Here is a 57671-nt window from a genome sequence, read left to right as displayed (position 1 = left end):
GACGTCACGACCAAGTGTTGCCAAACCTTAGGTGTGATGTGTTTAATGTTGCCATCATTCCACTTAATCAGCTGTTGACTCATTAACAATGGGAACAATAAACGACAATTTTCTATTCCTATTTGTCGTGCTGCAACTTTTGGATCGAGAATTACCTTAGATTTCTTTCCATATTTCTCTGAAAACTCTTGATTGGAAACAAACTCGATTAAACTTGAGCTCAATGGCCTACTTTTCGCGGATATTTCATGGAGTTTGGAAAAGTTTAAAGATGGCGAATACGCAACACTAGCGAACTGATTGTAATCGGGTAAGTCTGAAAACAACGAACTTATTAAGGTACCTTGAAGCTTCTCAATCATTAGCGCAGAAGCGGCATTGCTGACATCATCGATAACGTATCGTAAGGTTTGTTGCTTCGCGTCGACTTTTTCACGATGAGCATTGACTCTATCCTGCTCGCAGCGCAATAAAATACGTTGATTGTGAGATATGCGGTCAGATTCATCAAATATGACACTATCACAATACCTATTTTCCAAACTTAGTAACGTGTCTACTGTAGATTGTGCGAGCTTATATTCAGGTGAGATTAACCATCGATTAAAGCGAGCTTCAACATTGATTGAGACCTTCCTTGAGATCTCAACTACTTCAGAGGTATAACTTTTATTTGCTAACAACAACCGTGACTTTCCTTTGCCGTAAATGCTCTTGTATCGGCATATCCTGCCTTTATAACAAAACTAATATTAATAGAAATTAGAGATTGGTTCACGAAATTGTTTCAATAAAATTAAGGATATTTAGTTATAGTGCGTTGAGAGTGGCTAGTGTGTGATATGTAGCCGGATATACTTTTCTGGAAAGCTGTATTTGAACCTTTTCTTCGTCGGTAGGTGTTTTTTCGCCTGCTTGCAAACTTTACTATCTCCAGACGTTCTCACCTTTTTGATTCTTGCGTAACCTTTAGAGTGCTTCATCTCAATCATCAGATCGCAATAACCCTCGAAATCAACATTACTCTTGTTGAGCCCTTTCATGACGGTGACTTTTATCTTTTTAGCTACAGGATTAACCAATGCATCGTCGGGAAAAGCGACTGGGGATAAAAAACATAATAGTAATACTAGATATCTCATACTGCTCTCTCTTTGTTGAGGGTGAGAACAGTATGCGGAGATTTAAGAGAAATGAAGGATTAACTTAGTATGAGGATTGACCAGCTAACGCGTAACTCTCAACGATTACGCTTTCTTTGAGCCTTTAGACTTAAAACCATTATGCGGGAACACGTTACGAATACGTTGCTGTACGTTTTTAGGAACATCTTTAGTGAACTTGAGATTGTAACCAGAACGTTTTGCATACACTTTTAGCTCGCCTTTAAAGGTATTGTTATGACCAATCTCTTGAAGGTTGTGCTTAAAGCTCGGTGGAAGATGCCCTTTAACTTGTTCGATCGCCCCGTCGCTAAATTTAATTTTCAATACCGGTCGGTCGACTGCTACTAACCAAAAAACTAATACCGCACCGATTAAGATTACGTACATCATAATGTCACCACTACTGTTGATGGTTATTTATCGTCAGAAAGGAGCTTGCTTAAGTCTTCTTTGAGGCTAGTCACCGTCTTGCTGGCCTGCTCACTACGAGACGCTTCGCTAACCAAATACTCGATGGCATCTGAGAGCGTACAACCTAGCTCGTTCGCACGTTGAGATAGCTTTTCCCATACACGGTAATCAAGGTCGATTGATTTCTTCTTTGTATGAACTTGTTCAGCATTGAAGTGGCGTTTTCGCTTAGCTCTGATCGCTTGTTTAAGCTTGTTATCGAGCTCAGGAGACATGTTGTTAGATATCCACTCAAGAACACCCGTAGGTTGGTGTTCAAGCTTCAATAAGGCTTTAACAGCAACGTCAGCTTCACTTGAATCTATGTGGCAGGTGATCGACTCGCCTTCTTTCCATTTTTTGACCAGATAGTTCCATTTCCAACCACATTCCAAGTTTTCAAGTTGCTGATATTTCATGTCTAATCTCGAGAGTTAATCCTAGTGACAGCGTAACCCAAAATAGGCTATTTAACAATTATGATCTTGAAAGAATAGACCAAGATCATACTTATATTAGCTTAGTGATTAGTAACTACAACATAGAGCTACAAGCGAGATCGGTTTTTCTATATACTCCCTACCTCATTATCATAATCAGAAACTTAAATGACTCAAGTAGATTGGCGACATGTTACGCCTCAGTACGACGAATATAGCGCTCAATTAGAGCAATTCCCTGACATCTCGCCTTTCCCGTTTTCAGATATTCAACATAGATTCAAAGATGCGTTAACCCGCTTTGTCCGTTTGTCTAACCTTTCGCGTGTTTTACTTGTAAACGCTCCAGACAATTCGATCTATCGTCAAATGATTGTTGAATCTCTAGTCACTGCTTTAGATGATCACACTCTACCGGTTATAAAAACTGAGTCTTTAAATGCTGTCTCTCTGTTTGACCAAGTTCAGTCAAAAGACGGTAAGGTTGTAGCGACAAAGCCCGGCCTACTGGCTAGAGCAAACAACGGCTATCTGATCGTTTCAGCAAACTTGATCTTGGCAAACCCTGGAAGCTGGTTACTACTTAAATCAGCACTGCTTGGTGAAGCCGTAGAACCAATCAGCAGCAATCCAGAGCACTTGAACCAATCCCCGACTTTGCCTTTGACTTACAACATTAAGTTGATTGTTGTTGGAGACAGAGCTCAACTAGGTGACCTTGATTACCTGGACAGCGATATTCAAACCGGTTTTTGCCTATTTAGCGAAATTGAACAAGATATCAAGCTCTCTGAAGAGACTTTGACTCAATATCTTGGTTACCTTAAGTGGCTTCAACAACGCTATGAATTGCCAACCATCACGCAACAAGCGTTGACGGGCATTCTTACTGCCGGAGCAAGAGAAACGGAAGATCAAAGCTATATTCCATTATGCCCTATTTGGCACAATGCATTATTGAACGAAGCTCTGATTGAAGCCGACAATGGTGAGATTGATATTCACCATATCCAACAAGCTCAACAGCACAAATATAACCGCGAATCTTACCTACCAGAACGCGCCCTTGATGATATTCGAGATGGCCAAGTCATTATCGAAACCGAGGGCGAACAAGTTGGTCAAGTTAATGGTCTGACGGTTATCGATGTTCCAGGACACCCGATCTCTTATGGTGAACCTGCACGAATTTCCTGCGTTATTCACTTTGGTGATGGGGATATTGCCGACGTTGAGCGCAAAGCCGAGTTGGGTGGTAATCTTCATGCTAAAGGTATGATGATCATGCAAGCATTTGTGAGCAGCGCACTAAACCTTGAAGATCCGTTGCCATACGCAGCTTCCGTAGTATTTGAGCAGTCTTACTGCGAAGTAGATGGCGATAGTGCTTCTCTTGCGGAGTTGTGTTCTCTGGTTAGTGCTTTGTCTGAATACCCTATCAATCAACAAATTGCGGTTACTGGTGCAGTGGACCAATTTGGTCGTGTACAAGCGGTTGGTGGGCTAAACGAAAAAATCGAAGGCTTCTACCATGTGTGTAAGCACAACGGCTTAACAGGCGAACAAGGTGTGATCCTTCCAAGATCGAACTTAAGGCATCTTGCACTAAAGCCTGACCTTATTGAAAGCATTAAGAATGAAGAATTCCATATTTGGTCTGTGTCTAATGTAGACGAAGCAATTCCTCTCATTATGAACAAGCCATTTAGAGACGATGAACAAGAAAGCGTTCTGAGTAAAATCGCGGAACGTATTGAAAACTTTGAAAGACATGAGCACCCTATTGGAATCGTTGGACGCATTAAAAACTGGTTTGTCTAGTACTGATCGGACTTGTTTAGCGTACACCTGTTCACTAATATGCACCTATCAAAAATCGGAGTAATTGATAATGCAAAACAAACGTGATTCTTACACTCGCGAAGAGCTTCTAGCATCAAGCCAAGGCGAACTATGGCCACAAGGCCCTCAACTACCAGCACCGAACATGCTAATGATGGATCGCATCACTAAGATGTCTGAAACTGAAGGTGATTACGGTAAAGGTTTAGTTCTTGCTGAGCTGGATATTACTCCTGACCTATGGTTCTTCGATTGTCACTTCCCAGGTGACCCTGTAATGCCGGGTTGTCTAGGCCTTGACGCAATGTGGCAGCTTGTTGGCTTCTACCTTGGTTGGGTTGGCGGCAAAGGTAAAGGCCGTGCTCTAGGTGTTGGCGAAGTGAAATTCACTGGTCAAATTCTACCTACTGCGAAAAAAGTAACTTACGAGATCCACATGAAGCGTGTTGTTAACCGTCGTCTAGTTATGGGCCTTGCGGATGGTCGCGTACTTGTTGATGGTAAAGAGATCTACGTTGCTAAAGATTTGAAAGTTGGCCTTTTCCAAGATACGTCAGCATTCTAATCTAATAGTTAGATTTTTAGTAAAGCAGCCCATGGCTGCTTTATTTTCGTTCCAATAAATTTAGTTATAGTGCATTAAAGTATCCCGTATTAAGCTTGAAACAGGATAAATCCACCAGCGATACGCTTATGATAGCGAAACTAGAATGCTACATAGCTCTGGGAGTCTTTGTGTTGTTCTGAAACTAACAAGGCTCCAGCCGTTGTAATCAACAGACAATGGAGCCCTGACCTTGAATTCTTTACGCCCTATCTACTTATAGAGACCTGATTGCTTGTCATCTTTGGCGTCACGCCATCCACCTAACCAATAAGACCGAGAATCCATTTGGCTATATGGGCAAGCTTCTTGCGACCGTCCATTTAAACCAGCCTTGTAGCCTTGAGATTGTGCTCGTTCTAGTCGATCACGCTTTTGTCTCTTCATAGTGAAGTCCTCATACGGGTGTTACATTTACTAACATACAATGATTACAACTTTACGGAGTTTTTATGACTCCAACTTTAAGAATCGATCAGATTTTCACTTTTCTCAAGGCGAAAAAAAGCCCGAGTTCAGAATTGTGAACTCGGGCTCAAGAGATAAAATTATTTAAATTTTCTGCGGAACCCTAACAGACCAAGCACAGTCAAAGTCAACCAACCTAGGCTACCACCTTGGCGATCGACTTTTTCTGAATCGGCACTACGAGTTTGGATATCAGCTTTAGTAGCACCAACAATTGGAACCAGTTTAACGGCTACCACCTCTTCTACTGCGTTAGACGCAGCGCCACCACAGTATGAGTTGTGAGAAGTTGTGTCATACGGTTGAGTCGTTCCTCCAACTGTACATTTGATAGCAGTAGCAGAGATCACACCAGCATCGTTAATGTCAGTAGCATCAATGATTCGGAACTTGTTGTTATCTCCAGACGCGTTGCCGTCATTTGTTAGATCATCTAACCACCAAGCTTGGCCATTAAAGATGTCTACACGACGCTCATCTTTCGAGGAGTCGACATTGTATGGGTAGATAAAGCCTCTATGTCTACGCTCACTACCATCAACCTCACGAGTGGTTTCTGCATCTATTTGGCCAACAAACTCATTAAAGTTGTTAACTGCTTTAGCTTCACCGCTCGAACCACCAAAGAAGATACCACCAGACAAGTACGTTGCTGTTGGGTTTTTGGCATCGGTTACAACGAAAGGCTTATTACCTGCACTACCACTCTCTGGTACATAACCATTACGCTTAGAATAACCAACAGCGAACAAATTATCGTTGATGTCAGTCGCTACAGAGTTACTGTATCTAGCATCGTCGTTAGACGAGCCTGACTTAACCTCTGCACCGCTAATCTGTGTAGTCGTCCATGTTGCACCAGTAAGATCTAATGAGTCACTCACAAAAACACTGGCGTTCATGTCTTGTAGGTCACCATTACCATCTGCAGTATTATAGCCAACACCGTAAAAACCAGAACCTGATTCAACGATTGAACGCATACTGCCTTGAGCAAAGTAATCACCTTGTTTAGCGTCACCGCTGCGAATCCAATCGATTTCTTTGGTCGTAGTACCGTCCCAGATCGCCGCTTTAGAAGCATAGGCCTTATCTGGTTCTGATGTATCAGTCGGAACAAACTCTTCAGAGACACTACCTACATTGTAAACTTTGCCGTTACTCGCTTTTATCGCACGCCACGCACGAGTTTCCGAAGTACCATCTGGAGCAACGGAGTCGGTGTGAAGCGCATTATTACGGATACCACCTTCAGATTTTACCCCCAAAGGTTCAACTTCTGTCGCAGATTTGGCATACAGTGAGTTAATGACAGTATTTCGACTCGTAAATGTATCACCACCTTCTACAAATGCTTTTGCATTGACGTAAGTAAGGTCATTTCTTTCCTTGCTCCAAGTATCATTCCAACGGTTTTGCGCCCAGCTTTCACATGTAGAATATCTTAGCTCTCGGTAGCAATAGTTTTCGAAATCATCGAACTCTTGGATGTATTGGAACGGAGCGTCCATAGCGAAAGGCACTTCTTCACGATAACTTACCGCTTCAAGAGTATCGCGAGTTTCACCAGCCAGTTTAAAGTCGCCACATGCAACACTACCAACAGTGCCGGTAGTAAAACAACTTTCTGTTCCGGTTACTGTTGCAGGTTGAATTGCTACACCAAAGGTCTCTGAAGCACCCGTAATTGAGCTAGGAGTGGCAACTTCTACTACTTGATAGAGCGCAGCATTCGCATTAGTTGCAGCAAAAACTAATGCTGCAACTGTTGTTAATTTAAATTTAGTACAAGTCATTATTACTTCTTAACTTTCCTGTTGTAGTACCTCGAGCTCTTCCCAGCGCTCAAAAGCAACTTCAAGCTCCTGCTCTGCTGCAGATAGCTTATCTAATACTGGTTGTGTCTGCTCTACAGATTTTGAAAAGAAGCTTGGATCGTTGACTTCTTCCTGAAGAGTTTCAATTTGAGTTTCCAATTCTTCTAAACGCATTGGTAGCGCTTCTAGTTCTCGTTGTAGCTTATACGATAACTTCTTAGGTTTAGCTTTAACTGGTGCAGTTTTGGGAGTTTCCTCAACTACTTTCGCTGGCTTTGATGGCTTTTCAACCTGTCGGTATTCAAGTGCCTGCTTTCTTTGCTGTTGCGCATCGTGATAGCCACCAACAAATTCTTCAATCACGCCGTTGCCTTCGAAGATCCAACTTGTCATCACTGTATTATCTACAAACTGACGATCGTGGCTTACTAAAAGAAGCGTACCCTGATAGTTGGCAAGCAAATCTTCTAAAAGTTCCAAAGTTTCGATATCTAGATCGTTGGTTGGCTCATCGAGAATCAGCAAGTTGTTCGATTTGAGGAAAATACGAGCTAATAACAGACGGTTTTTCTCACCACCAGACAGCGCTTTAACAGGAGTACGAGCACGTTTAGGCGAGAATAAGAAATCTTGTAAGTAGCTAAGCGCATGACGCTCACGACCGCCTACTGTGACTTCTTGCTTACCATCCGCTAGGTTATCGATAACCGACTTCTCTGGGTCAAGGATCTCGCGGTATTGGTCAAAGTACGCCACTTCAAGTTTCGTACCGCAATGCAGACGACCTGAATCAGGTTTTAACTGGTCAAGTAGCAACTTAAGAACGGTACTCTTACCACAACCATTCGGGCCGATAAGAGCGATACGATCACCACGCATGATGTTGAAGCTGAAGTCCTTAACAATTTCTTTGCCTTCAAAGCCAAAGTTAAGATTTTCAGCTTCAAATACAATCTTGCCTGAACGCTGGCCATCGTCGATTTGGATAATCGCTTTGCCCTGCACTTCACGACGGTTCAAACGTTCTTCACGTAGCTTCTTAAGCGCACGTACGCGACCTTCGTTACGAGTTCTACGAGCTTTAATGCCCTGACGAATCCATACTTCTTCTTGAGCAAGCTTCTTATCGAATTCAGCGTTTTGCATCTCTTCGACACGTAACGCTTCTTCTTTATCTAATAGGTAGTTTTCGTAATCGCCAGGGAACGAGCTCAACTTACCACGGTCAAGATCAACAATGCGTGTTGCCATCGATTTAATGAACGCACGGTCATGCGAGATAAAGATGATTGAACCACGGAAGTCTTTGAGGAAGCCTTCTAACCATTCGATTGTCGCAACATCCAAGTGGTTGGTCGGTTCGTCGAGTAGAAGCACGTCTGGGTCACATACAAGCGCACGAGCAAGCGCCGCTTTACGCTGCCAACCACCAGATAAATCAGTCAGTTTTGTTTCAGCCGTGAGTTTAAGCGCAGCCATTACGTTACTTACGCGATCTTCAAAGCGCCAGGCGTTCGCATGATCCAGTTGCTCTTGAACGCGAGTAAGGCGGTTTAGGTTCTTTTCACTCGGGTCAGTACCGATGAGATCCAGAAGATCATGGTAGATCTTCAGCTGTTCGCCGATTTCCGCTAAACCACCAGCAACGTAATCATAAACGGTGCCTTCTTCATTACGCGGTGGATCTTGCTCAAGGCGAGATACAACCACATCTTGTGTGATTTGCATCTTGCCGTCGTCCATAATGATGTTCCCAGACAGGATTTTCATCAATGTCGACTTACCAGCGCCATTGCGCCCTACTAAACATACACGTTCGTTTTCTTGCAGCACGAAGTCCGCACGATCTAATAATGGGTGATCACCAAACGCTAATTGCCCATTATGAATTGTAAGTAATGCCATTCTTCTTTAACCAATCATTAAGTTCTAACAAGCCAAATGGCCAGTTAAGCTCTGAGCTTTGAGAAAGGTCAGAGCTTTCAAATTTGAGCACCGGAATAGTGACCCCGTAACGGGAAAAGAGCTCATCATCAAATGCAATGTCAACAACGTTGACGTGATGGCTAATGTTTAACTGTTCCGTGAGTTGGAATGCCATCTCACATAGATGGCACCCTTCTGTACTGTAGAGAGTCAGCACTCTATGTCCTTATACAATCTCTTTGATTATTTGTGTGTAATCAACCAGCAGTTATGAATGTGCTTATTGCGAGAGAAGTCCAATGGAAGTGTCTTCGCTGAGATATTCTGAGCCTTAAGACCTAACTCATCTAGAGCTTCCAAGTCCATTTTGAAGTGACGCTTGTTGTTAGAGAACACAATCGTGCCTTCTTCACGAAGAAGACGTTTAAGGTTTTCCATCAGCTGAATGTGATCACGTTGAACATCGAAAGATTGATCCATACGCTTTGAGTTAGAGAACGTAGGTGGATCGATAAAGATCAGATCATAAGAACCCTGCTCTTTAGCTAGCCATTGTAGACAGTCAGCTTGAACAAACTGATGTTGACGACCAACACGACCGTTAAGCTCCATGTTCTCTTTCGCCCACTCTAGGTAGGTATTAGACATATCAACAGTAGTTGTAGAACGAGCACCACCCACAGCAGCATGAACAGATGCACTTCCTGTATAAGCAAACAAGTTTAGGAAATCCTTACCTGCGGCCATCTCACCGATACGACGACGAGTGATCTTATGATCTAGGAACAACCCGGTATCTAGGTAATCATGAAGATTAACAATCAGCTTAACGCCATACTCGTTCACTTCTAAGTTCGATGAGTCTTGAGCCAATTTCTGGTATTGAGAACGGCCTTTCTGTTTCTGACGAACTTTAAGCACAACGTTGTTTGCTTCTACGCCTGTTACTTGAATAGAAGCACGGATGATATCGGTTAAGCGACGTTTTGCCTTCTCTTCCGGTACATCTTTAGGCGCTGCGTATTCTTGAATCACAAGATGACCTGGGTATACATCAATCGCTACATTGTATTCTGGTAAGTCCGCATCGTAGATACGGTAACAATCTAATTGCTCTTTCTTAGCCCACTTGCCAATTTTACCGATGTTCTTTTTAAGACGGTTTGCGAAGTCAGGAGCAATTAACTGTTCTTGCTCGCCCGTTGGACGTTCTGACATCGGACGATCTGAAATTGAGTAGTTCTTTTGGTGACACGGTAACGCACCGTTATTCAATTTGAACTGTTTGTCTGCACGCATGCGTAAGCAGCTTAGTAGCTCGTCTGAGCTAGAGAAGATAGATGCGTTACAGCCACCAAATTCAGCTTTGAGCTGTGCACCGAATGCTGTGTAAAGTGCAATAAGACCCGGCTCGGTACCAAGACGTTCACCGTAAGGCGGGTTAGAAACAATCACACCATCAGTAAACTCTGTAGGACGCTTAAGCTTTGCAGCATCGCCTACTTCGAATTCAATCAACTCTTCAACACCGGCACGACGAGCATTGTCACGCGCAGTTTTGATCATACGTTCATCATTGTCGTAGCCATAGAACTTACATTCCACTTTCTTAACACCACGACGACCTTGAACGTTCGCTTCAGCTTTCACTTCAGCCCATAGCTCTGGTTCGAAATCTTCTAGTGATTCAAAACACCACTTCTGACGTTTAACACCTGGAGCCATGTTTGCAGCCATCATTGCCGCTTCAATCACTAACGTACCTGAACCACACATAGGGTCTAGGAAAGGCTTAGTCGCATCCCAACCACTACGAAGAAGAATCGCGGCAGCAAGTGTTTCACGCAGAGGTGCACGACCTGATTCTGGACGGTAACCACGTTGGTGAAGACCGCTGCCAACCATATCAACACCAAGAATCGCTTTATCACGGTGTAGACGAACGTGAATGCGAATGTCTGGGTTCTCTTTGCTGATAGAAGGACGAGGCAGAGATTTCTTCTCAAAGCAATCAACAACGGCATCTTTTACTTTCATTGCACCGTATTGGCTATTACGGATTTCGTTGTTCGTACCATTGAAGTCAACAACAAAACGCTTAGAGTTATGGAATTGATTTACCCAGTTAACCGCAGTGGTTGATAGGTACAAATCCATGTCGTCCATACAAGTGAATTCAGAAAGGACACGTACAAATCGAGAAGCCAAACGGCTCCACAAACAACAACGATAAATTTGCTCATTGGTGGCTTTGAATTTAACACCTGCTTGAACAGGTTTTGCGTTTGTAATCCCTAGTTGGGTTAGTTCTTCAACTAATAAATTCTCAAGGCCATTTGAGGTAACCGCTAGATATTGATTCATAGTGTTCTTTTATTGATAAAAATGAGCTCGATTATACCTGAATTTGTTACTAGAGCATCACACTAAACTCGTCTTTTCATTGAATCTTTCTTCTAACTGGCTAGCAAACGCACAGTGTTGAAGCGATCGCTTACCCACATTCCCTTAGAACATAAGACTTATCAAACCAACACGATTCATGAGCAAATCCCCGTCAAAGCGATAATGTGAATTTATATTCACCCTAAAATTGGTATATACCAAGAGTGAGTTTAGTGTGAAAGTTAGCTACAAAAGGACATAAACAGGGAATAAAGATGGGTAAATTACACTTCTAGAGATAAAAACAGGCAGAAATTAAGGTGAAAAAATAGTCGTAAGTTCACTATTTAAATGGTTAAGCCGTGATGTATTTATCAGGATGAGGCTTTTTAGGCACAAAAAAATCGGCTAATGAGCCGATTCTGAGGAAGGTTTATACGTTTGTGTGCTGCGATGCGTGGTTGAAATGATGTGCTAGATTAGAGGTTAACCTACCATCGCTATGTGTGTCTGATGAAGGATAGTGTTCGCGTCTACCATTCTATCGTGCATCACCTTGATTGAGTCTCCAAATCGCAGTCCTTTTGAAGGCGTTAACAGGAACTCTTCTAGGTCAACAAATGCACATAGGCTCGCACACTCTCCCACTTCTAATACAATGAAATACCCTAAGCTATGCTCGTTATTCATTTGTACAATATCCCCTTCTTGAGGATATTCATGGCCAGTACCTTGTGAGTCGAAGAACCAACTCTTAGGCTGTACAGGCTTATGGAAACGCTTTGCTGCCACACAATAGAGTGCTAATTCCGCTTGACGAGGCTCAGACAGTTCTAAGCCAGAAATTTGTTCTTTGAAGGTTTGGTATGAAGATGCGTCATCAACGGTGAATTCATTATCTCGAAACGCGCAGTCCACCAGCTTATTGCGGACCAGATTCGTTTTGAAAATCATATCCTCTCCGAGGTTTAGCATTAATGAACATTGCTGCTCATCGTAATACCAACTCCATGTATCGCTAGGTTTAAGCATCATTTCGTCTCACACTGTTGAACCATTCCATTAGGTAAAACGCAAAATTACCTTCAATTACAGTAATTTTACTGAGCAATAGGCAAAAAAAAAGAGGAAATGAATTCCTCTTTCTTGTCGCTTTTCTCTACAACTCAGTGAGTTACAGTGTCTCTTTTATTAAGACGATGCCAGATTGTCGCTTTTCAGAAATAAAAGCGTCTTGCCGTTTAAAGATTTTTAACGATGTCACCTACAAGGCCTGGACCTTTGTAAATGAAACCAGAGTAAACTTGTACAAGCTTAGCGCCTGCCATCATTTTCTCTTTTGCAGCAACATACGAATCAACACCACCTACCCCGATGATCGGCAGTTGGTCACCAAGCTCTTGATAAAGTTTACGAACAACTTCAGTACTGCGAGATTGAACTGGACGTCCACTTAGACCACCCGCTTCGTCGCAATGCTTCATGCCTTCAACGATTGAACGATCCAATGTCGTGTTTGTTGCGATCACACCATCGATCTTATTTTTGATCAATGATTCACAAATTTGGCTGATTTCATCGTCACTTAGATCCGGAGCAATCTTAAGAGCAAGAGGAACATATTTACCATGCTTCTCTTCCAGTTCAGTTTGTTTCGTTTTCAGTTCAGACAATAGATCGTCTAGTGCTTCGCCATATTGCAGAGAACGAAGTCCTGGAGTGTTTGGTGAAGAGATGTTCACAGCAATGTAACCAGCGTATTGATATACCTTCTCCATACAGATCAAGTAATCTTCAGCGCCCTTTTCAATTGGTGTGTCTTTGTTCTTACCGATGTTGATGCCTAAGATGCCGTCATAGTTCGACTTCTTAACATTCTCAACAAGGTTATCAACGCCTAGGTTATTAAAACCCATGCGGTTGATGATGCCTTCAGCTTCAACAAGACGGAACAAACGAGGTTTGTCGTTACCCGCTTGCGGACGCGGAGTAACAGTCCCTACTTCTACAAAACCAAAACCCATCGCGCCAAATGCATCAATACATTCGCCGTTTTTATCTAGACCGGCAGCAAGGCCAACTGGGTTTTTAAAAGTAAGACCCATGCACTCTACAGGTCGATGAGGTAATTGTTGGCGATACAAAAGATCAATAGGTGTGCCAGTGAAGCGTTTGAAATTTTGAATTGCAAGATCATGTGCCTTTTCGGCATCAAGTTGGAAAAAGCCAGTTCTGGCTAGACGGTAAAGCATTGTGCCTCCGATAGAAAAAAGCCCCGTGTAAACGGGGCGCTATTATTTACTTATTTACCCAACTATTCAATCTATTACTGATTGTAAGGGTAAGATAATCGAGTTTGCTAACGAATGAGCTTCATTATTAAGCAAACGTTATCGTTTCTTCAAGTTATTAAGCCATTTCTAATCTCAACCTTAGTACAGCCATCAGGTCACTTAACAACAAACAACGTTTGCGTCGAAGTTTGTTCTTCAAAAGTCGTTAGGCCTATTGTTTCCACTTTACCGAAACGAAAAAGGCAGACCTTTTGGCCTGCCCTTATACTTTTTCGTCTTATCTAGTAACTAGTCTTTTGACATGCAGTTTAGATTCAACAGCATCAATTCACGCAGTGCTACTGAGAACTTAGCAAACTCATGAACAGAACCTACTTTGAATTCGTTTAGGATGCTTTCCCAACGATGTAGAGAAACAGAGTTACTTTCCATCCAGTCATCAAGCGCTTTAATCACATCGATATCTGAAGCACAACCACAGTTAAGTACTTGACCAGTTAACTGGCGTTGCTGCCAATCCAGATCTTCTCTGAATGCTGCACGCGCCAGTGCTTGCCAGTTGTTGTCTATAGCTTGGCCATTGATTTGCTTCAAGAACCAGTGCAGTGACAAACGGTCGCCTAGGTTGAAGTAAAGCTTAGACGCTTGCTGTACTGTTTTACCTGTTTCACGAGCCACTGTAGATATATCCAGTGCTGAGTACAGGCTAGACAAACGAGCCACTGAATTAGCCAGCTCAGCGTTTACACCTTGGTCAATCCATACTTGAGCCATTGCTTGATGCTCTTCTACTTCTGAAGCCACTAGGTTTTCATCCAGCTTCTCAGTAATTGCGACGACATCACCTTGGTAAAGCTCAATCAATGCATTCACTGACTGTTTACCGGTACGGTTTCTTAGCAACCAGCGTGCTAGACGACGAAGCGTACGACGTACATGGTAAAGCAATTCGTATTGAGCTTCAGAACTTGAGATGTTGTCCAGTTCACGGATGCTCTTCAATACCTTACCCAGGCCGTAGATTTCACGTGATGCCGCGTAAGCATTCGCAATATCAACAATGTTCGCGCCCGTCTCTTCTTGCAAGCGAGTCACGAAGTTACAGCCCATCTCGTTAACCATTTGGTTAGCAAGCGCAGTCGCAATGATCTCTGCACGAAGTGGATGGTTATCCATGTGCTGAGAGTAGTTACGGCGTAACTCTGTTGGGAAGTATTGCATCAGTTGTTGAGCATGGAACTCATCATTCGCAATGTCATCACTCACAAGATCTTCTTTTAGAACCATTTTACCGTAAGCGATCAATACTGATAGCTCTGGTCTTGTTAGTGCTTGGCCCTGCTTCTCACGTTCTAGCAGCGTTTCGTCATCTGGGATGTATTCCAAACCACGGTCTAAGTACCCGGCTTTTTCCATTGTGTGGATAAAGCGGATTTGCTCTTTCACTAAGCCTACACCTTGATGCTCAGTAACAGAGATAGACTCAGCTTGGCAGTAAGCGTCGTCTAGTACGATTTCACCTACTTCATCTTCCATAGATTCAAGAACTTGGTTACGTTGCTTAACGGTAAGATCACCATTAGACACCAAGCCATTCAAGAAGATCTTAATGTTAACTTCGTTATCCGAGCAATCTACACCACCAACGTTATCGACAAAGTCAGTATTAACTCGACCGCCCGTTAGAGCGTATTCAATACGACCCAATTGAGTCATACCCAAGTTACCGCCTTCACCAACAACCTTAGCTTTCAGGTCACGGCCATCGATACGTAGCACGTCATTTGCACGGTCACCCACATCGGTATGAGTCTCACTAGAAGACTTAACGTAAGTACCAATACCGCCGTTCCAAAGTAGATCAACTTTCATAGACAAGATCGCTTTGATCAAGTCGTTTGGTGCCATTGATGCTTTCTTGGTACCCAGCATTTTCTGAATTTCAGGTGTCAAAGAGATAGACTTCGCTCGGCGAGAGAAGATGCCACCACCTTGAGAAATCAGGTCTTTATTGTAATCTTCCCAACTTGAACGAGGCAGATTAAACAGACGGTCACGCTCTACCCAGCTTGATGCTGATTCTGGATTCGGGTCAATGAAGATGTGCATGTGGTTAAACGCAGCTTGCAAGCGAATGTGCTTAGATAGCAGCATACCGTTACCAAATACGTCACCTGCCATATCACCCACACCAATGGCAGTGAAGTCTGTGCTTTGACAGTTAATACCCATTTCGCGGAAGTGACGTTTAACCGATTCCCAGCCACCTTTCGCCGTGATACCCATGGCTTTGTGGTCGTAACCGTTAGAGCCACCCGATGCAAACGCATCACCTAGCCAGAAGTTGTACTCTTCAGCTACTGAGTTCGCTAGATCTGAGAATGTCGCGGTGCCTTTATCGGCTGCAACAACCAAGTATGGGTCATCTTCATCGTGACGAACAACGCTCTTAGGTGGGATAACCTCACCTTCAATGATGTTGTCTGAAACGTCTAGCAATGCACGGATGAAGCGCTTGTAACAACGTTGACCTTCAGCAAAGATCTCGTCTCGGCCAGACATCATGTGTTGACGCTTACAAACGAAACCACCTTTAGCACCAACCGGTACGATAACCGTGTTCTTAACTTGTTGCGCTTTAACTAGGCCTAGAATCTCAGTACGGAAGTCCTCTTGACGGTCTGACCAACGTAAACCACCGCGTGCTACTTTACCGCCACGTAAATGCACACCTTCAATGTCTGGTGCGTAAACGAAGATCTCAAACGCAGGAACCGGCGCAGGGATATCTGGAATCTCGCTTGGTCTCATTTTCAGAGCCAACCAAGGTTTAGACTGCTTATTCTCGTCTACTTGGTAGTAGTTAGTACGAAGCGTTGCAGTGATCATTTCCATGTAGCGACGAATGATACGATCATCATCCAAGCTTTCTACATGATCCAACTGTTCAGTGATCTTCTTAATAAGATCTTGTTGGCCTTTTACGCTGCCCTTCAGTTTCGGGTCAAAACGCTTGCCGAATAGGCTCACTAGCCCTTTCGCTAATTCTGGGTAATGAGACAATGTGTCTTCAATGTATTGTTGGCTGAATGGGAAACCAACTTGACGCATGTAACGAGCATAAGCACGTAAGATTGAGATTTCACGGCCAGAAAGACCAGCGCCAAGTACTAAGCGGTTGAAACCATCGCTGTCTAACTCACCCGCCCAGATTGCCGCAAAGGCTTGTTGGAAAAGATCGCGAGCTTCACGAAGATCAATGGTCTTATCGCTCTTGTGCAGCATAGAGAAATCAAGGATCCAATAGGTCACACCGTTGGTTTTACGCACTTCATATGGAGATTCACCGATAACGCGTAGGCCAAAGTTTTCAAGCATTGGCATAACATCAGAAAGGTGAATTGGCTCATCGCTGTGGTAGAACAACTTCAAACGAACGGCTTTTGAATCTGCCGCTTCTTCTTGAGGACGGTAGAAAAGCATACCCAGTTTGTTGTCTTCACTTAGCGCTTCTAAACGTTCAATGTCGGCAACAGCAGAACCTGGCATCATGTCTTCTTTGTACGAACGTGGGAATGCACGCATGTACTCTTTCGACAATGGAAGACCTTTGCTTTCACCGAAGTTTGCAATGATAGATTCAGACAGACGGTCATCCCACGTAGACGATACTTCCATTAAATTTTGCTCAATTGTTTTCACGTCCACATCCATGTTGTTGTTATCAACACGAACAATATAGTGCGTTCTTGCTAGCGGGCTTTCAGAGAAGTACGTTGTAAATTCAACCTCTTCTTCACAACCAAAGTACTGTTTCAAGATGCGCTGTGTTTGGCGACGAAGCTCAGTGTTGTAACGATCTTTTGTTACGTAAACCATGCAGCTAAAGAAACGACCAAACGGGTCTTTGCGAACAAACAAACGCAGGAGATCGCGATCTTGCATTTGTACTACGCCCGTACCGACTTCTAGTAGCTCTTCTTCTCGAGCTTGCAGCAGTTCATCACGTGGGTAGTTTTCAAGAATGTTGTGCAGCGCTTTGTAAGAGTATGAACCTTCACGGTAACCACTCGCATCCAAAATACGTTCTACTTTCTCGCGAACAAGAGGAATCGTTTCAACGGTTTGGTTATAAACGGCAGATGTGTAAAGACCAGTAAAGCGGTGCTCACCAATGACCTTACCGTTCTTATCGAACTTCTTAATACCAATGTAATCGTTGTAAGCTGGGCGGTGAATGCGTGAAGCCGTGTTGCCCTTGGTTACGATAAGCACATAAGGCTTTTTCGCTTCAAGACGTGCCGAATCAGAAAACTCAGATAGCTTAACGTTACGTACACGATCTGAGTTCGCAAACAAACCAAGACCTTGCTCCTTGGTCGGTTGCAGTTCAGTGTCGCCGTTAACTGAAACTAGGTCATATTCCTTATAACCCATGAATGTAAAGTTGTGTTGGCCTAACCAACGAAGAAACGCCAACGTTTCATCAAAGCGCTGGCCGTCTACTGGAATGCTCTCTTTTTGCTGTTCAACTTGATTGGTCACTTCTTCAAGTCTTTCAACCATCTTCAACCAATCGTTCACGACTAAGCTAGTGTCGGTAAAGATATCCAGCAACTCCGTTTTAAGTGCTGTCATTTCAGCTTTACTACTCAGACGGTCAACTTCGATATGGAAAAGCGATTGGAATGCACCTTCGTTATTGCTTACACCGACAACACTGCCCTTATCTGAGCGAGAGATTTGTGTTGGGTTATGAAGCATAAGGTGAGAAGAAAGGTCTAGGCGAGTCAATGCCATTTTTACGGAATCAACAAGGAATGGACTGTCTGGAACGACTATCTCAACGATAGTATGAGTAGACTGCCAACCTTGACGACTTACCGTCGGGTTGAATACGCGTACAGAGATTTCGTCGGCTTTCTTTTCATTGATGTGATGCCATAAGCTAACTACAGCACCATATAAATCGGATTCGTTTCTCTGAGTTAGATCGTCGTGAGAAACGTTACTAAACAAGTGTTGAGCAAGTTGAGTTACGAGAGGTCGATGAGCAAGGTCAAGTTTGTCTTGAATCAGCTTGTAAACTTTTTCAAGTAAAACTGGAACCACAGTTTCACGTGCGGTCATAGTCACACTCCACAATTAGAATTATATTTTATTATTAGGGGGATCACTTAATCTGGTGTTTGAAACGTGCCGTTGAGCGCTTTTCTACTAACGAGTTAAGCAAAGGTAATGCATTCATTTATTGTAAAAGCATTATTGAAAAATAGTTAATTGTTTTGGAGGTGGTAAGAGCTGAAATGTTTGATTATGTGATTAAGATTCCTTTTAACTCACTAGGCACGCCAAGGTTTACAGAGCTTCTAACTTAATAAACTTATTTTTTTGGTCAGTTGTCAGCCTAAACTGCCCTCTAACCCCTATTTGTGTAAGAAATGGTATAAACCGAGTTGCAGGTAACTGTAAGCGTAAACCTGTTGTTGTTATCACTTGAACTTTACTTGCGGCGCCAGAATAGCTGGCCAAAAACTGCTGATATGAGATGTTAAGTTGGAAAATATAGCGATTCATACGATACCTGTATAAATATACAGTGCCAGTGTTTTTTGGCACTTTTAGATGTCTGACGGTGAAACTGAACTTGAAGCTGCTCTAGCTTATCGAAAATTCGATGAACCAGAAACAAAAAATCAGTGGCAGATATTCTCTACCACTGATGACCTTTCATTATAGCAAACAGTTTATTAGTAAACCGCTTATTAGCAAACAGTTACCTGAATGCGCGCTGACTTAAGCCTCTAGTGCTTTCGTCACTTTCTCAAACAAGTCTTTTGCTAGGTTGTCCATGTTCTTTAACGTCTCTAGTTCTTTTTTGATCAGAGCTTGGCGTTCATCGTCGTACTTACGGAATTTAAGAAGTGGATCAATCAGACGTGAAGCCACTTGCGGGTTGCTGCTGTTCAGTTCACGTAAGATCTCGCCTGCAAATGCATAGCCTTGACCAGACTTGTCGTGGAATTGAACCGGGTTCATGTTTAAGAATGAACCGACCAAGTTACGGGTACGGTTCGGGTTCTTCAAACTGAACGCCTGGTGCGACATCGACGCTTTGATCACTTCAAGTGCGTTTGAACTTGGGTTTGTACCTTGCAATGCAAACCACTTATCCATAACAAGACCATCGTGTTTCCACTTGTCACTGTAATCCACCATCAAGGTTTCACGACATGGTAGTTGTGCACTGTTTGCCGCGCCCATTGCTGCCATCGTATCTGTCATGTTATTCGCTTGTTGATACATCGCAACAACCAAGTCATTACCCTGCCCAGTATGAGCTAAGTAACTTAAGCAAACTTTACGTAGAGTACGCTTACCAATCGAATCGTGATCGATCGTGTATTCTGTTAGTGCGTGGCTGTGATAAACCGCCGCTAACTCGTCTTCAAGTTCTGCAGCTAATGTAACTTTCATCGAGTTAAGAACCGATGCGACCGCATCAATATCAACGCGCTCGTACCAACCCGATACTTCATTGTGGCTTGGTAGAGAAAGCATTTCTGCAATAAACGCAGGCTCTAGTGAATCACTCAGCAGTACGCCACGGAATGCATCAACAACAGAATCAGAAAGCTCAAACGCTTGACCCTGCTGAACTTTCTCCACGTTACTGCGGATGTACTTCGCTAATAGCATTTGACCCGCATCCCAACGAGAGAATTCATTGCGAGCATTCACCATCAAGAAGATCAGTTCTTCATCTGAGTAGTCATATTCCAATTTCACTGGCGCAGAAAATTCACGAAGTAATGATGGGATCGGTTGCTCAGAAACGTTTTCAAACACGAACGTTTGCTCTGCTTCTTTCACATCTAATACATTATGAACTGGCTTACCGTTACATTGTAACTCAACAACTTCACCCGCAGCTGTGTACAGCTCGATATCAAGAGGAATATGCAGAGCCTGCTTTTCCGTTTGCTCATGAGTTGGCGCTGTTGCTTGGCGAGTTGTTAACGTGTACTGTTTCTTCTCTGCGTCGTACTTACTTTCAACAGACAGCGTCGGCGTACCAGATTGGCTGTACCATAAACGGAACTGAGATAGGTCGATGCCCGACGCATCTTCCATTGCCGCGACAAAGTCTTCACATGTTGCAGCCGTACCATCGTGACGTTCGAAGTAAAGCGTCATGCCTTTTTGGAAACCGTCTTCACCCAACAATGTGTGGATCATTCGGATCACTTCACTGCCCTTTTCGTACACAGTCAATGTGTAGAAGTTATTCATTTCTATCACTTTTTCTGGACGAATTGGGTGAGACATCGGACTTGCGTCTTCAGCGAATTGTGGCCCGCGAATAATACGAACATTGTTGATTCGGTTTACTGCGCGAGAGCCAAGATCAGATGAGAATTCTTGGTCACGGAATACCGTTAAGCCTTCTTTCAGACTTAACTGGAACCAATCGCGACACGTCACTCGGTTACCTGTCCAGTTGTGGAAATATTCATGGCCGATTACTGCTTCAATACCTAGGTAATCTGTATCCGTTGCAGTTTGGTCGTTTGCTAGAACGAACTTCGAATTGAATACGTTCAAGCCTTTGTTTTCCATCGCACCCATGTTGAAGAAATCAACGGCTACGATCATGTAGATGTCTAAGTCGTATTCAAGATTGAAACGTTCTTCGTCCCACTTCATTGAGTTGATCAAAGAAACCATCGCGTGGCTCGCACGGTCTAGATTGCCTTTATCAACAAAGATTTCTAGGTCAACTTTACGACCCGATTGTGTAGTGTATGCGTCACGAAGTACATCAAAGTCACCCGCTACTAAAGCAAACAAGTACGCTGGTTTTGGATGTGGGTCTTGCCACTTCACCCAATGACGACCGTTTTCAGCTTCACCTTCATCTACACGGTTACCATTACTTAATAAGAATGGGTTCTCTGCTTTGTCTGCAATTACCGTTGTAGTGAATTTCGCCAACACATCTGGGCGATCCATGTAGTAAGTGATACGGCGGAAACCTTCAGCTTCACATTGAGTACAGAACGCGCCACCCGACTTGTACAAGCCTTCAAGTGCACTGTTCCCTTCAGGGTTAACTTCGGTAACGATGGTTAGAGTAAATTCTTTTGGAAGGTCATTCAGCGTAAGTTGAGTTTCAGACTGCTCGTACTGAGTCCATTCGTTGCCTTCAACCAAAACAGAAACCAACTTCAAGCCTTCACCATCAAGTACTAATGTCGTGCTGTCTTTCTCCTGCTTAACACTAGAAACAGCCGTAACAATGGATGCTGAGTCGTACAAATCGAAAGTAAGATCGATTTCAGAAATCGTGTGAGATGGTGATTGATAATCTTTACGATACTTGGCTTGAGGTGTATGTGCCATGACGGGTTCCTTTTGATCGTTATACGTAATTATTTTTTAACTGTATATATCTAAAGGTTGAGCGCCAATAAAACAAGGGGAATATTAAAAAAAGGAGGCATTGTAAGAAAATGCCTCCATGTTTTGCTATTTTATCAATCAAATCAGACAGGAACGCCTAAGAAATGAACTGTGCACAATATTATCAACGAGTACGCCGTTACTGCTAAAACTCACGATTATCGAATGCGATTGAGTACCGCAAACATATCTCCCTCTTCACCTTGCAGCGTTAACACATCGCTGTTCAGTGTATATCGAGTGCCGTGTTCACCGTTCTCATAAAGTAACACTAGTTGATCGCCTTCTGTGTAATACACCCCGCGACGAATGACTTCACCACCTTCTTCATCTGATACTCGGAACATGAATATAAAGTCCGGCTGAAGGACTAAATCCATTTTTTGAATGTTACTCGCACGTAGATCGCTTCCAGACAGTTGGGCACTGGACCAGATTCCCGCCAATGCATTTGGCAAGGCCTTGGTGAACATAACACCGTTAAGATTCAGCATGTTGTGATTACTGCTGTACGCGTAAACCTGAGGTTCTGAGGTATTCAAACCCAAAATAATCGTGTCTTCATTGGCGTTATACAAACCTTCCCAATGATCGACACTGTAGTCTTTCTTTTGGATATCGATAGTGAATGAGTAGTTTGAATCAAGAGTGAGCTTGATCGCTCTAAAGTTTTCAGTGCCTTGCTCAGGATCAGGATTCATCAAATACCAATCACCAAGCAGCAAAGGAAGGTCAAAATGAGATAGATTACTATCACTTTTTGATTGTTGGCTACTCGAAGCGACCTCGCTCCCAAAAGCCACAAAACTTAAACAAGATAAAAATAGTAGAATCCATTTCATAAGCGTCCCCTCGTTTTCTTTAAGCTTAGGCACGTAATGAATAGAAAGCGAAAAAATATGATCTAAGTCACTAAATTTTAAGTGCGAAGTAACTTAAATGTCATTATCACTCGAAAAATAATACTTAAGTTTAGTTATTTTTACAGTGTACTTCACAGCCGAAAATCAAATAACAGTGGTTCTGCAGCAAGTTAAAAAGCGAGGAAGCATGCCGTTAACATGACATTATTCGAGGCAAGAACACAGGTACAAAAAAAGCGAGCCTAAGCTCGCTTTTCAAATAGTACGTCTTTAAACAATCACCTTATAACAGGTATTTTGTTTATTTCTTGATCATATCCAGCATGATAGCAACTGATTCATCAAGATAAGCATCCGGGGCTTCGTAGTCTTTTGGAATATCATCCAACGTTTTAAATGCCTCTAACTTAGCGGCTTTTTGACGTTGGTTAATACGCTCTAGACGAAGCGCATCCGCATCATCACTCTCTTGTTGACGAACCTTTTCATTAAGAGAAAGGTCATTGTCGTCTTTATCTGCCTTATATTTTTCAATATCTTGCGCGATAAAGCCAAATTCCATGTCTGTTGCGATACGAGCTTCGTGTTTAGCCGTCAACGCTGCGATCTGCTCATCGTTACGCTGTAACACTGAGTACTTCGCTTTGTCGATGCTGTCCCAAGGAAGAGCGTTGTCTTCAACACTTTCACCAGTATCTGCAGGATCAATTGGCGTTGGGTAAGCAATATCAGGTACTACACCCTTGTTTTGCGTACTACCACCATTGATTCGGTAGAATTTTTGGATTGTGTATTGAACGTAGCCTAACTCTTTATCGAACAAATCATAAATATGATTCAAAGAGCGATGCTGTTGCACCGTACCTTTACCGAAAGAGTTTTCACCCAAGATAATTGCACGGCCATAATCTTGCATCGCTGCTGCAAAGATTTCAGACGCTGAAGCACTGTAGCGATTCACCAATACCGTTAACGGGCCTTGGTAACTGATTTGACCATCAGTATCGCTGTTCACTTTGACACGACCGTAGCTATCACGAACCTGAACAACAGGTCCTTCTTTGATAAACAAACCAGAGAGTTCAGTTGCTTCAGTCAGTGCACCACCACCGTTGTTTCGGAGGTCAACAATAATACCTTCAACACCTTGCTCTTTAAGCTCGGTGATCAGTTTATCGGTATCTTTAGAAAGGCCAACGTAGAAACTTGGTACTTCTAATACACCAATTTTCTTGCCGTCTTTCTCGATCACTTCTGATTTAACAGCGCGGTCTTCTAAACGAATCTTATCGCGAACAATTGTGACAACGTGACTTTTTGCATCTTTACCATCTGGCAAGATCTGTAGCTTAACTTTGGTCCCTTTAGGGCCTTTAATAAGTTGTACTACATCGTCTAAACGCCACCCGATAACATCAACAATTTCTTCGCCATCTTGACCAACACCAACAATGCGGTCTCCATCACTCAATTGTTTGCTGTTTGACGCAGGGCCACCAGCAACTAAAGAGCGAATAACGGTGTAGTCGTCTGTCATCTGAAGCACAGCACCAATACCTTCTAGAGATAGGTTCATCTCAGATTGGAATTGTTCTGCATTTCTTGGAGAAAGGTAACTTGTGTGAGGATCAACTTCACGCGCAAATGCGTTCATGTAGATCTGGAAAGCATCTTCATTATGCGATTGCGTAATACGCTTCATCGCATTGTTGTAACGCTTTTCCAAAACTTCTTGAATCTCTGGCCACTCTTTACCAGTAAGTTTTAGATTCAACGCATCATATTTAACGCGTTTTCTCCAAAGCTCATTCACTTCAGCGATATCTTTTGGCCACTCAGCTTCACTACGATTGAGCTCAATACTTTCATCGGTATCAAACTTAATCTCTGTATCTAGCAAAGACAATGCATATTGAAAACGTTCAAAACGCTTCTGCATAGACAGATTATAAACATCGAATGCAATCTGGTTATTGCCCGATTTCAGCTGATCATCAATTTGTGTAGATGACGCAGCGAAAGAGTCAATATCAGCTTGAGTGAAGATATTACGATTATAATCCAGCATCTCTAAGTAACGATTAAAGATAGCTTGAGAGAAATCATCGTTGAGATTGAAGTGTTTATAGTGAGAACGAGTAAATCGAGAAGTAACACGTTTACTAGCAGTTTCGTGTTGGACCTCAGGAGCGAGTAGAGGTAAATCGTCCTGATCTAATTTGGCTTCAAGAGCCTGAGCTGAAGCTGCTAGCCAAAAGCTAGCAGCAATCAGTGTCAATTTTGAACGGCATTTCATGCGTAGGAGTATCTCCTTTAAGCGCGCAAGTGCTCCGCTTTAACAACCATTTGTAGGCCGTTTGCTAACTGAACACGCACATCTTCCTTATTGATTTCAACAATGGTCGCAGCCATGTTTCCTTTACCCATGTTCACATTTACTTCTTTGCCAGCGATGAATTCGTCAGCGTTCAAAGCGCGTGTTTCTACAGGCTTTTCTACTTTTGGTGCTTTAGGCGCTTGACGACGAGGCTGTTGAGCTTTCTTCGCCTTAGGTTTCGCTTTGCCTTCTTCACGAGCTTTTTGTGCTTGTTCTTTACGACGAGCCTGAACTTTCGCTTTGCTTTCAGCAAGTGTAGCTTTAGCGTGTTCAACGTGCTCTTCTTCTAGTGTGCCACACGCGTTGCCGTCTAGGTCAACACGTTCTGCGCCAGCTTTTACGCCGTGCAGGTAACGCCATGATGATGTGTACTGTCTTAACGCTGCACGAAGCTGAGTCTTACTTACTTTTTCGTCTTCATTTAGACGTTCAGCAAGATCTTGAAAAATACCAATTTTAAGTGGCTTCGCTTCACCTTCTAGAGTAAAGCATTTAGGGAAACATTCAGCAATATATGCGATAACTTCTTTGCTGTTTTTTAACTTTTCAGTGTTTTCCATGTGGGTTCCTGGTTTTTGCGGTTTTCCGCGAGCATTAAGAAAATATTTTTACGTATTATAGAGAGATGCTTGGGAAAAACCACAGTAAGAGAATAATTTATGCCTTGTTCGCGTGCGAATTAAGCAGCTTTTCCACTTCTGCCATGAAAAATGTCAATCCGTCCTCGTCAATTTGAGAAAAACGACCAACATTTGGGCTATCAATATCAAGAACGCCCGCGATTTTTCCGCCAATCGAGAACGGAATAACGATTTCTGAGTTACTTGCAGCGTCACAAGCGATGTGACCTTCGAACTCATGAACATCATGAATGCGCTGAACTGTATTCGTCGCAACCGCAGTTCCACACACACCACGCCCGACCGGAATTCGCACACAAGCAGGTTGACCTTGGAAAGGGCCCAGTACAAGTTCGTCTTTTTCCTTAGCTAAATCCTGCTTCATTAAATAGAAACCCGCCCAATTCAAGTCATCCAATTCCATGAATAATAATGAACTGATATTAGCAAGATTAGCAGTTAGATCGGTTTCTGATTCAATTAATGCAACGGCTTGTTTGGTTAAGCGTTGGTAATGTTCTATTTTCATATTAACTTCCAATTAAATTGAGACTTCCATTATCAAGAGAACGCAGTAGAATGCGGCCATCAAACTAAATAGGACTTATTCTCATTACAATGGACAATTCAGAAGACACTATTAGCCGTTCTTGGTTAATAACTCAAGTAAAAAAACACAAGTCCAAATTACTGTTTGCTAACATTATTGCCATATTTGCAACTCTCATTAGTGTCCCTATCCCGTTGCTCATGCCATTAATGGTTGATGAAGTATTACTCGATAAGCCCGCTTCAGGCTTAGAGATGATGAACCACCTACTTCCATCTTCATTACAAACACCGACTGGCTATATAGCACTAACTTTGTTGTTAGTGATTATCATGCGCTCCGTTAGCCAAGCGTTGAACATTCTGCAAGGGCGTCAGTTTACGCTTGTGTCCAAAACAATTACCTATCAAATGCGCAGCAAGATGATAGATAAGCTTGGTCGCATCAGTATTAGACAATACGAAACCAAAGGCAGCGGCGGTATCAACGCCCACCTAATAACAGACATAGAGACAATAGATAAGTTCATTGGCTCGACTCTTTCTAAATTTATCATCAGCTTCCTGACCGTGTTCGGTACAGCGATCGTGCTGTTGTGGCTAGAGTGGCGTTTAGGGTTGTTCATTTTACTGGTCAATCCTGTTGTAATTTATTTCTCCCGTAAACTAGGCAGCAGGGTCAAACACCTTAAGAAATACGAAAACCAATCTTTCGAGCGCTTTCAAAACCGTTTGGTGGAAACCTTAGACGGCATTTACCAACTGCGTGCGGCGAATAAAGAACGTATCTTTCTCGATGAACTTAAGGTTCAAGCAAACCAAGTAAGAATCGATGCAGACAAATACGCTTGGCAATCTGAAGCTGCTGGCCGTGTTTCGTTTCTGCTGTTCTTACTAGGTTTCGAGCTTTTCCGTGCCGTCGCTATGCTAATGGTGTTATTCAGTGACTTAACCATTGGTCAGATTTTCGCGGTATTTGGCTACTTGTGGTTCATGTTAGGCCCGGTCCAAGAGCTACTAGGGATTCAATTCTCTTGGTATAGCGCGAAAGCGGCACTACAACGCATCAACGATCTTCTTCAGTTAGAAGAAGAGAAGCGCCCTATCAGTAAAGTGAACCCATTTACTGAAGATCAAGAAGTGACAGTTGACATCGAAGACGTTACATTCTCTTACACATTAGAAAACACTGTTTTAAATAGGCTATCGCTGCACATCCCTGCAGGTAAAAAAGTCGCTTTGGTCGGTGCGAGTGGAGGGGGTAAATCTACGTTAATCCAGTTGCTGATTGGGGTTTACCAAGCAGACTCAGGTTGCATTCGCTATAACGGTGAAACAACCGATGACATCAGCTTTGATGTAATACGCAATCAAATTGCCGTTGTTTTACAACAACCTATACTCTTTAACGATACATTAAGGCATAATCTGACCCTTGGTGCTGAATACGACGAAATGTCGTTGTGGCGTGCGCTTGAAGTCGCTCAAATGCAAGATGTCATCAAGCAACTGAGCAATGGCTTAGATACACAAATTGGTAGGAATGGCGTTCGACTGTCTGGTGGTCAACGACAACGCTTAGCAATAGCTCGTATGGTGCTGAGCAATCCTAAGTTTGTTATTCTTGATGAAGCGACATCTGCACTCGATACAGCAACAGAGTCAGCACTGCATAAAGCGTTGAGCGAGTTTTTGAAAGATCGCACAACTTTGATAGTGGCTCATCGATTATCAGCGGTGAAACAAGCCGATCTAATCTATGTTTTAGAAGATGGACAAGTCACACAGACGGGAACACATGGTGAATTGGTTGAACAACAAGGACTCTATCAAACACTCTACGGCAGTGTGCAATCGCACGCCTGATGTTTGTGGCTCTGAGTCTTTAAGTCGGGTTGCTAACCTAACTTACGTTTCAACTTGGGAGGTCGCGTGACCTCCCCATCCGTAACCAACCCTTTATCAACAAAACACCAATGCGACAGCAGCTCAGTGCGTCTTTGCCAGGGCTGCGAACTTCCCGTAGATAAAATGAACATCCCTTTAGGGAAATCAGCTTACTGCCCAAGATGCGGAACTCAGCTTTATAGAGGCGGTACCCCTAGCCTCTCTGGAAACCTAGCAATCGCAATTACCTGCTTATTGCTGTTTATCCCATCGCACTTTTTTGAATTCATCAGTATTCGCCTGATTGGCGTCATGATACCCGCGACGTTACCATCGGGTGTTTTTACCTTAATGGGCGAAGGCTTTCCTCTACTTGGTTTGCTGATCCTGTTCTGCAGTTCGATCGCTCCGTTGCTCGTGTGCACCTCGGTACTCATCACTCATGCATCACTGCGTCTTAAGATCTTCACACCCTTTCGTTATGCATTAGCCATTATTCAGACTCTCAAACATTGGATGATGTTGGATGTGTTTCTGGTAAGTTTGGCGGTCTCATGTTTCAAACTGCAAGATTACTCTGACATTTTCGTCGGCCCTGGTTTGATTGGCCTGATTCTTCTGCAGCTTTTCAGCGTATTACTAGTAAGCCGTATCAGTGTACGTCGCTACTGGGAAGCTTGGGCAAAAGAATCCGAATACTCTTTTGCTGAGAGTAAGAACGTACACTGTCACAACTGTCACCTATCTCAGCCTGACGGTCATACTTGTGTGCGTTGTCACCATGACTTATACCACCGCAAGCCCTACTCTATACAGAAAACTTGGGCTCTGCTATTTGCCGCATCCGTGGCTATCGTGCCAGCCAATGTCATTCCTATTTCTATTCTTATTACCAACGGTCAAAGGCTAGAAGACACCATCATTTCCGGTGTCGCTTCGCTGATTAATAGCGATATGTATGGCATCGCTGCGATCATTTTCATTGCCAGTATCGTCGTGCCAGTCGCGAAAATACTGGGCCTCGCGTACATCTTAATCTGTATCAAGATGAAGCGCGCCGTTTACCACAGGCAACGTATGACCATCTATTTCATCGTGAAATGGGTGGGGAAATGGTCGGTAATGGATCTGTTCGTTATTTCGATCATGATGACCTTGGTCGACCGCGGGCAAATTTTAAACTTTACACCAGGTTATGGTGCAGTCGCTTTTGGCGTCGTAGTTGTTCTCACGATGTTAGCAGCGGAAAGCTTAGATCCTAGGCTAATTTGGGATAACTACACCTCTAAAGATGAGTCAGTGAATGAACAACGATAACCAATCACAAACGTCATATTCACCAGAAGTAAGGAAAAACAAAGGCATCTCCCCTTTGTGGATTCTGCCGATATTAACCGTCGCCTTAGCCGGTTGGTTGGTCATGAAATCGATACACGATGCTGGGCAACGTGTGCAAATATACTTCTCAGATGCCGCAGGTTTAGTCGCAGGTCGAACAACGATTCGTTACCAAGGCTTAGAAGTGGGTATGGTTCGCGACATCACTTTATCCAAAGATCTATCGAGCATCTATGTCGATGCAGACATCTACCCTGAAGCGAAGAAGCTACTCTCAAAAGGCACTCGTTTCTGGCTTGTAAAACCGACAGCAAGTTTGTCGGGTATCTCAGGATTAGACGCACTTGTTTCAGGTAACTATATTGCTATCCACCCGAGCGAAACCAAACAAGACCCAGAAACCATTTTCCAAGCGTTAGAATCCTCCCCTTCTGATTTACTGGCTTCTGAAGGTTTGAATATTTCACTGACGACCAAAGATCTGGGCGGCGTGTCTGTTGGCTCTCAAATCGTTTACCGTAAAATCCCAATTGGTGAGGTTTACAACTACCAGTTAAACGACAACGCGAAATCCGTTACGATTCAAGCGTCGATTAAAGATGAATACAGCCATATCATTACCGACCAAAGCCGTTTTTGGAATGTCAGTGGCTTAGGTGCCAGTATTGGCTTTTCTGGTGTTGATGTTCGCTTAGAGAGCCTAAGTGCATTGCTTGGCGGTTCAATTGCGGTCGACTCTCCAGGAGAAGGCCAACCGGTTGAGATGAATACTAAGTTCAAACTCTACCCAGATCTGAAAACAGCGGGTCGAGGTATCTCTATCAAGATTGCCGTTCCCGATGATAATAAAATCAGTGCAACAGGTGCTCCGATCATGTATCGCGGCATTGAAATCGGTCAAATCACTGATTTATCGCTAAGTGAAGGGCGTGAAAACGTCGTTGCATCTGCCGCTATCCAACCGGCATTCAGTGACTTTTTAAACAGCGGCAGTAAATTCGTTCTAGAAGAGGCTGAACTGTCGCTTACTGGCATGAAAAACATTGCCAATTTAGTGACAGGTAACTTTTTAACCTTGGTACCGGGTGAAGGTGAAAAGGCGCGTCGATTTACTGCAATCCGCAAAAATGAATTCAGTCAGGAACAAGAGAAATCCGTTGCGATTCGCTTAACGTCGAACAATTCGTTCGGGTTAGATGTCGGTACACAACTTCTCTACAAAGGCATTGCCGTTGGCTCTATCATCCATGTGGGATTAGTTGATGGTGTTGGTACGGGCTCTGATAAACACGAAGTCTTCATGGATGCACTTATCGATAATAAGTACGCGCACCTTATCAAAAGCCACAACCGTTTCTTTGTGACAGGTAGTGCGACTGCAGAGCTAACCGAATCAGGCTTGAGTGTTACGGTTCCACCAGCAAAACAGCTTCTTACCGGCTCGATTAGCTTTGTGAGTGAAGGTAAATCTGAAGCTCGAGCGGACTACCAACTTTTCCAAAGTAAGTCGTTAGCAGAAATTGCTAAGTTTAATCAGTCTGGTTCAAAGACACTTTCTTTGTTTGCCAGTGAGTTACCTTCAATTTCTAAAGGCAGTCCACTCCTCTACCGCAACCTACAAGTGGGTAGTATTTCTGATTTTCAGCTTGCCGACGGTGGCGTAAGAATCAAAGTCACAATCGAAAATCGTTACACGCACTTACTCAACAAGCACACTGTTTTCTGGAACCGATCAGGCGTTGAGGTTGATGCGTCGCTATCGGGTATCAGCATTAAAGCAGCACCAGTTAAAACCCTTATCCAAGGCGGTATTGCTTTTGACTCTCTGCCGGGAATCGACAACAAACTTGGTGACGTGTGGAAGCTTTACAAAGATTCAAAATCTGCTCGAAAATTTGGCCGCGCGATTACTATCACCTCTTCTGGCGATCAAGAAGTCAACAAGGGCATGGCGATCAAATATCAAGGTGTCACTGTTGGTGAGGTTACTTTGGTGATTCCGAACTTCAACAAGGGCGGCATTGAAATTACTGCGCGTATTTTACCTGAGTACGTCGACAAGATTGCCGTGACGAACAGTCACTTCTGGTTGGCAGAACCTGAGATTGGCCTTAATGGCATCAAAAACGTCTCTGCGCTGCTCTCTAAACACATCAACGTAGACCCAGGCAAAGGTGAAAGAAACACGAAATTTGAGCTTAGCAAAGGACCTGTGCAGCCTGAAGGCAAGATATTCCAACTGCAAAGCGAAACGCGCGGCTCTGTATCTGAAGGTACACCTATCCTATTCCGTGAACTAGAAATTGGCAGTGTTATAGATGTTCAGCTGGGCGAGTTTGCTGATCGCATCATATCTACGATTCAAATAGAACCTGACTACGCGTATCTAATCCGCGCAAACACCGTGTTCTGGAACGTGTCGGGCGTCGATGTCTCTATCGGCCTGTCAGGCGCAAACATCAAAGCCGGAACGGTAGACAGCTTGTTAAGAGGTGGTATTACATTCTCAACGCCACCGACAAATGAACTTCAACCAGTAGCAAGCGAAGATCAGTCTTTCTACCTCTATCCTCAAGCCGAAGATGAGTGGAAATCATGGAGAACCGCAATTCCTCGTCCATAGAGTGAACTCTCTGACGTTTCTGGAAGATTAATTCTTCATCAAAATGCAGCCATTAGGCTGCATTTTTGTTGTTTGCTGCAAATATGGTTTAGGACGGCCTCATTTTGCTTTAAACTCCCCGCATTAATGCAATAAATCGAGATACTCTTTTGCACGCTAACGTATATATTCCTGAAGAATTCCTAACGCACATCGAAGCAATCATGCCTAGTCATCTAGATATGGCTTCTTTTGTTGCGTCATGCCAAAAACCACTTCGTAAAAGTATTCGAATCAACACATTGAAAATCAGTGTTGAAGACTTCCTAGTACGAGCAAAAGAGCAAGGCTGGGAACTGGAACCTGTACCTTGGTGTGAAACGGGCTTTTGGATTACAGCGGACGAAAGTGAAGCGCCACTAGGTAATACGGCAGAACACATGTCTGGTCTTTTCTACATCCAAGAAGCCAGCTCGATGATGCCACCCTCGGCACTTTTCCAAGGCGAAGCTGATTACCAAGCGGTGCTAGACACTGCGGCTGCACCCGGCTCTAAAACAACGCAAATCGCTGCGCTAATGAATAATCGCGGTGTATTGGTTGCCAATGAGTATGCAGCAAGCCGTGTGAAAGTCCTTCACGCTAACATCGAACGTTGTGGCGTTCGTAATGCCGCTCTAAGTAACTTTGACGGTCGAGTTTTTGGTGCTTGGTTACCAGAACAGTTTGATGCTGTGTTGCTAGACGCACCCTGCTCTGGCGAAGGCACCATTCGTAAAGATGCCGATGCGATGAAGAACTGGACGTATCAATCAGTGGTCGACATTGCCGACACGCAAAAAGATCTGATTGAAAGTGCATTCCATGCTCTTAAACCTAATGGTGTTTTGGTTTACTCAACGTGTACGCTTAGCACCGAAGAGAACCAACAAGTGTGTCATCACCTAAAAGAAACCTTTGGTGATGCGGTTGAATTCGAATCTCTGGAATCACTATTCGACAACGCAAAAGCAACCACGACAGAAGAAGGCTTTCTTCACATCTTCCCACAGGTCTATGACTCTGAAGGTTTCTTTGTTGCACGTATCCGTAAACTAGCGTCTGTTACTCCACCAGAAGTTAAAAAACGTATGGGTAAATTCCCATTTGAAAAAGCATCAAAGAAAACTCAGAAAGAAGTCGCTGAACAACTAATGAGTACTCTCGATATCGAATTGCCAAGCGATACTCAGGTTTGGATTCGCGACAAAGACGTTTGGCTATTCCCAGAAGCGCTAGAGCCGATGATCGGTGAGTTCCGTTTTTCTCGCATGGGAATCAAGATCGCTGAAACCCATAAAAAAGGTTACCGCTGGCAGCACCAAGTAGCGACAACGCTCGCAACAGGTAATGAAGCTAATGTTGTAGAGCTTAGTATTGAAGATGCTCGTGAATGGTTCATGGGCCGCGATGTTCGCCCTGAAAACTTGTCAGGAAAAGGTGAAGTACTAGTGAAGTACAATGGTGCAATCATCGGCCTTGGTAAGTGGGTTGGCAACCGAGTGAAGAACGGTTTACCACGCGAACTCGTGCGCGATAAGAACCTTTTCTAAAAGCGTTCGCACTGAGTACACCTTAATAAACAAAAAGCCCAAACAACGTTAATTGTTTGGGCTTTTTCTATTCTATCGGCCATATAAGTCAGTGTGCGAGCGCTTGTAAATCAACAACTAATTATATAAATATCAATTCAAGTCACTATTTCCAAAAAGAAAAATCGCACTTTAGAGAATCTAAACTAGACTTCAATCTAACAGTCAAAAGATTAAAACGATTAGCGTAGGCTCTTCGGAGCCCTTTCCCCTAAGCCCAAACAGGAAGGTTTGGGCTTTTTTTTGACCGAAAGGACCGCTTACTTAACTAAGCTGATACCTTCTTTGTCGATAGTGATCTTGCCAGATTTGTATAGACCACCAATTGTCTTCTTGAACGTACCTTTGCTGGTTCTGAATGCAGAGAAAATAACTTCAGGAGAAGACTTATCATTCAAAGGCAGGTAACCGCCTTTCTTCTCAAGCAGGTCAAGAACCTTAGTGCTTAGGTCATCCATCTTAGCCACACCAACCTTCTGAAGAGACAAATCAATCTTACCGTCTTCTTCACGAACGTTTTTAATGTAGCCTTTTAGTGTTTTACCAATGAACAGCTTACCGATGATGTCAGATGGGAAAATCATACCCCAGTGTTCACCGTTCACGATCGCTTTGTAACCTAACTGGCTGCGCTCAGCGATAATGAGATCGACTTGCTCATTTTGCTTATAAGTCGCAGGCGTGTTGTCTAACCATTTGTTGAACTTCGTTGTACCAACGATACGGCTCGATGCTTTATCGATATACACATATACTAAGATTGACTGACCTTCGTTTAAACGGCCACGCTGCTCGCTGAAAGGAACAAGAAGGTCTTTACCTTTCACGCCCCAGCTCATGAATGCACCAGTGCTGTTAACACCTTCAACCGTCATCAAACCAAACTGGCCTACTTGAGCTATTGGTTTTTCAGTCGTTGCAGCGATCTGGTTGTCAGAATCTATGTATAAGAAAACATCTAGCTTTTGACCAATTTCAACACCTTCAGGAGTAAATCGTTTCGGCAGCAACACGGTTCCATAGTCGCTCGCGTCAAGGAATACACCGAAGTCTGCTTGTTTTACTACTTCTAAGTTGTTTATTTGACCAATATTAATCATCAAGGTTGTCTCTACTTTAAATTTGGCGGAGATTATACGTGATCTCTGATATGCTTTCGCTAGTTTCATTCATATTTTTACATTCTAGGAGACATCGTTGATCACCGTTGATAAACAAGATGCGATAACACTTAAAATTAACCATGCCATGGCTAAGACCAAAAAGCTCGACATGGACGTTTATCTATTCATTCCCGGTGAACTTGGACTGACTCCTGAAGTGCTTTCTGAAAGTGCCTTTTTCTACAGCTCAATCACTCAAAAACGTGCCTACTATAGTGACAAAACACTTTTACCTTTGGTACACAGTCGCTTGGCAAAACGTGGACGCTTATCTACAACACAGTATCGTGTCAGTTTGAGTCTGTTTGCCTACCAATATGTTATCGCGTTAGATAAAGCAGTCAGCAGCTTAAATAAAACTGATAGTGACGACGTAACGGCTGATGAAGTAGATGAAGTCATTGAATTGGCTTTAGATATCTTGAAGAAGCTACGCCGAAGCATCCCTTACGAAGAAAATCTCAAGCGCTACTACGCTAATATCGATAACTACCTATCTTGGTATACCGAGCAAAAGTTCCTATCGCTAGTTTCACACATGCCACGAGGTAGTGAGTATTCAACGATTAAAGAACGACTCTTAACGCTTTGTGATAAAGAGACCGCGCACCGTAAACTGAACCGCTACAACTCAGCAAGAGTTCGAGAGGACGTTACCCGCTTGAGTAACAAGATGCGTTTGCTGCGTCGTTTGATTGAACACCCTATCGTGCTTAAAGAAAAGACAACGTCGATGGGTAAGAACGTTAAGCGTGCCGTGAAAGGCATCGCGACCGGTTTGGTGATGGTTGTCGTGACCACTACTGTGATCTTGGCTCGTGACTTTCTTGGTGAGATTACCGCCTCTTTCATCGTGGCAATGTCTTTCATTTACGCACTGCGTGAGATCTTTAAAGATGACTTGAGAGACATCCTTTGGCGCTGGCTGCGTAAAGGCAAGCCAAAATGGAAGCGTCGTTACTATGATCCAACGACCAACAAGTCAGTAGGCCATAAACTGGAATGGTTGGACTACGCAAATTTTTCTAAGCTTGCAGATCGCATTCAGTCGATCCGTAAAAAGCGTGTGGTACAACGTGAAGAGCAAATCTTGCATTACCGCTCTCATACTGAGATGTCGACATCGACCTTTATGAGTGGTTATGAGGAGACTCGTGAAACGTTATCGATCAGCCTAAGAGCGCTGACACGGTTGATGGATAAAGGCTCAAACAAGATCTACCGCTTGAATGAAGGACAAGTGAGCCGCGAATCAGTAGAAAAGCGTCATCTTCTCAACCTGATCATTAAAGAGAACAACCATGATAACAAACCAACCTACTACCGTTGGAAGATCGTTATGAACCGTTCAAAAATAGTTGATATTGAGCAGATCACTCAAGAGTCATAGAGCCCTTATAAAGTTCTCTATAACGGTATGTGGAAACCATTCACATACCGTTGTTTTATCTCTTCAACGTTACCCATGACTTCTAAACCAAAATCTATTATTTAATCGCTATTTTCTTGAAGGGACTTTCTTAATTGAAAGCGTAAGCGTGAACTCCGCCATCGGCTCGTCACCATGTAAAGATGGGCAAGTCGCGATAATGGTTACGGGTTGATTGACCCGTTCTCCGGTCGACATGGTTTCTGCCAGCATAGTGTTGATCAGCTCACCGTCGTTACAAGTGAAATGCACATCACCTTCAGGGCGCTTCAAAAAGTTACCCGTCACCTCTTTAAAAGCCAACGAGATCTTTTCACCTTGCTGCTGAGATTTGCTCATCGCAAGAAACCCACCCGCGACATCCGCACCTACAGCCAAAACGCCAAAGTACATACTGTTAAGGTGATTCTTAGTACGCCTTCTAAGCGGGATTTTCACTTCAACATGTTGGTTGTCCAACGCGAGTAGTTTTGGTCGGCACAACCAGATAAGTGGGACTTTGAAAAAGCCAAACATGCTTAAGTAGAAATTTGCTTTTTGTAGAGGGGTCAACATTCGGATTACCTAGTCAAATCAGTCATCAGACCAGTTAATCGATTAGCGATAGAGATGTCAAAAAAATGTTACAAAAAAGAGATATCATCGCATAATGATATCTCTTTCATTCTCAAAGCTTTAGCGCTTCAAATAAACGGATAGAGCCAGTTGACTTACTAAGACAACAAACCGATTTATGCAGTCACGACCGTTTCTACGCCTTCAAGATCAGCTATGTAACCTTGTAGACGTGGGTAATCCACTAAGCCTTGAGTTACTAGCAGCACTGGCTTCTTCGCGTTCAGGGTTGCTTTAACAATCATATCCAACAAAGTAATGACCGCCTCATTTTGTGGATCAAAAGCGTGTTGCTGAGCTTCATTGTGTTTGTCTACGCCTAAAGTGAAAGACGCTAAGCTATCAACGTTTACCACTACACCATCGAAGTAATGCAGTAAACGTTCGCTCAGTAGCACTGCAGACGGCACATCGCACGAGAACAGTACTTTCAAACCGTTAAGGCCGCGTGGTAGCCCTTGCTCGGCAAGCAGGTCAATAATCTTAGCGGCATCGCTTAACGCACGAACGTAAGGCACAACTACTTCAACGTTGATGCCCTGCTCACGTAATGCCTTAATAACCTGACATTCTAAAGCGAAAGCCTTGCTGTATTCTGGTGTCGCGTAACGAGCAACGCCACGAACACCTAGTGCAGGGTTAATCTCTTCTGCTTCACAGTTCCCGCCAAGCAGCGAACGGAATCCATAGCTGTCTGCACTGCTTAATGCGATACGAACAGAAGTGTGATTTGGCTGAACGGCAGCTTGAATGGCAATCACTAAGGTCGAAACAAAATGCTCATCGACTGTTTTATCGCCAAGGATCGCTTCTAAAGACGTTTTTTCAATATCAGTCAAAGTATCTAAGTGACTCTCGATACTTGGGTGGTAGAAGACACGATCCATCACTAATTCTGATAATGAAACGTATAAGTGGTTAGAATTATTATTATCGTTGTAAGAAGGCAGCACATCACCTAAGACGAGTTCTGGGTGCAAAGTGCTTTGATTTTCTTGAGTCATTGCTGCTCCAGCATTTTTATGTTGTGTTCAAACGAAAATACCGATAGCTGCCTGTTAATACAAGTGAAAATCCCTTATTTGACGCTGGCCTGCTGATAAAAATAAGAATATTAGCAATAACTGAGATAACTTTGACTCAATAGAGTTTATTCCTCTGTTCAATTCCGTTATCTTAACCACTTCGCAATAGAATAAAAAAGCTATCACATGCCATTAAAAACTGATGAGTTGAGAACCCAAGCTCTGGGTCCTATGCCAACTCCTGCCGAACTAGGCAATGCACACCCTATTACTGACGACGTTGCTGAGCGCATTAAAAATTCTCGCCGCCAAATCGAAGATATCCTAACTGGTCGTGATAACCGCCTATTAGTTATCGTAGGCCCTTGCTCTGTTCACGATACAGATGCGGCACTTGATTACGCTGAGCGCCTAAGCAAAATTCAAGACCAGTACAAAGATGAACTGTTCGTTGTAATGAGAACCTACTTCGAGAAGCCTCGTACTGTTGTAGGTTGGAAGGGTTTGATTACAGATCCTAACCTTGATGGTTCATACGCACTTGAAACAGGCTTGAACAAAGCTCGTAAGCTTCTGCTAGATATCAACAAGCTTGGCCTAGCTACCGCGACTGAATTCCTTGATATGATCACAGGTCAGTACATTGCAGACCTTATCACTTGGGGTGCGATTGGCGCTCGTACAACTGAATCTCAGATTCACCGTGAAATGGCTTCTGCACTGTCTTGCCCTGTTGGCTTCAAGAACGCGACCAACGGCAACATCAAGATTGCTATCGATGCAATTCGTGCAGCACATGCTTCACACTACTTCTACTCTCCAGATAAGAACGGCCGCATGACGGTTTACCGTACTTCTGGCAACCCATACGGTCACGTTATTCTACGTGGTGGCGATAAAGGCCCTAACTTCGACGCTGAATCTGTAGATACTGCATGTAAGCAACTGGCTGAATTCGATCTACCTCAACGTTTGGTTGTAGACTTTAGCCACGCTAACTGTCAGAAGCAACACCGTAAGCAGTTAGAAGTTGCACAAGACATTTGTGAGCAAATTAAATCTAACAAGAACCAAATTGCAGGCATTATGGCAGAGAGCTTCATTATTGAAGGCAACCAGCCAATGACAGACATTAACAACCTAGAATATGGCAAGTCGATTACTGACCCATGCCTAAGCTGGGAAGATACTGCAACAATGCTAGACATGCTTGCAACAGCAATTAAAGATAGAAACTTAGCTTAAGGAAACAACACAATGCCATCATTTGACATTATCTCTGAAGTAGAAGCAGTAGAACTGCGTAACGCAGTAGACAACGCAAACCGTGAACTATCGACTCGTTTCGATTTCCGCGGCGTTGACGCAAGCTTTGATTACAAAGATGAATCAGTAAAATTGACTGCTCAAGACGATTTTCAACTGAAGCAAATGCGCGATATCCTTCGCAGTAACCTAACGAAGCGTAATGTTGATCCTAACGCGATGGAAGCGAAAGCGGCAGACCAAACAGGTCGCACTTGGCACCAAACGGTTATCTTTAAGCAAGGCATTGAAACTGATGTCGCTAAGAAGATCGTTAAGCTAATCAAAGACAACAAAGTTAAAGTTCAAGCTTCTATCCAAGGCGACAAAGTTCGTGTTACTGGTAAGAAGCGTGATGACCTACAAGCTGTTATGGCTCTAGTTCGCAGCGGTGAACTTGGTCAACCTTTCCAGTTTGACAACTTCCGCGACTAATTATTGAGTTTGAGCGACCGCCTATTTGGGTTACTCATTCATCAGCACAATGCCGTGTTTGAAATAGCAAAAAGCCACTTCTTTAAGGGAAGTGGCTTTTTATTTATCTGGTCCAGTTTTAGTTTTATTCCGAGCCTCTAGCCGATTTAAAACAACCAGAAAGCTCTCATTTCAACTAGAAGCAACAGCCTCAACTGAGTACTTGGGCTGCTGACAATTTTAGGTCTTTGCCGACCAACAGATTAAACTCTACGCTTGCTGGTGGAATAAACACACACACTCGTAATTTCTCTGCTCTTGCTTGCTCAAGCTTTGTTGATAGCTCTCCGCTGTTGGCGTAGCTCTCTCTTTCTGCATCTCGGCGGCACAGGTCGATAAATTCAAATGGACAATCGCTCGGTGAAAGTACGAGCTCTGCCTCCTGCATCAAACGTAAAGCCTTCATAGACAACAGCTCGACATCTTGCTCGAATTCAATCCAAGTGACCTGCCCTTCGCTATCAATGCCTTCGGTTAGCGCTTGCTGGTAGTAAGACTCTAACTGCTCTCTGTCATTCACCTGCTCGATAAAGCTGGATGACAAGAAACGCTCCCAAAATTTACGACGCTCGTCGACGGTTGGGAATGACTCTTTGATTGAATTGCGTTTTGATGCACCGAAGTCTGCTATCAAACCTATGTTTTGTGGCAATACCGTTTCGAGTTTTTCTCTGATATTTCTTACTAAAACAGGTGATGCCCCGCCACTAGAGATGGCAATTTGGATTCTGCCGCGATTTATCATCGAAGGTGTGATGAAGTCGCAGTAAGGAAGATCGTCAACCACATTGACTAAAATGCCCAGTTTTTTCGCATCATTATACACTTGGTGATTCAAGCTTGGGTTGTCTGTTGTGGCCCAAACCTGCAAGTAATTTTTCGATATGATCTGTGACGAGTAAAAGTTTTGAACCCAGTGAAGCTTGTTCTCGTCCACAAGCTGCTTTAAGTAAGGCGCTACCTTGGGAGACACCAAAGTCACATCCGCTCCCGCTCGTAGTAAGCTATCGACTTTACGGCAAGCAACCTCACCCCCACCAACCACTAAGATTGGCTTATTTTCTACATCCAAAAACATTGGGAAATAACGCATGTTCTTCCTTGAGACTACTTCAATAACTATTCAGCCATGCTACCAAATTTGGAGCATATTCATAACTATCGAAGTGTAATAAAAATATTTATTGACCAAATTTCAACATTTCTTAAGTTTAATATTTCATCATTGTGATGTGGATTCAGAATATTTATCTAGTCGATTATCAATATAAAAATCTAAATCTCGTTGCACCAACAGTGTGAACCGCTGCACTATTTACATTCACTTAACATTTGGTCATTCTAATTGTGTTCGGATTTGTGATTTCATTCAAAATTCTTTTTAAATTATACATTTGTGAAACTACGGATCCTTTCCTAACCTTATAAACAGTTGTTTAAATCGCACACAGTTTCATTTGCAAAATGCAACTCGTTTAATTTGAACAACAAGGTCATAGAAAACGCAACACATAAGAGAAACTCAAACGAGCACGAGTATCAGGTGTCACCTGGTTAACAAGGAAGGATACAAATGACAAATAAACTAACACTTCTTGCTTCAGTAGTAGCTGCATCAACTGCGATGATGGCAACATCGGCATCAGCGGCAGAAAGCACTCTGGACAAAGTCACATCTCAAGGATTTCTAACTTGTGGTGTAAGTACCGGTCTTCCAGGGTTCTCTAACCCTAACTCAAAAGGTGAATGGGAAGGAATTGATGTTGAGTATTGTCAAGCTCTTGCAGCGGCTGTACTCGGTGATAAGACTAAAGTTAAGTATGTACCTCTAACAGCAAAAGAGCGTTTTACTGCGCTTCAATCTGGCGAAATCGACGTACTATCTCGTAACACAACATGGACATTACATCGTGACACTGCTCTAGGTCTGAACTTCGTAGGCGTTAACTACTACGATGGTCAAGGCTTCATGGTTAAAAAAGAACTTGGCCTAACAAGTGCTCAAGAGCTTGATGGCGCTTCTGTATGTGTTCAATCAGGTACAACAACTGAACTTAACCTAGCCGATTACTTCCGTAACAGTGGCATGTCTTACAAGCCAGTGGTATTCGATACGGCAGCACAAACATCGAAAGGTTTCGACGCAGGTCGTTGTGACGTGCTAACGACTGACCAATCTGGTCTATACGCACTTCGCCTAAACCTAGCTGATCCTAAATCTGCAGAAGTACTTCCTGAAATCATCTCTAAAGAGCCTCTAGGCCCTGTTGTTCGTCAGGATGATGATCAATGGTTTAACGTTGCTAAGTGGACACTTTCAGCAATGATTAACGCGGAAGAATACGGCATCTCTTCTAAAAATGCAGACGAAATGCTTAAGTCAAAAGATCCAAACATCAAACGTATTCTTGGTGTAGACGGTCCTAAAGGTAAAGGCCTTGGCATTCGCGACGACTGGGGTTACCAAGTAATTAAGCAAGTTGGTAACTACGGTGAGAGTTTTGAGCGTACTGTTGGTACAGGTTCTCCACTTCAAATCTCTCGTGGTGTAAATGCATTATGGAATGCGGGCGGCTTTATGTACGCTCCACCAATCCGTTAATAAATTTTCAAGCATCAATTAGGGCGGAGTTTTCCGCCCTATTTATTAAATGGATTTGAGGTTATAGTAGTATGAAACCTAATGAAACTATTTCTCCAGCTCAGGCAAAGCCACAGCCCAAAAGTGCCAACTTATTTTACAACCCCACTTTTCGCTCCATCATTTTCCAAATTATCGCCGTCGGGGCGCTTTGTGCTTTCTTTTACACGATTGTAAATAATGCACTCACAAACTTAGATTCCCGTGGTATCACCACTGGTTTTGATTTTCTCTCACAAGAAGCTGGTTTTGGTATCGGCTTAACACTGATTGAATACGACGAGACCTACTCATACGGTCGTACATTCTTTATCGGTCTTCTCAATACCGCTTTGGTTTCAGTACTCGGCATCATGCTAGCGACAGTGCTGGGCTTTAGTATGGGTATCGCTAGACTCTCTTCAAACTGGCTAGTTAGCCGATTTGCAGCTGTCTACATTGAGATATTCCGAAATATCCCTCTGCTATTACAAATCTTTTTCTGGTATTTCGCCGTTCTACAAGCCTTGCCTTCTGCTCGTCAAAGTATGAGTCTAGGTGAAGCAATTTTCTTGAACGTACGCGGGTTGTACTTCCCTGCTCCAGTCTTTGAGCAAGGCAGTAGCATTGTCATCGCATCATTGATTGTCGGTATTATCGCTACGTTTATTATCAACATCTGGGCTAAGAACAGACAGAAACTGACCGGCCAACAAACACCGATGTTGCGAATTGCAGCTGCGTTGATTTTAGGCTTACCGTTGATAACTTACTTTGTTATGGGCATGCCTATCTCTGCAGATTACCCTGTGTTGAAAGGGTTTAACTTCAAGGGTGGTGTTACGATAATCCCTGAGCTTGCTGCATTGATGCTCGCTTTAAGTATCTATACAGCAGCGTTCATTGCTGAGATTGTTCGTTCAGGTATTAACGCGGTAAACCATGGGCAAACTGAGGCTGCGATGTCTCTAGGCATCCCACGTTCTAGAACTCTAAAGCTTGTCATTATTCCACAAGCATTAAGAATCATTATCCCACCACTAACCAGTCAGTATCTAAACCTGACCAAAAACTCATCACTTGCGATGGCCATTGGTTATCCTGATCTTGTCTCTGTATTTGCAGGAACAACACTTAACCAAACTGGACAAGCTATCGAAGTAATCGCGATGACAATGGGCGTCTACCTAACCTTGAGCCTATTAACGTCCGCTCTAATGAACATATACAACCGCAAAGTAGCATTGGTGGAGAGATAAGATGAGTACACATCAATTTCAACCTGATCTTCCGCCTCCAGCGAATACCGTTGGGCCAGTCGGTTGGTTAAGAAAAAATCTATTTAATGGACCTGTTAACAGCGTCGTCACTGTGATTCTTGCTTACTTTTCTTTCACCCTATTATGGGCAATAGCGGATTGGGCATTCATCAGTGCCGACTGGATAGGAACCACACGTGATGCCTGTACTAGCGAAGGCGCTTGTTGGGTTTTTATCAGCGTTCGTTGGGACCAATTCATGTATGGCTTCTACCCAGAAGCTGAACTGTGGCGACCTCGCCTCTTCTATGCAACGTTGGCCATTTTTGTAGCCTTACTGGCTTATGAAAAAACACCTAAACGTACGTGGATTTGGTTGTTCTTCGTCAACATCTACCCATTTATCATTGCTGGCTTGCTATACGGTGGCGTCTTTGGGTTAGAAGTTGTTGATACCCATAAATGGGGCGGCCTACTGGTTACACTGGTCATCGCACTTGTTGGTATTGTAGTGTCACTCCCTATTGGTGTTGCACTTGCTCTTGGGCGCCGCTCAGAGATGCCGATCATTCGCAGTATGTGTACCGTATACATCGAAATTTGGCGTGGCGTACCGCTCATTACAGTTCTATTCATGGCTTCAGTAATGCTGCCTCTCTTTTTATCAGAAGGGACAGAAACCGATAAGCTCATTCGAGCACTTGTAGGGGTAGTTCTATTCAGTGCAGCCTACATGGCCGAAGTAATTCGAGGTGGTCTACAAGCAATACCAAAAGGCCAATACGAAGCAGCTGATGCTCTGGGGTTAAGCTACTGGAAAAAGACTGGGCTTATCATTCTACCTCAAGCTCTTAAAATCACGATTCCTTCAATTGTGAACACCTTCATTGGTTTGTTTAAAGATACCAGTCTTGTTTTGATTATTGGTATGTTTGATGTACTAGGAATTGGCCAAGCCGCGAATACCGACCCTGAATGGCTTGGGTATTCAACAGAAAGTTATGTATTTGTCGCGTTAGTGTTCTGGGTGTTTTGTTTTGGCATGTCGAGATATTCGATATGGCTAGAAAACAGACTTCACACCGGTCACAAACGATAATTAACAAGATCAAGGACGTATTATGACGCAGCAGACAGAAAACAACTCTCAAGGTCTTATGATCGAGTTGAAAGACATGAACAAGTGGTACGGTGAATTCCACGTACTTAAGAACATCAATTTAGAAGTTAAAAAAGGCGAGAAAATCGTTATCTGTGGCCCTTCAGGCTCTGGTAAATCAACGATGATCCGCTGCATCAACCGATTAGAAGAGCACCAAAAAGGTCATATCTTCGTTTCAGGTAATGAATTAACGGAAGACCTAAAGAACATCGAAGCCGTGCGTAGAGATGTCGGCATGTGTTTCCAACACTTCAATCTGTTTCCACATCTGACGGTATTAGAGAACTGTACTCTGGCTCCAATCTGGGTCAAAAAGATGCCAAAAGAAGAAGCCGAAGCGATTGCAATGAAGTACCTAGAGCGCGTAAAAATCCCTGAGCAAGCGGACAAGTTCCCAGGTCAGCTTTCAGGTGGTCAACAGCAGCGTGTAGCTATCGCTCGCTCTTTGTGTATGAACCCTCAAGTGATGCTGTTTGATGAGCCAACGTCGGCGCTCGATCCAGAAATGGTTCGTGAGGTGTTAGACGTAATGGTTGAGCTTGCAGAAGAAGGCATGACGATGCTTTGTGTAACGCACGAGATGGGCTTTGCTAAAGAGGTCGCGGATCGCGTTATCTTCATGGATGCCGGTGAAATCATAGAAGAGAACAACCCTGTCGATTTCTTTGAAAACCCACAATCAGACAGAACGCAGAACTTCTTAAGCCAAATCTTACACCACTAATGTGTTATGATGCATAAACTACAGAGGCGGCTTAGGTCGCCTCTTTGTTTTCAGTGTTATAATTAGTTTTTCAAGATTATAAACAGCGATTCAGTGCGATTAAAATTGAACAACGAACCTTAACTGCACTTTAAGAAATACTTTGTTACACCTTCAGAAACACTTAACCGACTATTTTGATTATTATTTTACGTATACAAGAGGAATGAGAGACTTGATTTTTCGAACTTTCACCCCCATAAATGTACTAATAACTATTAAAGTCACCTTACGAGGAAGATTATGAACAGCCCTATGTTTTCACGCACAGCATCTCAAGAAAGTGCTCTGCAAACCAATAAAGTGTTGCGTAACACCTACGCATTACTGTCTATGACACTACTTTGGTCTGCTGTTGTAGCAGGCGTATCCATGGCGATGAACCTTCCTCGCCCGGGTCTTATTATCATGCTAGTTGGCTTCTACGGCCTACTTTTCCTAACAGAAAAGAACCGTGACAACAGCATGGGTCTAGTCTTCACATTCCTATTTACAGGTTTCTTAGGCTACACCATCGGTCCAATCTTAAACATGTACGTTGGCGCAGGCATGGGTGATGTCATCCTAACTGCACTTGGCGGTACAGCACTGGCGTTTATGGGCGCATCAGCTTACGCACTAACAACTAAGCGTGACCTGTCGTTCCTTAATGGCATGCTATTAGCTGGTTTCGTAGTACTACTTGTAGGTATGGTTGCAAACATCTTCCTACAAATGCCTCTACTATCATTGGCAATGAGCGGTATGTTCATCCTGTTCTCGACTGGTGTTATCTTGCTTACAACGCAAAACATCATTCGTGGCGGTGAAACAAACTACATCTCTGCAACGATCAGCTTGTACGTATCGATCTACAACATCTTCATCAGCCTACTAAGCATCCTAGGCATCATGGGCAGCGACGACTAATCGTTCCCATCATTGAAGAATATCTAGCCCAAGAGCCTACCTCTTGGGCTTTTTTGTATCTATAAGTACGATATTTCATTGGATAGCTACAATTTCTGTTGAGAAAGACAAACTTGGTCATGTACCCTATCCGCATAGTTAATTGGATTCTGGATTAAACATGTTTGAATATAACGGTAAGCAAATCGAAACCGACGCTCAAGGCTACCTATTGGATTACACGCAATGGGAAGAAGGCATGATTGAAATTCTTGCTCAAGACGAGGCGATTGAACTTACAGATGCACACTTAGAAGTCGTACATTTTGTAAGGAGCTTTTACGAAGAGTTCAACACCTCGCCAGCGGTTCGCATGCTCGTTAAAGCAATGGAAAAAGCTCATGGCCCAGAAAAAGGCAATAGTAAGTACCTTTTCAAGTTATTCAAAAAAGGCCCTGCAAAACAAGCGACCAAGCTCGCCGGTTTACCTAAACCAGCAAAGTGCTTGTAAAACCTAACCCGCTTTAGGCCATTAAGTTACGTTCGATATAAATACTGTAGTGCCATAACTACAGTATTTTAAACGCCCCTATGCGTACGTCCTGGCGCTCACTATCTTTCACTTGATGCATTACAACGTTGTCTACTGTTGCGCTCGAAGGGCCAATATTGAGCCAAGCATGTAACTTCTCTATTTGCTGACTCTCTCCGACAGCTAACACTTCAACTCGACCATCATTTAAGTTCTTCGCATAACCTGAGAGTCCCATAGCTTGCGCCTGCCTACTGGTGTGGTAACGGAACCCAACACATTGAACTACGCCTGACACGACAAAAATATATTGTGAACTTTCCATAACGTTGCCTCATAAATTATATGAATGATATAGTCGAGCTTCTATTCATTCACCGCTTATTGGTGGACTTACTTCGAGTATAACGATTATGAAAGAAATCCCATTTCGTTGGATTGACAAATATCTCATTCACCTAAAAATCCAAGAAAAGTTCTATCTACTCTTCTTATTGCCACTTCTCGCCCTGGTTATATTAACTCTCGTTTTAGATAATGCCGCGGACTCTTTACTTGCTCACCTTTATCAAGAAGAAATGCTCTTGATGAAAGGGCTTATCGAAGCGGGTCAACTCACTAAAGATCAAGTAGCTCAGCTTGTCAGCAGCTCTGAAACCATCTCTTTAGGCTACGGTGCTGGTTCTGTTTCAGTGATGAATGGAGCGTTCAGCCTAGTTGCTAACCATGACCAAAACCTTTGGTCTGCTCTATCGACGACTCAGGTTTCTATCATCGCTGTAACCCTAACGCTTATCGCACTAGGTGTTTACTACATCATGACCTTTATTGGCGGCGCGATGTTCTCTATGAACAAAGCTCTGAACACGCTTGCGAATGGCGACTTAACTTGCCGCATGAACTACTTCTTAGTTCGTGACGAGTTCAGTGAAATCGCGATTACAATCGATAAAGTTGCGGAGCGTGAACAAAACATGGTTCTATCAATCCAAGAGTCTGTCGCTCTCATGCAGCAGATCAGCTCGGACTTGAACCAGTCAACACAACAAAGTTCAGACATCTCAGGTAACCAACAAGAACACCTGAATAGCTTAGCAAGTGCAACGGAACAAATGGCGGCTACCATTCGCGAAGTCGCTACCCTTGCTCATGCGTCTAGCTCACAAACGATGGACGCTCGCGGCGTTGCTCAGAGCGGTCAAGTCAAGGTTTCAAATACACTGGAGTCTATCTCTAGCCTATCTCAAGAGATCCAGTCCGCTTCACAAGCAGTAGAAGAACTGGATGCCAACGCGGCGCAGATCGATGAAGTAGTCACAACCATCAACGGTATTTCTGAACAGACTAACCTGTTAGCGTTGAACGCAGCTATCGAAGCCGCACGTGCTGGCGAGCAAGGTCGTGGATTTGCTGTTGTTGCCGATGAAGTTCGTGCCCTTGCCGGTCGTACTCAGCAAGCAACGGTTGAAATCCAAAGCATGATTGAATCATTACAACGTAACAGTCAATCACTGACCAAGCTGATGGAAGTCACGGTGAACAATGCTAACGAAGGCCAAACACTGATGTCAGAAGTGAACGTCGAGATCGGTTCATTAGCGGAAAAAAACCAGTCTATTTCAGATAGCAGCACTCAAATTGCTACCGCGGCTGAAGAACAAGGCGTAGTCGCTGACAACATTGCACAGAGTGTTGAAGAGATTCGTCATCAGTCAGACAGTATCTGCGAGATGATCAGTAAGAGTAATTCCAATGTTGACCAACTTCGTAAACAAAGCGATACGATGGAAGGTTTGCTGACAGGTCTTAAAGCTTAATACTGATATCCACCACAATGTGTTGATTAATCATTACTAGGGCTGCTTCTGCAGCCCTTTCTTATTTGCTTTTCACCTGCACTTCCCCGACAATACCCCTCCTTCAAATTCAACAAACAGAGTAAATTATGACTCCTTCAATTCATCTAGCTAAAGGCCGAGATAAATCACTACGCCGCAAACACCCTTGGGTATTTTCACGCGGTATCGATAAGGTCGAAGGCGAACCAAAACAAGGTGAAACTGTAGACGTATATGCTCAAAATGGTCAGTGGCTTGCAAAAGCGGCTTACTCACCAGAATCTCAAATTCGAGCTCGTGTTTGGACATTTGAAAAAGAAGAGATCAACAAGGCGTTCTTCGTAAAACGAATTCAAGACGCACAGTCTTTACGAGAAGACATTATCGAACGTGATGGTCTAACGGGCTACCGCCTAACGGCCGCAGAGTCTGATGGCTTACCAGGTATCACAATCGACAAATACCAAGACTTTCTTGTTTGCCAACTGCTAAGTGCTGGCGCTGAGTTTAACAAAAGCGTATTGGTTGAAGCGTTAATCGAGTGCTTCCCTGACTGCAACATCTACGAGCGTTCAGACGTGGCAGTTCGTAAGAAAGAAGGCCTAGAACAAGTTGTCGGCGTTCTTCATGGTGAAGAGCCACCAAAATCTATCGTGATTGAAGAAAATGGCGTTAAAATCAGCGTGAACATTATGGAAGGCCACAAAACAGGCTTCTACATGGACCAACGTGATAGCCGCAAAGAATCGATGAAGTACGTTAAAGGCAAAGATGTCCTTAACTGTTTCTCATATACAGGTGGCTTTGGCCTTTACGCACTTAAAGGCGACGCGAAGCGTGTTATCAACGCTGACGTATCTCAACTAGCTCTTGATACAGCTAAATTCAACGCTGAACTTAACGAGTTTGATATATCGAAAAAGCGCGCTGTATTCCTAAACGCTGACGTTTTCAAACTGCTTCGTGAGTACCGTGACCAAGGCACTAAGTTTGACGTCGTGATCATGGATCCGCCAAAATTTGTTTCAAGCAAGAATAACCTAACTTCAGGCGCTAACGGCTACAAAGACGTTAACATGCTTGCGATGCAAATCCTGAAACCAGGCGGCACTCTACTCACCTACTCTTGCTCTGGCTTAATGGGTACTGATTTGTTCCAAAAAATCATTGCTGATGCAGCATTAGATGCAGGCCGCACTGTTAAGTTCGTAGAACGCTTCGAGCAAGCAGCCGATCATCTAACAGACACAGCCTACCCAGAAGGTTTCTACCTGAAAGGCTTTGCTTGTAAGGTCTTGTAATCGAGTTCCTTGACTCGCTCTCAAGCTTTCGAGCCAAACATTTATCATAAAAAAGGCCACCATTGAAAATGGTGGCCTTATTCTTTTCGGCCTATCCAGCCTAAACCACTGAACTTCTAGCTATATTAGCGTGGGATAAACACAGCCCAAGGGTAATCAAGCGAGTTCAGGCGTTGATTAAGCGCCTGAAACTCTGACTGGTCAATCATTAGTTAGTGTTTTCAAACTATCCAGCAAACTGCTGGTAATGTCCGTGGTATCCGCTCCATTAAAGTCAATCTGCATAGTCTGATCACCTTTCGTAATCGTCAGTTCTGCTACGTCATTATGCTCACTAATAGTGACAGTGTAACCACCACCTTCACCAGAGTGCGTGTCACTATCTTGCAATGAAGTAAGCAAGTCGGCAAGCTCTTGCTGATCATCCTTGAGGTCAGCAAATAAGTCAGCTAAATCGATACGGTCACCTTCATCATAATCAAAGTCGGTAACGGTATCGGTTGAGCTATCCATATCGACCCACTTGAACAAGTCCGCATCCGCACCGCCGGTCAGAATATCATTACCCAAACCACCAATTAGGATGTCATCACCAGTGCCGCCCATAAGGAAGTCATCACCTAAGCCACCATCGAGGACATCATTACCTGCATGACCGAGGATGACGTCATCACCATCGGTTCCTCTTACTTGGTCATCGCCAGTGGAAGCAGTGAAAGACGAGGACTCAACACGGTTGACCTGACCATTGTGGCTGACATTCAGTGTAACCAACTGTTCAGTCGTTTGACCATTGCTATCTTCGACCAAAAGCACGATCTCGAAACCAACAGCCTTACCTTCGTCAATTGTCGGAGCAGTGTCACTTGGTTGGAAATAGTAAGAACCATCTGAACCAATACGGAATACACCATAATCGGTATCAACAACCAGCTCATTGCCGACAGTATCTTTGGTGAAGCTTAATCCAGAAGGTGCAACAGATACATCGCCATCTTGGTTAATAAACTGAGCCACTTGTGCATTCGACTCATCAATCACGATGGCAGCCGCCTCAGCCCCCGCTATCGCCATCAGCAACGAGCCAGAAACACCAATAGTTGGCCGCAATTTAGGTAGATCTGTAGTGATTTTTGAGTCAGGAATATAAACAACATTTTCTGCACTACCCGCTACCTTAATAAGACCGTCAGCCGGTACCCGATTAGGATCGCCCACTCCAACTGCAGTTACCTGTTTATCCGCCATAAACTGAGCCCAGTCTGAACCAATATTACCCCTATTACTTTCACCATCACTCAAGAAGTAAATAACATCATTGGTTTCACCTTTGATATTAGTCACTTGGCTTTCATTATAGCCCTCCATCACTGCATCCAAGCCAGAATCATAGTTAGTCCAGCCATCTGGATCGAACTCACCATCATAGTTCCACTTATCTACAGTATCTGACGCTTTTTGCAATATGGAAATCGCCTCGGATACCGTCATCCAAACACTGGTATTCGCTCCTCTACCACTCTCGACTAAAGATGCGCTCGTATCAAAATCAACAAGCTGTACTAAGACATCACCACTACCATGTTGGCTTTTAACATTATCTAATAAAGAAATGGATGCCTCCAACACGTATTCAATTCTCATGTCGGAGAGCCCGCTTGGGACATCATCCATAGATCCAGAAGAGTCAATGACTAGAGAGATAAGTGTTATTGGCACATCACCGCCTTGATCGGCTATAGCATCCGCACTAGCACCACTATTAACCGTGGTCGTATTGCCAGCTTGGTCACTATCCAAGCCGATTTCTTTGGCCACGGCAGTGACGTCAATGTCTAGGGTATCTGTTGATTGGTACTTAACAGCTAGGGTGTCGTAATTCACAGCCTGAGTTGACTGTCCTGTTACATCGATCACCCAGTCATCACCATCTTTAATACCAACAACTTGACCCGTGCCCTTATCGAAGATTTGGGCATCACCCGGCAAGCCACTAATACGTACTTCATCAAGATACTCACTACCATCACGGTCCGATACGGAAGCTGAGATATTCAGCTCTGTTACAACCTCTTGAAGTACAGTGGGCGTACCATCTGTATTGAGCTCTACGATGGCATCAGCAAAGATTAGGCGCTCTATTTCATAAAGGTGCTCGCCTTCTGATACTGGAGTATTGTCGTCTTGAGTATCAATACCGCGTTTATCTACAACATGCCAATATGGTTTGTCAGTATTCCCATGATTATTATAAAAATCAAACGTATAGTCGGAAAGATTACCAGTGTAAACCACTGTATCCAGACCTAAATCAAGTGACGAGCCATCACCACCTACAATATTGTCATTGCCCTGACCACCAACAAAGACGTCATCTCCATTAGTCTGCATCACCCAGTCATTGCCATCTTTAACCCAACTCCCGGTATCACCAGTTAATTGATCGACTTGGTCTGTTCCAACTTTAATATCACTGGTTTGTTTACCGATATCGCTATGACCTAACTCTGCGTGCTCTGGATCAGATAGGCTTGTCGATGAATCAGCAAAAATTAGCTTTTGATAAAGGCTAGAGTTGATTGTCGTATTACTGTAAGTCGAATCACCAAGACTCACAGTGAGATTCGGCGCATCTGTTACTGGCATAACTTCTAGATTAAGCGACTCAGTGGCCCCTGTATTAGTGGTGTACTCGACTGTTGGAACACTGCCTGACCAATCGTCTTTCGGTTCAAAGCTATAATTACCATTAGCATCGATAGTAAACGTACCTTCATCAAGGGTTATCGACTGATCCACCTGATAGTCAGTGCCATCGATCTTAACGCCTACCACTTGCAGCACATCGTCAGCATCGCTGTCGTTCGCTAATACATTACCAGTAATCATCTGATCTTCATTGGCAGAGTTGGTGTCGCTTTCTGTTAGTGTAGGCTCACTTTCATGCACCACTACCTCGATATCGAGTGTGGATTGAGCTTGGCTATCATTAGCATTCTCTGAGCTCACAGCCGTTACTGTCAAAGTGAAGTCTTCGTGGCTCCCAGGAGGCGGCGTGACCGTCAAATTATCGAGAGCCCAATCAGTCACGGTAATTGGCTGAATAGGCTGACCATTTTCATCTGTCTCACCGTTTATGGTGATAGTATTACTACCATCACTGATAGTAGCACCCACAGGAATACCAGAAAGTAGAACAGACAAGGTTTCTGAATCATCAGTCAATGATGCGTCAATTTCCGACAATGGAATGGCAGTGTCTTGACGCCCTTCATTAACAGAATATGTCTCATAATAATCGAAACCCTTATCATCAGTCTGCAACGCAGAAAGACGAACGTCTGTACCTTGTGCTGAATCGACGTCAGTCACGATCGAAAGCTGGCTATTCGCCAAGTCAACAGGATCAGCGCCATTAATAGATACATCAACGTTAAAGTTGCCCTGTCCACTTTGGTTATGGTGGTAAATCGCGATTGGATAGTAGCCTGACTCGGTTGGCGTAAACGCCGCACCCTGAATATCACCGCTCGAGTCGCCCCAACGGCCCTCATCGACCAGCTGTCCACCCAAAGTAATCGCAATGCTATCATCCCCGCGCCCAACAAAATCGTAAGAAACGTTGGCTTCCAAGTAAACGAGTCCAGTTACTATTACCGCTTGATCCGGATCAGTAGCATTGCTTGCACTATCCTCAGTATTCGCCGTCGTAGACTGCGCCGCATCCGCTGTATCCAGTTGAGATAGCTGCGCAACCAAATCACTACCTGGCACCCCACTGCCGCTACCATACGTCGAATCATCGATGACCACATTGTCCCAAGTCGAGACATTAAACTCCTGCGACGGCAAGTCAGGATCTTGCGTTTTTAGGCTTAGGTTTGGTGCATCAGCGACAGGTGTCACATTGATAGTCAACGCGGCTGATTCACTCATGTTGACACCGTCAGACGCCTCAAAACCAATTTGGCTGCTACCAGACAGGTTATTGTCTGGTACAAATCGTACCTGGTTGTTGTCAAATACTGACTTATCCAACTCTTGATCTGCTGCTACCGCTTGCCAGCCATCAATCTCATCATAATATTTTAACAGTCCACCTTCAGGTAAAGCGGTGATGGTAACTGACAATGAGGATTCATCTGAATCACTGTCAACAACGCCTAAAGAAGCCCAGCTAATGACCGTAGAGTGATCTTCATCAGTGGTGACTTCACCTGGATTGGCAACTGGCGCCGTATCCACATGATAACCACCATCTCTATTGTCTCCGCTAACCGTTGTCGTCACTGTGAATGGGTTACCGGCCTCATCACTGCCAGTGACGCTCGCTACAAGGGAACTATCCGCATCCGACGCCAGCACACTGCCCGGTACACTAATGCGATACGTACCATCCGACGCAACGGTGCCTGTATATGTAGTCAACGCTTGGTCTTCTGCCTGCAGCGTCAACGTAACCGTATCACCTTTTTCCGCATCACCACCAACACGGCCCGTAATGACCACACTTTGAGCCGCTTCTTGAGCATCAAGAATGTCATCGCTAGTGATAGCATCAATGGTAATACTGGCCGAAGCACCTGTATCCACAATCACCTCGAGATCGCTAGAGGTAGCTGTATTGCCAGAATCATCAGTGACCTGGACACTCCACTGCTGATTACCAGCGTTGACTTCATTTTCTGGAGTAAAGTACCAGACCCCATCAACCTGATCTAAATCTCCTTGAACGACGACGCCATCTTTAAATACCTCAATACCTTCGGCTACGACGTCGCTGTCAACATTACCCAGAGCAAAGGTTGGCGTTGTATCTTTAGTGATGTTGTCTGTATCACTATCACCCGTATCACTTGATGCAACAAGATCTATCGTTGGCGTAGTTATTGAGCTATCCGTTGTTGAACTGTTCACGGTGATCACACTGCTACCTTCGCCTTTATCGCTATCCGTAGCGGTGTAAGCGATCTCTTCCGATACAGCTGCATCAATTATATCGACGCCTTGTAAGGTGATGTTTGAGTTATGACTGGTATCTTCTGTACCACCTTTCGTCGTAAACACGCGGATTTCATCAAAACCGCCCTCATAATGGATATTGGCAACAAACTCGCCTGAGCCATCATAGACAGACGGGTCAACACTATCATCGAAAACAAACTCAACAGGGTCTCCGTTTGCATCTGTAACAACTTGACCATCTTTAAACAGTAATATGTGGATCTGAGCGTCTGCGCTATCACCGTCTTCATAGTTACCCCAGATACTACCGATCTTCACATTAACTTGTGTAATCGTAATATCTGTGTTGCCCCCACCGACGTGACTAAAGTCTACGGCAATAAAATCTTTCTGACTCACATCGATTTCTTGGTCGCCAACTCCCAGTCCTTCGGAACCAGCCTTAACGCTGCCTTCTTGACCATTGTATAGCTTGCTACTCGTTTCGTTACCACTGCCATCTGGGCGAACACCTTCAAATCGGCCGCCAGAAATAACAATACCATTACTAGCTTCAAACTCCGATACGATATTGTTATCAACGTTAAAATCAACAGACGCATCAAAACTCATAAACTCATTGATATCGTCACGAAGTTGATATTCTACGACGTCACTTTCACTAATTTGCATCCCAGTTGTTACTTCAGTTCGAACATCACCGTCAATAATGTACAGAGTGCCTAACTCTGGATTTTGATCAATTGACACAGTCAACGCATCTTCATCTTCTTGGTCAATAACATGCTCATCGAAACTAAAGCTAGCGCTTGACTGACTCCCAAGTTCAACTGTGAAGTCGTCTGCGTCAGGAGCATCATTCATCGCCAAGGCATCGTTATCGCTGAACTCTTGACTGTTACCGTAGTTCAAACTCGCTGACACGTTAAGCTCTGAGTCAACTAAGGTAGCATTGATGCCGAAGTTTAAAGTTCCAGTACTGATGTGGTCATCGGTTAGCGTGATTGGGCTTTGTGCAATTGCTTGTCCTTCCGCCATGATTATCAACGTCGCCCCAGCAACAGCACCGGCCGGCAAACCAATCGTATAATTAATGGTACTGCGATCGCTATTGATTACTTCATCTTCATCGCGTTCGATCTCAATCGTTGGCGAGAACAGCTCATCAAAGGTCGCCTTATCGCCGCCTTTAAATTCGAACTCCTCAAACTCGATAAAGGTATTCACATCTCCGCTATCGGTATTCTCAGAAATAGTCACAGAGCCATCAGCATTGAGTACGATACTCGCCTGGTCAATATTAAAATCAAAGACAGCTTTGTCATTACCCGCGCCGCCATCGGCAACCATTAGATCATTAGCATCATCAACGTCAACTTTGAGAACATCATCACCCTCACCAAGCAGGACAAAGTCGTCACTGCCTTCATTAAGCGCAGGATCAAAGTCACCGTGGTAATAATGCACCGTCTCGCTTGCATCGCTCTCGTTACCTGCTACGTCGACTTGGGTAGCCGTGAAGAATTCATTGTCGTTGACTTGAGTATTGGTTAAGTCTGAAATATCAAACGACCAATTACCCTCGCCATCCACAGTAACGGTACTGTTTTGATTAATTAGGTTTCCATCTTCATCAAATATCTTAATCTCGAGACCTGGCTCACCTGTACCATGTAAGATAACAACTGAATAATCGTCATCAGATGAATCGTCGGTGATATTGGTAATGACCGGTGCATCTGGGGCTGTGGTGTCTTTCTCTATAGTTTTCGCCAAAGAATCAAAAGTATTACCCGCTTCATCTGTTGCATTTACCACAACGGACAAATCTCCGTCTTCTAAGTCGCTCACATCAACGCCCGTAATAACGAAGTCGGTATACGAGGTACCACCACTATTATCAATCACCTCTTGTACTACGGAAGAGCCATCGATAACCACGGTATCTCCATTAGAGTCAGTGAATGTAATAGAGTTTATTGTCGCAGATTCGTTGACAAACCCACTGACGTTAACACTGGTTTGTTCGGTGAAATTAATAATGTTATCACCATCATTAAAGGTTCCGTCTGTAGGAGTGAAATCAAACACAATACTACGGTCAACTTGGTACGATTCGTTTTCACTGGCCTCGAACGTGTTGCCTGGAGCATCAGTACCAGTAACTTTTGCAAATACCTGAGGTGATGTTGCGTTGTTATTTGCTAACTCGGAACCAGCAACGATAGCTGAGAATGTGTAACGGCCTTGGTCATCCTTCACTTCTAAGACTTCTACCTCGACCAATGAATCGCCACTCTCCTCGTTCAACCAGATGCTGACCGTATCACCAGGCTGAGCGTCACCAGTGACATAACCACTAATAGTAATATTGGCTTGGGCCTCGTCATCATTGATGATTCCGTCTTCGGTGATGGTGTCGATGAAAATACCGGCATTGGCGTCGGTATCGATGGTCACTGCGAGTGCGTCTGATGTGTCGCTATTACCCGCATCGTCCGTCGCTTTCACCGTGATGCTGTTCGCACCTTCTGTCAGCTGACCGTCTGTCGCCGTGAAGGTCCACACGCCCTCAACTTTAACCGCTTCACCCAGCAAGGTCGTGCCGTT

At 43.7% G+C, this 57671-nt stretch carries 41 protein-coding genes (1 of these 41 running past the window's edge); 17 read left to right on the top strand and 24 right to left on the bottom strand.

Annotated elements, in window-relative coordinates:
- The 4 genes from AB4503_RS15635 to matP form a co-directional block, all read right to left on the bottom strand.
- A protein-coding gene (locus AB4503_RS15635) for a hypothetical protein (RefSeq protein ID WP_372115354.1) crosses the window boundary here: on the bottom strand, nt 1-686 show its 5' portion. The gene continues 535 nt to the left of window position 1, outside the view; only the first 686 of its 1221 coding nucleotides appear in the window; its start codon is at nt 684-686; its stop codon lies beyond the left edge, outside the window.
- Nucleotides 687-830: 144 nt separating this feature from the next.
- On the bottom strand, nt 831-1142 hold the full coding sequence (locus AB4503_RS15630; RefSeq protein WP_017059671.1) for a hypothetical protein: 312 nt from the start codon (nt 1140-1142) through the stop codon (nt 831-833).
- Nucleotides 1143-1247: 105 nt separating this feature from the next.
- Nucleotides 1248-1556: a DUF3634 family protein gene (locus AB4503_RS15625; protein WP_017059672.1), complete on the bottom strand. Its 309-nt coding sequence runs from the start codon at nt 1554-1556 to the stop codon at nt 1248-1250.
- Nucleotides 1557-1579: 23 nt separating this feature from the next.
- Complete coding sequence (matP, locus tag AB4503_RS15620) at nt 1580-2035, bottom strand: macrodomain Ter protein MatP (protein ID WP_017059673.1); 456 nt, start codon at nt 2033-2035, stop codon at nt 1580-1582.
- Nucleotides 2036-2224: 189 nt separating this feature from the next.
- On the opposite strand from matP, the gene AB4503_RS15615 reads away from it, so the two are divergent.
- Nucleotides 2225-3877 (top strand): Lon protease family protein, encoded by a 1653-nt coding sequence (locus AB4503_RS15615; RefSeq protein ID WP_048615970.1) that lies wholly within the window; start codon nt 2225-2227, stop codon nt 3875-3877.
- A gap of 70 nt (nt 3878-3947) precedes the next feature.
- On the top strand, nt 3948-4463 hold the full coding sequence (gene fabA / locus AB4503_RS15610) for a bifunctional 3-hydroxydecanoyl-ACP dehydratase/trans-2-decenoyl-ACP isomerase (RefSeq protein ID WP_371724605.1): 516 nt from the start codon (nt 3948-3950) through the stop codon (nt 4461-4463).
- Between the two features lie 252 nt (nt 4464-4715).
- Here fabA and rmf read toward each other — a convergent pair whose 3' ends face one another.
- The 14 genes from rmf to AB4503_RS15540 all read right to left on the bottom strand — a co-directional run bounded on the left by rmf (nt 4716) and on the right by AB4503_RS15540 (nt 26244).
- The gene (gene rmf / locus AB4503_RS15605; protein WP_017059676.1) at nt 4716-4889 is read right to left on the bottom strand and encodes a ribosome modulation factor; all 174 of its coding nucleotides are present in this window, start codon (nt 4887-4889) and stop codon (nt 4716-4718) included.
- Nucleotides 4890-5050: 161 nt separating this feature from the next.
- On the bottom strand, nt 5051-6766 hold the full coding sequence (locus tag AB4503_RS15600; RefSeq protein ID WP_372115353.1) for a DUF3466 family protein: 1716 nt from the start codon (nt 6764-6766) through the stop codon (nt 5051-5053).
- 9 nt (nt 6767-6775) lie between these two features.
- Nucleotides 6776-8692: an ABC transporter ATP-binding protein gene (locus AB4503_RS15595; protein ID WP_372115352.1), complete on the bottom strand. Its 1917-nt coding sequence runs from the start codon at nt 8690-8692 to the stop codon at nt 6776-6778.
- The gene (locus AB4503_RS15590) at nt 8670-8930 is read right to left on the bottom strand and encodes a glutaredoxin family protein (RefSeq protein WP_019823251.1); all 261 of its coding nucleotides are present in this window, start codon (nt 8928-8930) and stop codon (nt 8670-8672) included. The genes AB4503_RS15595 and AB4503_RS15590 overlap by 23 nt, the downstream gene beginning before the upstream one ends.
- 26 nt (nt 8931-8956) lie before the next feature.
- Nucleotides 8957-11077, bottom strand: coding sequence for a bifunctional 23S rRNA (guanine(2069)-N(7))-methyltransferase RlmK/23S rRNA (guanine(2445)-N(2))-methyltransferase RlmL (gene rlmKL, locus AB4503_RS15585; protein ID WP_372115351.1), 2121 nt, complete (start codon nt 11075-11077; stop codon nt 8957-8959).
- A 507-nt stretch (nt 11078-11584) separates the two neighbouring features.
- Nucleotides 11585-12133: a cell division protein ZapC gene (locus AB4503_RS15580; RefSeq protein ID WP_372115350.1), complete on the bottom strand. Its 549-nt coding sequence runs from the start codon at nt 12131-12133 to the stop codon at nt 11585-11587.
- Nucleotides 12134-12339: 206 nt separating this feature from the next.
- Nucleotides 12340-13350 (bottom strand): quinone-dependent dihydroorotate dehydrogenase, encoded by a 1011-nt coding sequence (gene pyrD / locus AB4503_RS15575; protein ID WP_136974293.1) that lies wholly within the window; start codon nt 13348-13350, stop codon nt 12340-12342.
- 330 nt (nt 13351-13680) lie between these two features.
- Entirely contained in the window at nt 13681-18522 is a 4842-nt protein-coding gene (locus AB4503_RS15570) for an NAD-glutamate dehydrogenase (RefSeq protein ID WP_017066961.1), read from the bottom strand.
- Nucleotides 18523-18750: 228 nt separating this feature from the next.
- Nucleotides 18751-18969 (bottom strand): DUF2835 domain-containing protein, encoded by a 219-nt coding sequence (locus tag AB4503_RS15565; RefSeq protein WP_102495596.1) that lies wholly within the window; start codon nt 18967-18969, stop codon nt 18751-18753.
- Nucleotides 18970-19188: 219 nt separating this feature from the next.
- Complete coding sequence (pepN, locus tag AB4503_RS15560; protein WP_372115349.1) at nt 19189-21795, bottom strand: aminopeptidase N; 2607 nt, start codon at nt 21793-21795, stop codon at nt 19189-19191.
- Between the two features lie 218 nt (nt 21796-22013).
- Complete coding sequence (locus tag AB4503_RS15555; RefSeq protein WP_017059686.1) at nt 22014-22697, bottom strand: hypothetical protein; 684 nt, start codon at nt 22695-22697, stop codon at nt 22014-22016.
- Between the two features lie 322 nt (nt 22698-23019).
- On the bottom strand, nt 23020-25014 hold the full coding sequence (prc, locus tag AB4503_RS15550) for a carboxy terminal-processing peptidase (RefSeq protein ID WP_372115348.1): 1995 nt from the start codon (nt 25012-25014) through the stop codon (nt 23020-23022).
- Nucleotides 25015-25031: 17 nt separating this feature from the next.
- Complete coding sequence (gene proQ / locus AB4503_RS15545) at nt 25032-25655, bottom strand: RNA chaperone ProQ (RefSeq protein ID WP_017057223.1); 624 nt, start codon at nt 25653-25655, stop codon at nt 25032-25034.
- 97 nt (nt 25656-25752) lie between these two features.
- The gene (locus tag AB4503_RS15540) at nt 25753-26244 is read right to left on the bottom strand and encodes a GAF domain-containing protein (RefSeq protein WP_017059689.1); all 492 of its coding nucleotides are present in this window, start codon (nt 26242-26244) and stop codon (nt 25753-25755) included.
- Between the two features lie 89 nt (nt 26245-26333).
- On the opposite strand from AB4503_RS15540, the gene AB4503_RS15535 reads away from it, so the two are divergent.
- The 4 genes from AB4503_RS15535 (at nt 26334) to rsmF (ending at nt 33683) form a co-directional block, all read left to right on the top strand.
- Nucleotides 26334-28130: an ABC transporter ATP-binding protein gene (locus tag AB4503_RS15535; RefSeq protein WP_372115347.1), complete on the top strand. Its 1797-nt coding sequence runs from the start codon at nt 26334-26336 to the stop codon at nt 28128-28130.
- Between the two features lie 54 nt (nt 28131-28184).
- On the top strand, nt 28185-29468 hold the full coding sequence (locus AB4503_RS15530; RefSeq protein WP_372115346.1) for a PqiA/YebS family transporter subunit: 1284 nt from the start codon (nt 28185-28187) through the stop codon (nt 29466-29468).
- A complete protein-coding gene (locus AB4503_RS15525) occupies nt 29455-32112 on the top strand; it encodes an MlaD family protein (RefSeq protein ID WP_372115345.1) in 2658 nt (885 codons plus the stop codon). Before AB4503_RS15530 ends, AB4503_RS15525 begins: the two co-directional genes overlap by 14 nt.
- A gap of 149 nt (nt 32113-32261) precedes the next feature.
- Nucleotides 32262-33683 carry a 16S rRNA (cytosine(1407)-C(5))-methyltransferase RsmF gene (gene rsmF / locus AB4503_RS15520; RefSeq protein ID WP_372115344.1) on the top strand — a complete coding sequence of 474 codons (1422 nt, stop codon included), beginning with the start codon at nt 32262-32264 and terminating at the stop codon, nt 33681-33683.
- A gap of 299 nt (nt 33684-33982) precedes the next feature.
- Here the strand turns inward: rsmF and AB4503_RS15515 are convergent, their stop codons facing one another.
- The gene (locus AB4503_RS15515) at nt 33983-34891 is read right to left on the bottom strand and encodes a S1 RNA-binding domain-containing protein (protein WP_017059694.1); all 909 of its coding nucleotides are present in this window, start codon (nt 34889-34891) and stop codon (nt 33983-33985) included.
- 28 nt (nt 34892-34919) lie between these two features.
- Between AB4503_RS15515 and AB4503_RS15510 the strand changes: the two genes are divergently transcribed.
- Nucleotides 34920-36275 (top strand): hypothetical protein, encoded by a 1356-nt coding sequence (locus tag AB4503_RS15510; protein WP_371724600.1) that lies wholly within the window; start codon nt 34920-34922, stop codon nt 36273-36275.
- 108 nt (nt 36276-36383) lie between these two features.
- Here AB4503_RS15510 and AB4503_RS15505 read toward each other — a convergent pair whose 3' ends face one another.
- Together AB4503_RS15505 and AB4503_RS15500 are read right to left on the bottom strand one after the other, a co-directional pair.
- Entirely contained in the window at nt 36384-36869 is a 486-nt protein-coding gene (locus AB4503_RS15505) for a PaaI family thioesterase (protein ID WP_017059696.1), read from the bottom strand.
- 176 nt (nt 36870-37045) lie between these two features.
- Complete coding sequence (locus AB4503_RS15500) at nt 37046-37933, bottom strand: putative PEP-binding protein (protein ID WP_017059697.1); 888 nt, start codon at nt 37931-37933, stop codon at nt 37046-37048.
- 207 nt (nt 37934-38140) lie between these two features.
- Here AB4503_RS15500 and AB4503_RS15495 point away from each other — a divergent pair, with 207 nt between their 5' ends.
- Nucleotides 38141-39199 carry a 3-deoxy-7-phosphoheptulonate synthase gene (locus AB4503_RS15495; protein WP_017059698.1) on the top strand — a complete coding sequence of 353 codons (1059 nt, stop codon included), beginning with the start codon at nt 38141-38143 and terminating at the stop codon, nt 39197-39199.
- Between the two features lie 12 nt (nt 39200-39211).
- On the top strand, nt 39212-39694 hold the full coding sequence (locus AB4503_RS15490) for a YajQ family cyclic di-GMP-binding protein (protein WP_017059699.1): 483 nt from the start codon (nt 39212-39214) through the stop codon (nt 39692-39694).
- A gap of 190 nt (nt 39695-39884) precedes the next feature.
- On the opposite strand, the gene AB4503_RS15485 is transcribed toward AB4503_RS15490, so the two are convergent.
- A complete protein-coding gene (locus tag AB4503_RS15485; RefSeq protein WP_017059700.1) occupies nt 39885-40826 on the bottom strand; it encodes a bifunctional precorrin-2 dehydrogenase/sirohydrochlorin ferrochelatase in 942 nt (313 codons plus the stop codon).
- A gap of 480 nt (nt 40827-41306) precedes the next feature.
- Here AB4503_RS15485 and AB4503_RS15480 point away from each other — a divergent pair, with 480 nt between their 5' ends.
- From AB4503_RS15480 to AB4503_RS15455, 6 genes are all read left to right on the top strand, one after another.
- Nucleotides 41307-42335, top strand: a complete 1029-nt coding sequence (locus tag AB4503_RS15480) for an amino acid ABC transporter substrate-binding protein (protein WP_017059701.1) — start codon at nt 41307-41309, stop codon at nt 42333-42335.
- 71 nt (nt 42336-42406) lie between these two features.
- Nucleotides 42407-43612: an amino acid ABC transporter permease gene (locus AB4503_RS15475; protein WP_017063829.1), complete on the top strand. Its 1206-nt coding sequence runs from the start codon at nt 42407-42409 to the stop codon at nt 43610-43612.
- A gap of 1 nt (nt 43613) precedes the next feature.
- Nucleotides 43614-44711: an amino acid ABC transporter permease gene (locus tag AB4503_RS15470; RefSeq protein WP_372115343.1), complete on the top strand. Its 1098-nt coding sequence runs from the start codon at nt 43614-43616 to the stop codon at nt 44709-44711.
- 22 nt (nt 44712-44733) lie between these two features.
- Nucleotides 44734-45498, top strand: a complete 765-nt coding sequence (locus tag AB4503_RS15465; RefSeq protein ID WP_017059704.1) for an amino acid ABC transporter ATP-binding protein — start codon at nt 44734-44736, stop codon at nt 45496-45498.
- 282 nt (nt 45499-45780) lie between these two features.
- Nucleotides 45781-46446, top strand: a complete 666-nt coding sequence (locus AB4503_RS15460) for a Bax inhibitor-1/YccA family protein (RefSeq protein WP_017057206.1) — start codon at nt 45781-45783, stop codon at nt 46444-46446.
- A 160-nt stretch (nt 46447-46606) separates the two neighbouring features.
- A complete protein-coding gene (locus AB4503_RS15455) occupies nt 46607-46936 on the top strand; it encodes a TusE/DsrC/DsvC family sulfur relay protein (RefSeq protein ID WP_017057205.1) in 330 nt (109 codons plus the stop codon).
- Nucleotides 46937-46994: 58 nt separating this feature from the next.
- Here the strand turns inward: AB4503_RS15455 and yccX are convergent, their stop codons facing one another.
- Nucleotides 46995-47282 (bottom strand): acylphosphatase, encoded by a 288-nt coding sequence (gene yccX, locus AB4503_RS15450; RefSeq protein WP_048615995.1) that lies wholly within the window; start codon nt 47280-47282, stop codon nt 46995-46997.
- Nucleotides 47283-47370: 88 nt separating this feature from the next.
- On the opposite strand from yccX, the gene AB4503_RS15445 reads away from it, so the two are divergent.
- Together AB4503_RS15445 and AB4503_RS15440 are read left to right on the top strand one after the other, a co-directional pair.
- Nucleotides 47371-48774, top strand: a complete 1404-nt coding sequence (locus AB4503_RS15445; protein ID WP_372115342.1) for a methyl-accepting chemotaxis protein — start codon at nt 47371-47373, stop codon at nt 48772-48774.
- A 128-nt stretch (nt 48775-48902) separates the two neighbouring features.
- Nucleotides 48903-50096, top strand: coding sequence for a class I SAM-dependent methyltransferase (locus AB4503_RS15440; protein WP_017059708.1), 1194 nt, complete (start codon nt 48903-48905; stop codon nt 50094-50096).
- Nucleotides 50097-50297: 201 nt separating this feature from the next.
- On the opposite strand, the gene AB4503_RS15435 is transcribed toward AB4503_RS15440, so the two are convergent.
- The gene (locus tag AB4503_RS15435; protein ID WP_372115341.1) at nt 50298-57659 is read right to left on the bottom strand and encodes an Ig-like domain-containing protein; all 7362 of its coding nucleotides are present in this window, start codon (nt 57657-57659) and stop codon (nt 50298-50300) included.
- Nucleotides 57660-57671: the final 12 nt, after the last annotated feature.

Source organism: Vibrio sp. 10N.222.55.B11, assembly GCF_041473705.1.
Taxonomy (GTDB): domain Bacteria; phylum Pseudomonadota; class Gammaproteobacteria; order Enterobacterales; family Vibrionaceae; genus Vibrio; species Vibrio crassostreae_C.
Note: the sequence above shows the minus strand (reverse complement) of the source record. Positions and strands in the feature narration are given on the sequence as shown.

What these genes read in the sequence shown, in the direction of transcription:
- rlmKL (WP_372115351.1), bottom strand. Translation starts at nt 11,077, where the DNA reads ATGAATCAATATCTAGCGGTTACCTCAAATGGCCTTGAGAATTTATTA.
- yccX (WP_048615995.1), bottom strand. Translation starts at nt 47,282, where the DNA reads ATGGAAAGTTCACAATATATTTTTGTCGTGTCAGGCGTAGTTCAATGT.
- AB4503_RS15445 (WP_372115342.1), top strand. Translation starts at nt 47,371, where the DNA reads ATGAAAGAAATCCCATTTCGTTGGATTGACAAATATCTCATTCACCTA.
- AB4503_RS15460 (WP_017057206.1), top strand. Translation starts at nt 45,781, where the DNA reads ATGAACAGCCCTATGTTTTCACGCACAGCATCTCAAGAAAGTGCTCTG.
- AB4503_RS15525 (WP_372115345.1), top strand. Translation starts at nt 29,455, where the DNA reads ATGAACAACGATAACCAATCACAAACGTCATATTCACCAGAAGTAAGG.
- AB4503_RS15505 (WP_017059696.1), bottom strand. Translation starts at nt 36,869, where the DNA reads ATGTTGACCCCTCTACAAAAAGCAAATTTCTACTTAAGCATGTTTGGC.
- pyrD (WP_136974293.1), bottom strand. Translation starts at nt 13,350, where the DNA reads ATGCTTTACCGTCTAGCCAGAACTGGCTTTTTCCAACTTGATGCCGAA.
- AB4503_RS15555 (WP_017059686.1), bottom strand. Translation starts at nt 22,697, where the DNA reads ATGAAATGGATTCTACTATTTTTATCTTGTTTAAGTTTTGTGGCTTTT.
- AB4503_RS15580 (WP_372115350.1), bottom strand. Translation starts at nt 12,133, where the DNA reads ATGATGCTTAAACCTAGCGATACATGGAGTTGGTATTACGATGAGCAG.
- AB4503_RS15630 (WP_017059671.1), bottom strand. Translation starts at nt 1,142, where the DNA reads ATGAGATATCTAGTATTACTATTATGTTTTTTATCCCCAGTCGCTTTT.
- AB4503_RS15565 (WP_102495596.1), bottom strand. Translation starts at nt 18,969, where the DNA reads ATGAATCGCTATATTTTCCAACTTAACATCTCATATCAGCAGTTTTTG.
- AB4503_RS15480 (WP_017059701.1), top strand. Translation starts at nt 41,307, where the DNA reads ATGACAAATAAACTAACACTTCTTGCTTCAGTAGTAGCTGCATCAACT.
- AB4503_RS15495 (WP_017059698.1), top strand. Translation starts at nt 38,141, where the DNA reads ATGCCATTAAAAACTGATGAGTTGAGAACCCAAGCTCTGGGTCCTATG.
- AB4503_RS15485 (WP_017059700.1), bottom strand. Translation starts at nt 40,826, where the DNA reads ATGCGTTATTTCCCAATGTTTTTGGATGTAGAAAATAAGCCAATCTTA.
- rmf (WP_017059676.1), bottom strand. Translation starts at nt 4,889, where the DNA reads ATGAAGAGACAAAAGCGTGATCGACTAGAACGAGCACAATCTCAAGGC.
- pepN (WP_372115349.1), bottom strand. Translation starts at nt 21,795, where the DNA reads ATGGCACATACACCTCAAGCCAAGTATCGTAAAGATTATCAATCACCA.
- matP (WP_017059673.1), bottom strand. Translation starts at nt 2,035, where the DNA reads ATGAAATATCAGCAACTTGAAAACTTGGAATGTGGTTGGAAATGGAAC.
- fabA (WP_371724605.1), top strand. Translation starts at nt 3,948, where the DNA reads ATGCAAAACAAACGTGATTCTTACACTCGCGAAGAGCTTCTAGCATCA.
- AB4503_RS15470 (WP_372115343.1), top strand. Translation starts at nt 43,614, where the DNA reads ATGAGTACACATCAATTTCAACCTGATCTTCCGCCTCCAGCGAATACC.
- AB4503_RS15600 (WP_372115353.1), bottom strand. Translation starts at nt 6,766, where the DNA reads ATGACTTGTACTAAATTTAAATTAACAACAGTTGCAGCATTAGTTTTT.
- AB4503_RS15540 (WP_017059689.1), bottom strand. Translation starts at nt 26,244, where the DNA reads ATGAAAATAGAACATTACCAACGCTTAACCAAACAAGCCGTTGCATTA.
- prc (WP_372115348.1), bottom strand. Translation starts at nt 25,014, where the DNA reads ATGAAATGCCGTTCAAAATTGACACTGATTGCTGCTAGCTTTTGGCTA.
- AB4503_RS15595 (WP_372115352.1), bottom strand. Translation starts at nt 8,692, where the DNA reads ATGGCATTACTTACAATTCATAATGGGCAATTAGCGTTTGGTGATCAC.
- AB4503_RS15535 (WP_372115347.1), top strand. Translation starts at nt 26,334, where the DNA reads ATGGACAATTCAGAAGACACTATTAGCCGTTCTTGGTTAATAACTCAA.
- AB4503_RS15455 (WP_017057205.1), top strand. Translation starts at nt 46,607, where the DNA reads ATGTTTGAATATAACGGTAAGCAAATCGAAACCGACGCTCAAGGCTAC.
- AB4503_RS15570 (WP_017066961.1), bottom strand. Translation starts at nt 18,522, where the DNA reads ATGACCGCACGTGAAACTGTGGTTCCAGTTTTACTTGAAAAAGTTTAC.
- AB4503_RS15490 (WP_017059699.1), top strand. Translation starts at nt 39,212, where the DNA reads ATGCCATCATTTGACATTATCTCTGAAGTAGAAGCAGTAGAACTGCGT.
- AB4503_RS15500 (WP_017059697.1), bottom strand. Translation starts at nt 37,933, where the DNA reads ATGACTCAAGAAAATCAAAGCACTTTGCACCCAGAACTCGTCTTAGGT.
- AB4503_RS15515 (WP_017059694.1), bottom strand. Translation starts at nt 34,891, where the DNA reads ATGAAACTAGCGAAAGCATATCAGAGATCACGTATAATCTCCGCCAAA.
- proQ (WP_017057223.1), bottom strand. Translation starts at nt 25,655, where the DNA reads ATGGAAAACACTGAAAAGTTAAAAAACAGCAAAGAAGTTATCGCATAT.
- AB4503_RS15440 (WP_017059708.1), top strand. Translation starts at nt 48,903, where the DNA reads ATGACTCCTTCAATTCATCTAGCTAAAGGCCGAGATAAATCACTACGC.
- AB4503_RS15625 (WP_017059672.1), bottom strand. Translation starts at nt 1,556, where the DNA reads ATGATGTACGTAATCTTAATCGGTGCGGTATTAGTTTTTTGGTTAGTA.
- AB4503_RS15475 (WP_017063829.1), top strand. Translation starts at nt 42,407, where the DNA reads ATGAAACCTAATGAAACTATTTCTCCAGCTCAGGCAAAGCCACAGCCC.
- AB4503_RS15465 (WP_017059704.1), top strand. Translation starts at nt 44,734, where the DNA reads ATGACGCAGCAGACAGAAAACAACTCTCAAGGTCTTATGATCGAGTTG.
- AB4503_RS15615 (WP_048615970.1), top strand. Translation starts at nt 2,225, where the DNA reads ATGACTCAAGTAGATTGGCGACATGTTACGCCTCAGTACGACGAATAT.